Genomic DNA, 47837 nt, shown 5'->3' on the forward strand with positions numbered 1-47837 from the left:
TTGACTAGTTTCTGCAATAGATTGCGACGAGTATCATCGTCTCTCAACGCGTTACGAAGGGGAGTAATCAGCGCTCCCCTATCTTTCCCTAGCTTCTTAGTTAACTGATGTTTTAATTCAGTATCTCAGTTTTCGAAATTATTCAACTCAAATAAAATCAAGGGAGTTTTCAACTATGTCACACGAACTATTTAGCGATTTATCTACTGAACAACAAGAAAGCGTAGCTGGTGGTGCAGCAGTTATCGAGGATACCTTTTATTCTCTCTTGAAATTAAAAACTGCAACCATCTCGCCAGTATATACTCAGTCTGGTCCTGGCGGCAGCAGTGTATCAGGTGGTGGCGTACAAACATTAAACCTAGTCTTGATTAAATCAGGTACTTCGTTTAAGGCATTCGCTTAAGGCATTGGTTGACTAGTTTCTGCAATAGATTGCGACGAGTATCATCGTCTCTCAACGCGTTACGAAGGGGAGTAATCAGCGCTCCCCTATCTTTCCCTAGCTTTTTGGTTTCATAGCAGTTAGCAATCAGCTATATATTAAATCTTTGTGGACATACAATTAATTATGGTTCCATAAATTACTGAAAGCTAACTGCATTTTACATACTAAATTTTTGTGTCCGGTTAATGCTTTTACAAAAGTAAGGCAGAAAGAATAAAATATATATTTTGCCAAAAATTTTTTCAAGACGCGAAGCGTAAGAAAAAAGGTGTCATTGTTTTAAACTCCTAAAATTTATTTATGGGGTTTAACTTATGCCTTCTTGTAAATTATCTAAATTCTCCTTTTACAAACATAATAACTATGTCTAAGGATATCAAACCGGAAGTTTCTGAATTATTTCTTGATTTATCAGCACAACAACAAGAAATTATCTCTGGTGGACGTTCACTTTCTTCAGGATTATATTTTGAAAATTTGTTCTTCCAAAAAACAGATATAGAAACTTTTGCCAATAGTGCAATTAATATATCTGGTAGTAATGGCAGTATTTCTTCTATTCAACAAACTGGATATAGGTTCTCACAAATTACCTTTGGATTCAGTTTAGGTAATCAAATACGGGGGGGTAGGTCAGCGAGGAGAAACTCTGGTTTATTTAATATGTTGTTTAGCATGATGTCTCTTCTAGGTTAATCCTCAAAGATTTTATAAGACTCCGATTTGATTTTTGAAAACATACTGAGACTTAAAAACCCGTTTGATCAGAGTTTTATCTGAAATCTTGTTCAAAAATCAGAGATGAGTCCTATATCAGTTAAGCACACTCCAATTATCAAAAACTATACCAACAGATTGACAACATTATTAACTTAAAGTTGTCATTAGCTAAGGTAATTTACCTATGAAATACCAATTTGTTAAACAGCATAGTGAAGAAGACTGTGGGGCTGCTTGCCTTGCTGCTATTTCTAAATATTATGGACGGACTTTTACTCTCAGTCGTATCCGTGAAGCTGTAGGTACTGGGCAGTTCGGCACTACTTTATTAGGATTAAAGAGAGGAGCAGAAATACTTGGTTTCAATGCTCGTCCAGTTAAAACTTCACCAGAATTTTTAAATAGGATTAAAGAAGCACCACTACCTGCAATTATTCACTGGAAAGGTAATCACTGGGTTGTTTTATACGGTAATAAAGGTCAAAAATGTTTAGTTGCTGATCCGGCTGTAGGTATCCGTTATCTTTCTAAAAAAGAGATAGCCGAAGGTTGTACAGATTGGTTGATGCTTTTACTTGAGCCAGATGTAAAGTTTTTTGCTCAAGAAAATGAAAAACTAGGTGGATTTTGGCGTTTCTTCAGGCGCGTCTGGATTTATCGTGCTATTTTAGCTCAAGCTTTACCTCTTAACCTGATGCTGGGATTGCTATCTTTAGCTTCCCCTTTTTTGATGCAAATTTTGACTGACGATGTGCTGGTTAGAGGTGATACAAAGTTACTTACTACTGTAGCGATCGCTGTGATAGTAATGAATTTTATTTCCCGTAGTCTGTCCTTTGTGCAGTCTAATTTAATTGCTCACTTTGCCCAACGTCTGCAATTGGGGTTAGTGCTAGAATTTGGGCGGCAAATTCTCCGATTACCTCTCTCATACTACGAAGCCCGTCGCAGTGGTGAAATTGTTAGTCGTCTGCAAGATATCGACCAAATTAATCAGTTAGTTGCTCAAGTTGTTGTTGGTTTACCTAGCCAATTTTTTATTGCCTTGATTTCTTTTGGATTTATGGTTTTTTATAGCTGGAAACTTACTGTAGTAGCTGTATTCATCGCTATAGTAATGAGCTTATCGACAGTAGTCTTCCAGCCAACTTTGCAGCAAAAAACTCGTGAGCTTTTAGTTCAGGAAGCAGAAACACAAGGGGTTTTAGTAGAAACTTTTAAAGGCGCACTAACTCTCAAAACTACTACATCTGGGTTGCAATTTTGGGAGGAATTACAAAGTCGATTTGGTCGTCTTGCTAACATTACATATCGCACAATACACATTGGGATCATTAATAATACTTTTTCTGGCTTGGTTTCGGGAGTTGGTGGCGTTATTTTGCTTTGGTTTGGTGGCAATTTGGTAATTAACCCAGCAGAAAACCTGAGTATCGGGCAACTATTTGCCTTTAACTCAATGAATGGTAATTTTTTAGGCTTATTTGCTACTTTAATCAGCTTTGTTGAGGAATTTACTCGTGCAAAAACTGCTACACAACGACTAACAGAAGTCATAGATGCTACTTCAGAAAATGAAGGCGACGAGATAAAGCCTTACGCCAAGATTCCAGGGGATGCTGACATTATTTGTAAAAATATTAATTTTCATTATGCTGGTCGTCTAGATTTAGTAGATGACTTTTCTTTAATAATTCCTGGTGGGAAAAATATTGCATTGATCGGCAAATCTGGTTGTGGTAAAAGTACTTTAGCTAAACTTATTGCTGGGTTATATCCACTGCAATCTGGCAATATTCGGATTGGACTCTATAACCTTCAAGACCTGTCCCTTGAATGTCTCCGAAAACAGGTGGTTCTTGTTCCCCAAGAACCTCATTTTTGGAGTCGGTCGATTATAGAAAACTTTCGCTTAGGTGCTCCCGAAGTTACGTTTGAAGAGATTGTGAGAGCTTGTCAAGTGGCAGAAGCTGATGAATTTATTAGTAAGCTACCTAATACATATCAAACTGTTTTAGGGGAATTTGGTGCAAATATTTCTGGTGGCCAACGGCAAAGATTAGCAATAGCAAGAGCCATTGTCACAGATCCACCAATTCTTATTTTAGATGAATCTACTGGTGGACTTGATCCAGTAAGTGAGGCGCAAGTTTTAGATAAATTGTTTAAGCATCGCCAAGGTAAAACCACCATTTTGATTACTCACCGTCCTAAGGTAGTTAATCGTGCTGATTGGATAGTTCTATTAGATCAAGGCAAGTTAAAAACTCAAGGATCCTTAAATGAGTTGCGCTCCCAATCTGGAGAGCATTTGGAATTTTTAAATTCTTAATTATTAACATCTATTCAGATAATTATGCTCTACACAGATAGTAAAAAACTTCTGCCATCGGTGCAAAGTGAAGAGTTTCTTCCTCCTGTAAGTCGTTGGACATCTTTAGCAGGACTTTTCCTGGTTGGAAGTCTTAGTGCTGGAATTAGTCTCAGCTCATGGGTGAAGTATAATGTGACGGTGAAAGCAGCAGCAGTAGTGCGTCCTACAGGAGAAATTCGGTTAGTGCAACCGAAAATTGAAGGGACTGTTAAAGATATTTTTGTGAAAGAAAATCAACTAGTCAAACAGGGAGATGCAATCGCTCGCTTAGATGACGAACAACTGCAAATTAAACAGAGTCAATTAAAAGACAACATTCAACAAATCAGTTTACAAATACTTCAAATTGATGCCCAAATTAAGATTTTAGATACTCAAATTGTCGCTGAAGCAAGAGTAGCAGAGCGAACTGTGTCCTCTGCTCAAGCGGATTTAGCACGTAATCAACGGGAATATCAAGAGCGACAAATTACTACCAGCAGTGAATTACTAGCAGCACAAGCAAGTTTACAAAAATCGCAAGCAGAATTGCAAAAAGCCGAAGCTGATTTAAGCTTTGCTGAGGTGGATCGCGATCGCTATGAGCAGTTGGCGCAGGTTGGCGCAATTGGTAAGCGCGAATTTGAGCAGAAAAAGCTAGTTGTTGTCCAGACTAAAGCCATACTTGAATCTGAAAAAAAAGCTGTTGATATTGCTAAAGCTAAAGTGCAAGTAGCTTTAGGTGCTGTTAATCCTACCACTGCCACAGTTGCGATCGCTCAAGATCACATTGCCCAAGAAATTGCTAGAGGTGAAGTCAGCATCGCTATTTTAAAAAAGGAAAAACAAGCTTTAATTCAGCGGCGAGTGGAAATGCAAAACCAACTCGGACAATCTCATAAAGAACTTTTACAAGTAATTAGTCAATTACAAGATACTATTCTGCGAGCAAGTAGTAATGGTATCATTTTCAAGCTCAATTTACGTAACCCCGGTCAAGTGCTACGTGCTAGCGAAGCTATTGCTGAAATTGCTCCTAATAATGCTCCTCTAGTTATTAAAGCAGTTATCCCTACTCAGGAAATTAAAAATGTTGCAGTTGGTCAAAAAGTGCAATTGCGAATTGATGCTTGTCCTTATCCTGATTATGGCACTCTCAAAGGTGTGGTCACGGCTGTTTCTCCCGATACAATTACGTCTAAAAGTAACAATGCAGAAAGCCCCATATCAGGTTCTCCAACCCCTGGAAATAGCTACTTTGAAGCAACTATTCAACCTGAAGTAATGATATTTGGCAATGGCGCTCGCCAGTGTCATATCCAATCTGGGATGGAAGCTAAAGCTGACATTATTTCAAAAGAAGAGACAGCACTGCAATTTATGTTGAGAAAGGCTAGGTTAATTACTGATTTATAAGGATCTAAATATGTGATAATGGAATTTTATGTACAAATTACAGTTCTAGCTATTTATGTCCTGACATTGATAATGTATTTGAAAACTTATTATAGAATTCAGCAAGCATTACAATGGTGGTCTTATAGACAATCTCTCAAACTATTTCTAGAAGCAAGTAAAATTCACGAAGGCTTATTACAAGAATCCTTCACAATCCGTCGCAGCTTGGATTTATTGGCACAAGACAACCTAAATCTAAGAATCAACAAAATCCAAGAATACCTAAAACAAGCTGATAATTTTCATCACGCTTTAGTGCAATTGAGCGATCGCTTATTTCCGGCATATATTCAAGATAGCCTACCGTTGGCTATTGAGTGCCTATTAGAACAGTGGTTAACATCAAATTCCCACCTCTGTTTCCATTTCGATATACCACCCTACTGGCGATATGAGCAAGCTGAACGGAGTTTGATAGTTTTAAAATCTTTAGAAGAACTACTAATATTAACTTTGCCCAATATTTCAGTTTCTATATCAATTTTTATCAGTTTAAAACAACAGAAAAATATAGGTCAGCTAATCGTACAAATTATATATCCTGAGCCATCTCCAATTATTTTTTCTTCTAACTTAAGAGAACTCAAGTATCTTTGCAAAAGTTTTCGATTTTTAACTTCGGGTAAATGCTTTTATCGTAAAGATAAACTAAGCATTACTTGTCACTTTTATTGGTAAGAATTATTGCAATAAGTAAATGGATAGAAAAATTTACAAAGGTGTAAAGTCTCTGGGTCAGTAGTTACTCATCCTTGCAGGTTAAATTCATAAACAATTTGTAAAAAAGTAATAATTATGATTTATTTTTAAAGATTAACATAAAAACAGAATAATAACTAATATAATTGTAATCTAAAACTTGGTTAAAAATTACAAAATAAATGGTAAAAATATTTTAAATTGTCACTAAGATATTTTAGTTGGCTCGTAATCTATATACTCAGCCAATTATCACAGTTTGGGGATTAAAATTCCGATTTAATCAGGGTGTTGTTAATTATGAAACAAGATTTAAAAGATAAAGAGTTGCTAAAAATTTTAGTAATTGATGACCACGAATCAGTTTTAGCTGGAACTGTTAATGTATTGCAAAAGCATTACCCTGACGCTGAATTCATCATTGCAGTAAATGCTAAGAACGCTCTTTATGAAATTACTACCTCACAGCCAGATATGGTTGTGATGGATCTTTCTATTCCAGATAACTCTGGAATGACAGCCCGACCTGATATAGGGGTTCAACTTCTAAGAACTCTCACGAAAAACTATCCTAACTTAAATATTGTTGTCCAAAGTGCTAATGTGAGAACCCTGGTAAGAATTAGACTTGATATTGATAGTCATAAAGGAGGCTTTACAGTCGCGGATAAAAGCCTATCGACTCAGGAAATGTTGACCAGGATTGATTGGGCGTTACAGGGCTTAACTCATACAAAAGATATTAAAGGAATACATTCTGTATTAGAAGTTAAACCAGAGTGGCTTAGGGTGCTAACTTTAGCATTTGAGGAAGGATTGCAAGATAAAACAATTGCTGAACGTATGTGTATATCTGAACGGATGGTGCGTCATTACTGGAGTAAGCTACAAGACGCTTTAAATGTTTATCCTGAAGAGGGAAAAAATATCAGAATTCAAACTGAAATGCGAGCTAGAGAAGAAGGATTAATTGATTAATTATTAAGAATAATTAATCAATTTTTTGATAATTTATGCTGATCCGCTCAATAGTCAAAAGTCTAAAAATAGCTTGATTTTTTAACTATTGGCCAAGATAACTCACAAAGAGTACCTCTAAGAGAAAGGGGTACTCGCCGAAATTTCCCTTTTAATTGTCGAGCTAAATTTCTAAACTGTTGTGTTCCCCAACCTTCTCTAGATGAATTCACCCCTAAGCCGTCATCGATAATGCTTAGAGTGTACCAGCCTTCAGATGAAGAGCAAGTAACTTCCAGACGGGTGACTCCTGTAGCATGTTTGCCCACATTGCATAAAGCTTCTTCCAAAAATAGACAGAGCCCCTGCTTTTGTTCAATATTCAAGGCTTGTTCATTTAGAGGTTCAAAAGCTCTAATTTTAATTTTAATAGTTTTAAAACAGGGAAACTCTCGCTCTAAGGTAGAGTTATAAACTTGATAGAGAATTTCATGAAGAGGGTCTCGCAAATTTAGTACGAGATTTTTGCCTAAATAAAGACTAGTTTCTTCGTCGATAGGTTCTCTTTGCAAAAATTCATAAATCCCCCGTAACTCGTGGTTCAATTTTTCAAGCTCTTTTTCTAGTTCTAGTAGCAAGTCATTCATTGGTAAATCCTTGTCTCGAACTAGTTTCAAAACTTTAGCTAGGCTTTGCAAGGGGCCATTATGAATTTTTGCAAATATGCGTTCAATAAGAGCTTCTCTAGCTCTAATTCCAGAACGCAAAGCTTGATCGTATTGATATAAAGGTGTGATTTTCATACCATTTAAAGTTAAAACAACGAGTGTCGGGATCAGCGGAACCCACCAACCCAAAATCAGGAGTAAATAACAAAAGACCAGCAGGCTACAGCTAGCAACACCAACAACTAATAGACTAATCAGAGGTGATTTAGTCAGCCTAGCAATGGTAATTCCAACCAAACCCCAAGCCAAAATCCATATATATTCCCATCCATCTTGCCAAGTATTTAAGAGTGGTCTAGAGTTAAGCACCGCACTAATAATTTGGCTAACAGCATGTGCTTGAATTTCTACTCTATAAACTCGCTCTGGTGCAGGTTCAATAGACTCAATCGCTGAAGTAGCGATCAAGTCTTTACGACTGGGGGAAGTTATCCCAATAATGACAATGCGATCGCGTATCCAGTCTGGATTAAATTTATCGCTTTTGAGATCATACAAAGATAAAGTTCTAAATTTTTCTCGACCACTACGAAAATTGAGTAGTACCTGAACTCCACCTGCATCAGTTCGGACATATCCTCCGGAATTAGCGAAAAACCGGGGTATTTCAGTCTTTCCGAACCTGATAGCAGCATGATCGCGAATACCGTTTTCTATACTAATACGATGCTGACCTAAATATACTGCTGCCAGACTTAGAGATAAAGATGACTTGTAACCTTTACTTGTTGGTATACTTAACAGGCTACGCCTTAATTTGCCATCGCTATCTATAATTTGATCGGCAAAACCAGCCTGTTCAGTTGACAATGCTGGTGGTGGGTCAATTTCATCAGGTAATACTTTTTCAGTACCAATTAAATTTTTGAAACTTTGAAAAACTGTAACTAATTCATTATGACCAGGATTAACTGGTAAATCCCGATAAATATCAAGACCAATAACTCTTGGTTTATAAGTCTGCAATTTCAACAGCAACTGTGCCAAGTCGTGATCTGATAGGGAAAAATCTGTGCAAGTGCTGATATCATCTTCATTAATCCCCACAATTACAATTTGCTCATCTCTAGGTTCATCGGGGCGTAATCGGAGAAAATTGTCAAAAGCCAGCCACTCCAAAGATTGCATTAAACCAGTGAGACGAGCAATCATCACCAGCCCAATCACTGTAATACCTGGTAATGTACCTAGACGCCAAACAGTAATTTCCTCTTTAATTGTTTTCCAAAGTTCAGGCTTCATAAACGTCCGCCTTCATCTGGGGAATGCAGCGGTAGCAGCTAGAATAGCGTTTAGTAATTTAGATTTTAAACTAATCATTATCATTTTAGAGTCCTAAGAATAACCTTGAAGACACAAATTGAATGCTTTACTTGTAGTATCAGTAATTTATTTAAAACACTGTCAGTGAAAGCGACACTTGTGTGATATATTTATTATTTATATCAAATCACAAAGTTCCTAAGTATGTCAGATTTACTTAGTGGTCTTCATCACATCTTCAATTGTTGACTAGTCTTCATAAAATTTTAATTTCTTGTATAGCTGGTCTTCGTATACTTGTCATTCCATAGGGTTGAAATTGTAGACAATAGCTTTGAATTTAATCAAGTTAAGTTGAGTACACTGAACAAAGTTAGTGCTTTTTATTTTTGAAGATTACTCAACTATTTTTTTGATAAATATATAGAAATCCTATTTGATTTTTGCTAACAGATCGGCAAAAGCGACTACTAATCAAAGTCTGTTGGTAAATCTGGTTGGCGATAATGTTGAAAAAGTCGCGTGATTTGCGCTGGTGTCACACGTCCGAGAGAAAGTTCTGGTAACGCATCTTCACGAAAAAAACCTACTTCTTCAGTTTCAATACTTGATGATGGAGAACCACCAATAACTTCACACTTAAAAAATAGCTTATAGACATAAAACGGAAACGGTGGATGTCTCTGTTTGTCTCTGTCATAGACTGCTAGTAGTTTGATAGCGCGTGCTTGATATCCAGATTCTTCATATACTTCTTTCACAACTACCTCACTGGGAGACTCACCAACATCAGCCCATCCACCAGGTAAAGTCCAACAGCCGTCGGCTCTTTCCTTGACTAACAATATAGTATCATCACGAAAAATTGCTGCCCGCACATCAACTTTGGGAGTTGCATATCCGACTTCATGGCTAAACAAATCGAGGACATAGCTGTGTTCTACATTTGAGTAAGTCGCCATCATTTCTGTGGCGATCGCTCGTAATTGTTTGTAACGTTCGATATCAAAAGGGCCTTCAGAATAGGTTAGACCATTTTGAGCGATCGCTTGTAACTTTTGTGCCCATTCCAGCCATTTAGTTTCCACAGTTTTTTACCTATTTAATGTAGAGATGTTACATCTAACATCTCTACATAATTTTAAAGATGGCTATTAAGCATCATCTAAAGCTGCAATTCCAGGCAATACTTTGCCTTCAAGTAACTCCAAGCTAGCGCCGCCGCCGGTAGAGATGTGGCTCATTTGGTCGGCTAAACCAACCTTTTCCACAGCCGCTACTGAGTCACCGCCGCCAATGATGGTAGTTGTGCCAGTTTTGCTAATTTCGGCGAGGGTATGAGCGATCGCTTCCGTACCTACCGCAAACTTCTCAAACTCAAACACACCCATCGGCCCGTTCCAAATTACTGTTTTAGTATCTGCAAGGGCTTCTTGGAAAACTTTCACCGAGTCTGGCCCAATATCCAAACCCATACCATCATCGGGGATGTTCTCAATGCTGACAGTTGTCGCATTAGCATCGGCAGCAAACTTATCTGCTGATACTATATCTGTGGGTAACAAGAAGGTAACGCCCCGTTCCTTAGCCTTCGCTTCCAAAGATTTCGCTAGTTCTAGCTTGTCTTCTTCTACCAACGACTTACCGACATTCAAACCACGGGCTTTGTAGAATGTGAAAATCATCCCACCGCCAATGATCAACTTGTCACACTTCTCCAGCAATGTTTCAATCACACCAATTTTACTGGAAACTTTGGAACCGCCAATAATTGCCGCCAAAGGACGTTGGGGATTTTCAATCGCGTTTTGCAGATATTCTAATTCCTTCTCAACCAAATATCCAGCCACAGAAGGGCTGAGGAATTTAGTCACACCTTCAGTAGAAGCATGGGCGCGATGTGCAGTACCAAAAGCATCATTTACATAAAAATCAGCATTAGCTGCCAATTTTTTCGCAAATTCTGGGTCGTTTTTCTCCTCTTCTGGGTAAAAACGCACATTTTCCAACAACAGCACTTGGCCATTTTGTAAAGCGCCAACTTTAGCTGCAACTTCATCGCCAATGGAGTCATCAGTTTTAATCACTTCTTGCCCTAGCAATTCCGAGAGACGCTTGGCAACGGGAGTTAGGCGTAATTTGTCATCCACACCCTTGGGACGGCCAAAATGGCTTGTAAGAATGACCTTAGCACCCTTCTGCGTCAAATCTTGGATGGTTGGCAGAGCTGCGCGAATACGAGTATCGTCGGTAATATTGCCTTGATCATCCACAGGCACATTAAAGTCAACCCGCACTAAGGCACGTTTCCCAGATATATCAGCTGAAGATAAACTTGCTAAACTTTTTTTGGACACACCAAACTCTCCTGATTGCCTTTTTGTTATTGTTTTGAAAGTAGAACCATCAAGATTTTACCGGAGTCAGGGGTACCCAAGTGACAGAGATGTTTAAGACAGTACTATTTCCTATTGATCAAAGCCGGGAAACGCGGGAAGCTGCTGATATGGTGACCAACATAGTTAAAAAGTTCGACAGTCGCTTGGTGCTGCTGTCTGTGGTAGAAGAACCACCAAAAGACGCACCTAGTGCAGATGCGATGATGTCACCAGAGGTAGTTGCCAAACTACTGGAAAGTGCCCAATCTTTATTTTCTGGGCAAGGAATTAAATCCGAAATCCTGGAAAGGCAAGGGAAACCAGCTTTTACTATCTGCGATGTCGCTGATGAAATAGGGGCTGATTTAATCATCATGGGCTGTCGGGGGCTAGGTTTGACTGAAGAGGGAGCTGATGATAGTGTCACGACTCGCGTGATTAACCTTTCCCCTTGCCCAGTGCTGATTGTACCTTAGGTTTTATCGGCGCGATCGCTTCTACTATAGATACACGCTCTCGTATCCATCAAGAGGGCGATCGCTACGGCGAACTATTCGGCGTCCCTAACTCTGTTTATTTAGGCTTAAACTCCGTATACTTGCCCCCTAAACCTTCTACAATCGTGCGTGTATTCGCAATTAACATTCTTTGGTAAGTTTCCCCCTCTGTCCCCTTTTCTCCTAAACCATCAGCAAACAATTCTCGGTCTGAAACCTTAACTTTTGCCTCTTTTGCTACCGCTTGAATTAGTTTCGGGTTAATCGTCGTTTCTGCAAAAATTGTCGGCACACCCTCTTTTTTAATATCCTTTGATAATGCACCAACTCGCTTCGGTGTCGGCGCTTCGTCTGTGCTAATGCCCCCTAGCGCCTCTTCAAGAGGAATTCCATAAGCTTTGGAATAGTAACCAAAAGCATCATGAGTGGTGACTAATTTGCGTTGCTTAGGTGGAATTGTGGCAATCTCTGATTTAATCCAGGTGTCTATCTGGCTGATTTCGTTTGTTAATTTTTGGGTGTTGCTGGTATAAGTTGCAGCATTATTTGGAGCTACCTTCGCTAATTCTTGGGAAATAGTTTCAGCTATAGCCATCCCATTCTGGGCATTGTGCCATACATGGGGGTCAGTAACAGTTTTACCATCCTCCTCAAACTGCTGAGGTTTGGGGACTGCAACTTCATCTACAGCTACCTTGGCAGCAGAATTTGAACTAGCTTTAATTAACTTGATTAAACCAGGTTCAAAATTGTAACCGCCGTAAAGGATTAATTTAGCCTGCTCAATTGCTTTGCTATCCTCTGGCTTTGGTTGGTATACGTGCGGGTCTGAACCAGGATCGATTAAGCATTTGAGGTCAATTGTATCACCTGCGATTTCTTTAGTTAAGCCACAAGCAACGGTATTGGTGGCCACTACTAATGGGCCTTTCCCACTGGCTTCTGGAACAGGTGAAGTACCTGTTTGGGGAGCCACCACATTATTAGCAGGTGTGGGAGTCGATTGGCTAGTCTGTGATGTCGGACTACATCCAAGTACTCCGCATGTTAAGGCAAGAGCAGCTAGGGATTTTAATCGCAATTTGTAAGATATCATAAATCTGATTACTTTAGTTATAGTGATTATCATTATCATATAAATGGTAAATTTATGTTAGAGGTTAAACATTTAGCTGTAAATTACCGAGGAGTAATGGCGGTTGAGAATGTGAGTTTCCGCTCCTTACCGGGACAAATTGTGGGTGTAATTGGCCCAAATGGTGCTGGTAAAAGCACAATGGTGAAGGCAATTTTGGGCTTAGTACCAACTACGAGTGGAGTTGTGAAGTTTCGCGATCGCGCTTTGAAACAACAATTAAGTTCTGTTGCGTATGTACCACAGCGATCGCAAATAGACTGGGATTACCCGATCACAGTTTGGCATGTGGTGCTGATGGCGCGGACTGTGCATACTGGCTGGTTTCGCGCACCTTCACGCTCCTCTCAAGAAATAGTTAAAGATGCTTTGGCAAGGGTGGGGATGTTAGAGTTGCGATCGCGTCAAATTGGAGAATTATCAGGCGGACAGCAGCAGCGAGTATTTTTAGCAAGAGCTTTAGCACAACAAGCCGAATTATTATTTTTCGATGAGCCATTTGTCGGAGTTGATAAAAAGACAGAAGCCATAATGTTTGATGTGTTTGAAGAACTAAAATCTCAAGGCAAGATTTTATTAGTGGTCACTCATGATTTGGGAACAATTTTGACAAAATGTGACCAGCTACTGTTATTAAATAAACAAATAATTGCCAACGGTTCAATGAACGAAGTGATGACAGCAGATAATATTCAACGTGCCTATGGAGATAGTGTATTTATATTGAATAGGGAAGTAGTTTAATGTTAAATTGGCTAATTGAACCCCTAAGTTTTGAATTTATGCGTGGCGCACTTGTTACAGCAATTCTGTTGGGTGTTCTTTGCGCTGTTGTCGGTACTTACTTGATCGTTCAACGCATGGGATTACTAGGAGATGTGATTGCTCATGCAGTTTTACCAGGACTAGCTATAGCCTTTTTCTTGGGTATTGATATTTTCTTAGGTGCATTTATTTCTGGAACTCTCAGCACCTTTGTAATTGGTTGGATTCAATCCCAATCTCGGATCAAAGTTGATGCAGCGATGGCGTTAGTTTTTTCGGGATTTTTAGCCTTGGGTATCATGCTAATTACCCTATTGAAAAGTAAGTTAGACCTGCATGAATTCTTGTTTGGCGATATCTTGGGTGTAACTACAGATGATGTGAAGCGCACTGTAATTATTACAGTTATTGTCTTGCTTTTAGTAAAGCTTTTTTACAAAGAATTGCTATTTTATACATTTGATCCACTTGGCGCTCAAGCAAGTGGTTTACCAATTAATTTGATTCATTTTGGTTTAACTGGTGCTATCACACTGACGATTATTGCTAGTATGCAAACTGTAGGTGTAGTATTAGTAGTTTCCCTGCTGATCGGGCCAGGAATTACAGCTTATTTATTAGTGAAAGAGTTACACCAAATGATGCAATTAGGTGCAATTATTGGTGTAATTAGCAGTGTTACTGGAATGTATATTAGTTACTATTTGAACGTTCCATCAGGGGCAGCTATAGTTTTAGTTGTTTCCGTCATATTTTTATTAGCATTATTTTTTAGTCCTACCCAAGGAATTTTGACCAGACCAGAAATGATTGATCGAAGAGCTAGACTTCTTAGCCAGTTAAAATTTCAAAAGACAAAGTGAGCTAGTGCATTTTTGTCGCCTGGGAGCATCCCAATTTAGGAAAAATATACGGGACTGACGCAAAAACCCTTTTAAATCTTCTTCCCTTTGTGTCCTTTGTATCCTTTGTGGTTCGTTTTTTCATCCTCCTGAGTAAGTCACAATCCTGTATGTAAATTAAATTTGCACATTTGGGATGCTCCCGTAGATGTAGCATGAGTTTTAGTGTTTTCAGCATTGGGATTGAGAAGTTTGCGATCGGCGTAAATTTATTTTGGAATACAGATATACCATGAAAATTCCAGAATTTTAACGGTTTAAGTTAATTTGAGATTTATACCGTCAGAATTCACTCTTAATTGCAAGTTATAAACACCCTAATATTAGCCCCTTGTATGAATCCAAAGCGATCGCTATTTCGGACGAAGATTTAATGTAAGCAAGGCTAAAATTATGGCTAATTGTGGTGTTGACAACATGGAGCCATTTTGGAAAACTTTGATTATCTTGGGAGCGATCGCTGGAGTATAGAGTCAGTCTCACTAAGAATTGCCGTGGGAGGAACTCTAAGATATTAATTACGTTAGCGCAGCTACTTTGGTTGCCGCAAGGCAGTTTAAGCAAGTTGCGTCTGTGAAGCTAGAATCCCCTCGCCTTTAGACGAGGGGAGTGTCAATTTTACCCCCTTTTTAAGGGGATCGCCGCAGGTGGGGGGATCTTAACCGAACCGTATTGCTGCCACATGGATATTTCAGCAAAACACCCTGACATCAACAAACAAGCTATTAATCAGTATTTCAGCCGATACCACTAGCTGCTTGAAAGCGATCGCTCTAGTACCAATGCTGAATACTCTTTCTTCACGAGGGCACAAACCCTTGTTTTCCTTTAACTTCCGAAAGTTTGTGATCTACCAACAGCTTAAAAGCGATAGTTGCGATCGCGCACCCACATACTAACTGGCACTGCCTTCCCCTGTGGATCTACTTTCGCCTTCACCACAATCGGTGGTAGCTGTCCTCTACGGGCGCGTTGGGTTTGTAAGTCGTTGGTAATCTGCCGCCGTTGGTTTTCTTTTATGTAATACGTTTCTAAGCCGTAGTTAACAGAACCATCCTGATAAACACCTTTTAAGGCTACCTGATTGGCTCTTAAAGAAGTGGGGCGATCGCTACTTACTCGTAACGGTCTCCAAGCTCTAGGAATACCCCGACCAGAGGATAGTTGCTCTTGCAAAGTCACGAAGATGTTGGTTCCTTCAGGCAATCTTCTGCCACTTCCACGGCCTCTGCTGACTAATGTTTGCCAACCAGGTAGTCGGCTCAAATTTGCGGTACGGGATATGTTGTAATCTAATGCTAAGGTATTACCTTCCAGCACATTGTTAGGGTCTACAGGCACGGTTTGCAAAATTACCGTCTTACCTGTCACGTCTGTATAAACCGCTTGGGCTGGTACTGCCATAATTAGCCCTGTTTGTAGCGCCAGGGGAGCTAGTAACCGCCAAAAAGGTAAAGACTTATTCGATTTTTGTTCACTGGCAATCAAGTAATCCCGAAAAGTCACCTTCTTGGAGAATTCAGCTTCGGGAGACAAGGTTTTATTTTTAGATTCAGGAGAACTATTAGTCATGAGCGTAGTCCTAAAAAGCAGAGGAATTGAGGAGGTCAAAAGTAACGAGATTAGGACTGACGCAGAGAAACTTTAAAAATTTTGATGCACAGAGATTTTGATGATGGGCAGATTTCAGAATTTTGGATTTTAGATTTTTCCTTCAATCCAAAATTCAAAATTCGTCTTGGAAAGTTCTGTTCGGAGGAAACCTCCGCTCAGACTTTCCGCAAAATCTAAAATTGCATAATCGTTTCATTTTTTGCACTACTTCTTACTTGTAGAGCTACCACCAGGTAAGCGGCGTTCAAACCAGAGTCCAGCGCTAATTAAAGCGGAACCGCACAAGACATAGACCAGCGACTTGAAAAGTAAGTCTGTATCGTACTCTTGTACGCGACTGATAATTTGGACTGTTAATAATAGCATACCGCCCCAAAAGGAACTTCTGTTGCTTAATTTCAATCCTTCTTGAATTAGTCCCCAGGCTAATGTTGCTAGAAGTACATTGAAAATAAAAACACCAAGTTCATCAATCCGACTGATAGTTTGATGCCAAAAAGGTATTATGGCAATAAAGGCAAGAAAAGTACCAATGACAGCAGTTGTGAAAATCACTTCGCGGCGCGGAGGGTTATTTCTTTGACGCAGTAGAAACAACCATTGCAATACCGCCAACCCGCTGAGAATCCCCAGATCGATGATCGGCAGAGACTCGAACAAGTTTGTCACATTCGTTGGCTGATTATAACCATAATTTGGAGATTCCCAGACCCAACGAAAAGAGAGAATGTAAAAGACAATGCCGAAGCTTACCAACGCTAAATTACGGGCCAGGGATTGAAATAACCTGTAATTTATGCTTGGAAACAGCAAATCATCATAACTCCAGAATAATGCCGGTGGGAGTGCAAAAGCAAAAGATGCCATCCAAGGGGCTATATCAGCATAATTCAGCAGTGGCAGCGGATTGAGGTTGGCTTGTAAGGAACTAGCAAAGACAAAGGCTGCTAGACCAAAAATCCAGCGCGATCGACAGAAGTAGGCTAAGGGAACAAACACCAGCCATGCCAACAAAGGCATATGCTGCACCACTAGCCGCGACCAAGTAAACTCACCTGAAGCGTACCACAAGTCTTCTAGTCCAGTCCAATAACCGATTTCCACTAGGACAATTGACAGAATTCCTAAAGAATTTAAGCACAAACCGAAGGCCATCACCACAACACCCAACCCCCAGGCGAGAAACAATTGGGAAGTTGAACCGGCAATATTGAACATCTGGGCCATCAGCAGTAAATTTGCACCGAAAATGAAGGCGCTTAAAATTAGCAACCCCTCTCCCAGTAAGCGTTTACTTCGTTGTGGCTTCTTTCCTTCAGGTTGTCTCCAGGTGTAAAAACCAGTGATAGCGATCGCAAAAAACAAACTCATCATCAGAATAAATTTGATTTCTCGTGACCCTCCCTGCCAGTTTCCGGCTACAAAGGTAATTATGCCTAAGCATAAAAGGATGCCGCCTACAGCAATCGCGATCGCAATAAAGCGATCGCGTGCAGCAGCTTCCAGGTTTTTAAATTGATAACGTTCTGCTAATTGCTCATACAGCGAAGAACTAATTAATCCTTCATCCCTCCATAGTTGTGCTTCTTTGCGTAATTTTTGCGGAAAATTCTCTAAGATCATGACCTTCTCCGGTGCAGTGGGGTAGCTTGGCCATTGCAATCCCAATGGCGGTCATTATATTTTGAGTATGAAGCCAAAAGCATTAATTACATTGTTCTTGTGTAACAGTTTGATTTGTATTGTGATACAACCTAGTTATTTATATATCTATATGGAAAAACCTTCTAATTTATTACTTAAAGTCTCGCGGCGTTTGTTCACTAATCTAGATGAACAAGAGAAATTTATCGAGGCTTTAATGAATCCTCAGCCTTTTTCACCCAGTATTCTTTGGTGTCAAGAAAAGCCAGATATTTCACCTTTGGCAGTGCAAACACCAACCTCTTGGCAACCAAAATTTATAGACCGCTTATACCTGGGAGAAAAACCTGGTCAGCATCCCTTACATCAAAAAGGATATTTCTATTGCTTAGATTTTTCTTCGGTGTTTGCAGCTACTACTTTGTTAGCTATTCCTCAGTCAGTACGTTTAGTTTTTGATATGTGTGCCGCACCAGGAGGTAAAAGTATCTTCGCTTGGAAAGCTTTACAACCTGACTTACTGATCAGTAATGAAGTCATCGGCAAACGTCTGGGAATGCTAATTTCTAATTTTAAGCGTTGTCAGATCAGCCCTAGTGCAGTGGTTAATAGGGATTCGAGTATATTTGCCCAAATGTTTCTCTGCTCTAGCAATTTAGTAATAGTAGATGCTCCTTGTACTGGACAATCCTTACTTGCTAAAGGTGAAAAAGCACCCGGATGTTTTCACCCAACTGCTATTAATAAGAGTGCAAATCGGCAAAAGCGCATTATAGCTAACTCTGCTAAAATTGTTTCACCACAAGGCTATCTGTCTTATATGACTTGTACATATTCACCCGAAGAAAATGAGCAAATTTGTGAATGGTTTTTAGAACGCTTTCCCCAGTTTCAGGCAATAGAAATGAGTAATTTAGCCAAATATCAGTCGCATTTAACTACCATGCCTTGTTATCGGATGTTTCCTCAAGATGGGTTAGGCGCTGGTGCGTTTACTGTCCTGTTTAAAAATACTAATGACGATGAAGATGAGCCTAAAGAATTAGATTTAAATACAATATCTTCGCTGTATATCTACGAAAATTTGAAAAAGTCAAGTTAGTTACATTGGTGACATATATTCTAGCTTAATGCTAAAATATATAATGTTTTAAATAATGCTGCATTTGTCAATCAGCCATCAGGAATACACTTTTAAAGCCAGTTGACTTTTATTAAGGTAATAGATATAAGGATTTTCGTATAAATGCAACATGGGCTACGGATAAAACATTTTTATATACATCAAATTACAGCCAAAAGCTTTAAAAATCTCGTGCCTCGTTAAGAGTCTCAGACTGGGAATGCAATTGGGAGGCTACCGCCTCTCGTCCAAGTGGCAGAGCCGCAATTGAAGAGCATTTCCAGCTAGAATCTGGAAACGAGATTAGGAGACTAATAAAAACTTCCAATAATTAACTCTTATAGATAAAAACTTAACCTCTTCATAACCTAAGATTAACCAAAATTTATCCAGTACCAGCTCTCGACTTTTTGAAATAAACATTGTACAAAAAAGCTAGGCCGTACAAAATGCAAATTACATGAGTCGAAAAGTCAGCAAAGTGTTTGAACAGTCTGGGGTAATTCCTTATAGAGTGAACAATGGCAAAGTCGAAATATTGCTAATCACGACCCGTAACTTTCAACACTGGGTAATTCCCAAAGGAGATATTCCTAATGGTATGAGTCCACCCGCTTCAGCAGCCAAAGAGGCGTGGGAAGAAGCAGGGGTAATTGGGCAGGTAGACGCCAATGAACTGGGCACTTACAAGTACCGCAAACGAGGTAAAATTTACCGGGTCAAGATGTATTTGTTGCCAGTGGAGATGCTGAGTGAAGATTATCCAGAAGCAAGTAAAAGAAAACGGCAGTGGGTAGAAGTGAATAAAGCTATCAGGCGGGTTAAGTTTAATTCACTCAAACGAATCCTGAAAGGTTTTTTTCAGGTTAAATCTCACTTTTGTGCATTTCGAGATGCTAGTCAGATATAGAAATACACATTATTGCAAAGCCCTTGGAGCAATGTGAGGGCTTTTTTAGAAGTGGCTATACTTTAAACAACTGGACTCGCTAATTAAAACAAGTAAACCTTGCAGTGACTAAATTTAGTAATGCCGCTTCTCCCAAAGGGAGACGCTGCGCGAACAAAAGTGGTGTCTGATGCTGCTTTCTTTACTGTAAAACCCAACTTCAACAGGTAAACGAATAATTAAATCAATAACTGTACAAATCTTATCTGCTAGCTGCGCTGTTTTCAAGTATTCCAAGCTTTTTAGTTTCTGAAATAATTAATGCTTTTAGTGTTGACCTTAAGTCTATGCCTACTGCAAAAATGCGACGGATGAATTGATAAAAGCAAGTGCTTCTACTGTTTTTGCGGAAGCACTTGCTTTCAAGAAATCAAGTATGCAGTAGTTCTTTATACTGTAAGTAGAAATTTTCCTGTATGTCCTCTCAAGTCAAGAGTTTATAACTTCCAGGGATTCGCATCTTGATCGTTAATCCTCACCCAAAAGCGAGTACCTGGATTACTCAGATTAGGATCATCTGATTGTGCATAGAAACCAAAACCTGAATATGGCTCATTGGCATCATGAAACTCTGCCATCCTGAACCCAGATAGACCATAACGATTTTTGCCAGCTGCCTGACACTTCCCATCTGCATCTGCTGGAGAAAGCAATGAGCTACCCACAACCTCAGGAATAGCGAAGACTTCTCCACCAGACCAAGAGTTTGTATATGCAGTACCTGTAGCTATATTTGGAATCGGATTACTAGCAAGTTCTTGTGATTTCCGAATGCAAAGTAGTGACCGGACTTCACTTATAGAAGTATCACCAGAGTAGGGATTTGTTTGACTATCATATCTAGCTTGGACATAGGTTTTGCCATTAACGTTTACACTGGTATTGATAATCCAAGTCATAGCTTTCTTGGAGGGTTGAGGTGGTTGTATAGTTACTGGGGTTGTGGTTTGTCCTGGAGCTATGATGCCATCAGCACTTGGAAGGGGTATGAACCTTGGATCTGTTGGTGGCAAATCTTTCCTCTGTAATTGATCTAGTGGGATCTGGGTAGCACTTAGCAAGACTCTAGTATTCGATATCTTTATTGAACCAGGGTTCTTATTACTGTAGCTTAATGTCTGTGATTGTGGCTGTATTTGTACAATATCCTTAAGTTTTTTTTGCAACGGAATTTCGTCACCAGAAGCGCCAGAGCCGACTGGGAATTCAGTCCAAACTCCAATAACTACACCATTCTCTAGAGGATCTGTCTGCTCGTGGTAGATAATCAAATATTGAGTTACTCCTCCTTGTGAATTTGTCACAATGGGAGTCGCCATCGGTCTTATATCCTTAGCAAGGGTGTTGCCATCTCGTAGCTGAATAAGTGTTTGGAAGAAAGAGGGAATTAGTGGCCCAGTTGAAGTAATTTCCTCGGAATATCCATAATGAAATAATACACAACCATTACCATCTTTACAAGTAGTATTATTATACGGAAAGGCAGGAGGATTAGAGCCAACATAATCAAAGTCTAAGGTTAGTCTATTGTTAGGTGGTTCAGTAGTAGCTGGTTTCTCATTGAATGTAACTTCTAGAAAGGGATTAGATGAATTAAGAGAATCAGTAAACTCGGGTTTAGATCCACCCACATTTCTATCATTAAAAAAATTGATACTAAATGGATCAACCAGGAGATTTCTACCGAATATTATTCTACTTATGTAAGGGGAAGAACTAAGATTAAGCCTACCACCAATTGTGACAACATCCGCTTTTTGAGTACTAGTGCAAGAGAGTAGACATTTTAAGTAATTGACACCGTAAATAACATCAACATTGACTAAAACTTGGCTTTCTACTGCTTGGGCGCTAACTGAGGATAGGGAAAATATTGAGGAACCCATTAAGATCGCTAAACCTAGCTGTTTTCCTAACTGTTTGAGCAATTGCATACTTGAATTTCCTTTAAATACAAAGATGAACTGTAGAGTTTCGCTATTGTGGATATAGATTTTTCCGAACTTCCTGATGGCTGCGGTTAATCATAAATCCTCAATTAGTCGCCTTGATTTCGGTGACAAAAATGTGTCACTCAGATGAGCATAATTTTGCCTTTCAATAGTTAATCCAGTACCAAAGGCATCTAAAAATTTAGTGCTGCTGTTGTGGTAAACAAGGTTAAATAGGCAAAATTAATTGTTCATTTTCATCTATCTTCAATTCTTTTTCAACGTAATTACGTATCAAAGAGGTTGTTTGAAAAGTCGTAAAGTATACTCAAAACTCCGCTTCCATTCCTCTCTCCCTATGGGCGAAAGGCTTTGAAACCCCTATTCCCTTGTAGGGAAAGCTTGTTCCGGGGTTAAGTCTTTGAAGTTTTTATGTTAATAACAATACTTTTCAAACATCCTCTAAAATTTCAGGTTGCGTAGATGCATACAAGATAAAATTGGTGGGTAGTCATTTACCAATCAGACTTAGATCCAAGAATTATGCATAACGTTACAAAAGTTTATAGGTATTGCTACTGACTGACTACAACATAGGTTGCTATTTCGGCAACAACAGATAATTAATAGGCGCTTTGCTTGGAATTCCCACGCCTTCAATTCTTGATTCTTTCTTACTCGTGCCCAAGACACAAGTAAAGTCTTCATCAACTTTCTGAGGAACTTAATTTATCTCTACGTCAGAATCAAGCGATCGCCCTCACCCAGCTTGACCAATATCATCAAATATCGTCAGAGCCTATGATAGGATTTAGCAATATTTGGCGCTAATCCGATGAACAAGCAGTCAGCAGCAGACTTTCTTGGCATGAGTGTTCGGGCATTAGAGCGTTATGTACAGCAGGGTAAAATCAGCGTTACCTATGATAAGGGAAAAACTAGACCGACTGCTAACATGGTATGGGTCTATTTATTGAGTGTACAATTCGTTCTAAATCCACAATAAAGCTACCCAAGTTTTTATACCAACAATTCCATCAACTTGCAATCCCTTAGATGTTTGGAAACTGACAATTGCATTTTTAACTGACTCCGTAAAATGCCCATCAATGGCATCAGTATATAATCCAATATTTTTTAATTGCTGTTGTAATTGTTTGACTATTAGCCCAGAATCTCCTAGCTGCAATCCATTAAATCTATTCAAATCGGCTCGACCACTAACACCTGGTACACCAGATATATCACCTTCATATTGATGGATTAGGTATTGCCCCTGCCAAGCACCAGGAATAGTTGGGTTCTTGGTTCCGTAGTTGGCAATCCATAACGGATAATTAGCAAAATCAGATGGATTGCCAAGTTGTTCCCAGAAACTGGGGTAGGTATAAATAATTGGTTTAATTGGTTTTTTTGTTTGTTGTAGAAGGGTTTTTTCCACCTCTGCTAACCACTGTTTGGCTGCATTAATTACAGTTCGGCTATCTACTTTGTCAGTTACCTCTACATCCAGAACTGGTGGTAGGTCTCCTGGTTCTAATTTCCCTAACGTTTTTAAGAATTCCTTCGCTTGCTCAACCGGGTCAGATGTATGGGGGTGAAAGAAATGATAAGCACCCCGAATAATACCAACAGCTTTCATGGTCTGCCAGTGATGAGCAAAAGCAGAATCTTTGATGCTAACTCCTTCTGTAGCTTTGACAAACGCAAAAGTTTTACCAGAGTTTTTTACTGCCGTCCAATCTACTCTGCCGTCTTGATCGGCAACATCAATTCCTTCCATAGAATTTTTTAACCTTTTTAAACAGTACAATACTGAACTTATCAGAGGCTGTGATCAAATTTATGCTATTTCTGGATTTTTAAGTAAATTACAGAAATTTACTAGGGTTGAATGTTAACGGCTCGCACTGGAGTCACTCTGACTTTGCCTGTACAAGGCTTGATTTGTTCTGTGAGGGTAAAGTGCTGGTAAGCATTAGGAGGCGTGATTTCAATTTTACTAGACACTGGGCAGTGTTTCTCTGGAGAACTAATGTGGTTGTATGCTATCTGAAATGAGGCTTGTGTTCCAGGAGCTAGAGTTACTTGTTGTCGAGGTTCCTTACTCGAAAAGTAAGTGTCCTGGGAGCGGATAACTTTAACCCCCTCCAAAGACTGACCTTTTGCATCCAGTAGTGCCAATCCCGGATAACCGTAGAGGTTGCAAGGGGATGAGGCGTTATTACTGAAGGCGTAGGTGAGGGCAACATTCCCAACGCCAGCATCTTCCGAGACTCGGCGCACTGACAATTGACTAGTTTCACAGCGCGTCGGATTTGTGGCAATAGTGGCTTCAGGGGTAGAATTCTCTGTAGTTTTTCCAGCCGATGTAGGTGTTGAGGTCAACACAGTTGCTTTCGTCGGCTGTTCAGTGCTTACTGGTAAGGCTTGTGGCTGTTTTGTAACAGAGGAAGAATTGACACAGCCAGTTGTCACCGCAGTCAGGAGCAACAACACACTGCGTTCCATAATTAGAATTCGCATAGCTCTTTTTTTATAGTGAACTACTTACACTGATGCTTCACATCCAGTATAAGTTTCCAAATTCACAAGGGTTAGCGTTGCTGCGTCATTACATAATGAATTCAACAGCTTATCTATCTTTTCGGGCAACGTGAACAGCAGAAAGAAACGAGAGTTGTACACTGTCTCCAAAGTTCCTCAGCTTTTCCCGCAATCCTGCAAATAGCAACTCCTTCGTCTTTGGCTCCAGTCTGCTCATGGTACTTAATAGCTTAAGGAAATCATCGATGCTGTACGTAACCTCAGACGCGATTTGCTCAGTCATCAACTCCTTAAAATAACCAGAGTCTAGAATGTCTTGTTCAAACCCTCTCAAAATTTCCGCTTGAGTTTTGGCACCTTCATACCGAACAAATGAGGGAGCATAGGCTTGATACACTTCCTCGATCGCTTGGTAAACTTCGTATTTCGGTTCAGCTCTCAGATTCCATAGCAGGATGAGAAACCCGTTGTCGCGTAATGCCGTCGCTGCCTTGGCATACCGAATCTCTGACGGTATCCAGTGAAAGGCATTAGCAGATAGAACGGCATTGAACTGTTTTGCTTCCAGTTCCCACTCCTCAAATGAGGTGTTGTGGATTGCAACGTTTGGATAGGTTGCACAGTTGCGTTGTGCCAAACGACAAAAATCCTGGTTTGGCTCAATACACATCATTGAAAAACCAAATTGAGCAAAAGCTACCGTCGCATTTCCTGGACCACAACCGACCTCAAGAATCGATGCATCTGAGTCAAGTTGGGCTAAAACGACGGACCGCTCGATCAGTTCCTTTGGATATTTTGGTCTGGCGTTGTAATAAACATCAGCAACGGGAGAATACCAATTCCTTCGCTGTTCTAAATCTATAGAAGCTCTGGCATTTATTTCTTGTTTAGAGTCTTGCATAAGCTAGTTTTATCAGCTTTTGAGTCCAACTTCATTTTATTTAGTTTTGTGGCTCAAAGACCAATTCAATATCGATTGCTGTCTTGATACTGTTTGCAAGACCCTCAAAAGATTGGGATTCTCTTGGAAGAAAGCTTGTAAGCTACTAAATAAGGCAAACCCGAAACGTTTTGCGATCGCAACTGGTTTGACATCATGAATGGTATGAAGGTCACAAACCTGTAAACTACCTTCTAAGTAAGGCTTGAGCGCTGGGTAAAGTTCTCACATTTTCGATATTTTATCAGTAATATTATCATTGCGATCGCCAGTCAACTAGAGGCGATCGCTCATAAAATAATCATTGTGTTAACTCTTATAAGAAGCGACCAAATTTGCGACGATCACAACTAGTTCTCCTGGGTCAACTGGTTTAGCCACATGAGTCTGAAAGCCCGCTTCCAAGGCACGGCTACGATACTCGCTATCGCCATAGGCAGTTAAGGCGATAGCGGGGAGTTTTCCCCAAATATCAGGCTTCAGCGCCCGGATCTTGCGGATAAGGGTGTAGCCATCTTCACCAGGCATAGCAATATCACAAATCAAGACATCAGGTTGCAACTCAGGTAGTACTTTCAATGCGATCGCTGCCGATGCAACTGCCATGACAGTGGCTCCATCTGCTTCTAACACGGTAGTAATGTAAAAGCGGCTATCATCATCATCATCAACCACGAGGATGTTTAAGCCAGCAAGGGGAACAGGTTCCATAACATCTCCATTAATGTTGATCAAATGAAAGTTATTTTTAGTCAGCTGCTTGTTTTTTCTCAGTGACCACACCATTGGTAATTTTACTGCGACCGCGCCTATTTTTCTAAACAATAATTCAATTTGTTCAGCCACATCCAATTGATGGTTAATTATTAGCTGGCATTTATAATTATTGACTGGATAAAATTATGTTGGTATTTCAATTCCTTTACATTTAAAAAATTCATTTTAACAAATAGTTGGGGTTTCAAAATAATTTTTATAATTACTTACTGAATTTACAATGTTGAAATTTTGGATAATCGAATTGTTGGCGGAGCCTCTCGTAGAGAAGATTTTTGCGTTCCATTATTTAATGCATTGATACTTGCGAATTTAAACGCGAGAATAATTCTATTTTTCCATTATCCAAACATTTTTTTGACAAGCAAGTGACTTGATTGCTGGGGTCAATCTAAATTCTATTTTTCCATTATCCAAAATTGGTTGACTACTTTCTTACTAATAGGTTTGGATTTTGATGGAGGCTTTTAAAATCAATCCGCTTGGGTTAAGACTCGATCCTCTTTAACCCACGCCACTCGCTCACAGGGGTCTCTCCAAGTAGAACAATTGGCGTGGTAAACCCCCAGACACTCTCTACCAGACCAAGGCGTAGCATTGAGCAAGCCTTAAAAACGGGAGCCACTGCGGTCTTTCCAACGCCAAGGAAGCGTCTCGTTCGCTTGCTCCTAGTGCGGATGCTGCGCGAACAGACTTTTTAAATTTTGAATTTTGAATCTTTCAATTCCAAAATCCAAAATTTAAACATCGTAAATTCGGTGATCAGCTTTTAGTTAAATAAACTCAAAACTCAAAACTTGATTACTCCCATTCAATGGTTCCAGGTGGCTTAGAGGTGATGTCATAAACCACCCGATTCACCCCTTTCACTTCATTCACAATCCGAGTGGAAATCACTTCCAGGACATCGTAAGGGACTCTGGCCCAATCAGCAGTCATGCCATCTTCACTGGTCACAATTCGCAAGACGATGGGGTAAGCGTAGGTACGCCGATCCCCCATAACGCCAACACTACGAATTGGCAGCAAGACAGCAAATGCTTGCCAGACATCATGATACATGCCGCGCTGGTTAATTTCTTGCCGGACAATCAAATCAGCATCGCGCAAAATATTTAACCGTTCAGATGTGACTTCCCCCAGGATGCGAATTGCCAAACCAGGACCAGGAAAAGGTTGCCGTTGGACAATTTCTTCTGGTAAACCAATGGAACGCCCAACTTTGCGGACTTCATCTTTAAATAGTTTCCGCAGTGGTTCCACCAATTTAAATCTTAAGTCTTTGGGCAAACCGCCAACATTGTGATGACTCTTAATTTTCACCGCTACCCGCTCACCAGTTTGGGGATCAACGTTGGTGTCAGCAGATTCGATCACATCTGGATAAAGAGTCCCTTGAGCCAGATAGTCAAAGTGGCCGAGGCGCTTGGATGTTTCCTCAAATACGCTGATAAATTCGTGTCCGATGCGGCGGCGTTTTTCTTCAGGATCTGTAATATTAGCAATTGTAGCTAAAAAGCGATCGCGGGCATTCACATACTCTACTGGAATGTGAAACTGTTCTTGGAACAGCTTTACCAATCGCTCTGGCTCATACTTTCGCATAAAGCCTTGATCGATAAATACGCAAGTTAATTTCTCACCAATTGCTTTATACAGCAAGAAGGCCAGAGTAGAAGAATCCACTCCCCCAGATAGCGCTAACAGCACCCGCTTATCGCCAACTCTGGTGCGAATTTCCCCAATTGCCTCTTCGACAAAAGCCGCTGTTGTCCAAGTGGGTTCGCAATCGCAGATATGGTAGACAAAATTACGAATTAATGCTATACCGCCAATAGAATGCACCACCTCTGGATGGAATTGAACGCCGTAAAGTTTCTTTTCGTGGTCGGCAATGGCAGCACAGGGAGTATTTTCTGTATGTGCCAGCAATTCAAACCCTGACGGCATTTGGATAACTGAGTCTCCATGACTCATCCACATAGTGATGCCATCTTCGACATTAGTGAGCAAATCTGTGGGATCATCAATATATAATGATGCTTTGCCGTACTCACCTCGGTCAGCCTTTACCACTTTCCCACCGAGTTGGTTTACCATTAGCTGCATCCCATAGCAAACACCCAAGACGGGTATTCCCAAATTCCAGATTTCTGGGTCACAATGGGGAGCTTTATCACCATAAACCGAACTCGGCCCACCGGAGAGGATGATTCCCTTTGGATTAAGTTGGCGCAAATATGCAGAAGAAGTGCGATAGGACAAAACTTCAGAGTATACTTGAGTCTCGCGGATGCGCCGGGCAATCAACTCAGAATATTGAGAGCCGAAGTCGAGAATTACAATCAATTGACGATCAAGCCGCCCAAAATCTTCCAATGTTTGGGGGGCTTGTTCTGTTGGTAGAGTCACCGCTGTATTCATGACGGAAATGTTATATCTGTTAAGGATAAATAGATGCTTTGTGGTCTATGGTGATGCTATTATTCAGCCTGCATAGGCTGATAATGGTATAGTAGCCCTAGACAAACGCCAGGTTATGTGCGTTTGTCTAGTCCCGGAGGCGGAGATGGTATGAAAACGATAAATCTACCCTAGAGTGGTTACTTAAAAGATTATTTATTTGGATTGTTTACGATTATTCATAATAAATTAACATAATTTTCCCATCAACAGACCAGCAGTTTTACTCTTCACGATAATTTTGCGATCGCGATCAAAGAGGATAGAGCCACAGACTGTTACTCCTGTGGTGCTTTCACTATGGCTTTGGATGTATTCTTGGGAACGAATATCGATAGTTTCGGCGATCGCAGTGTAAACTTGATTTACCCAATCACTGCCAGTTGCAGCATCTAGCGATTTTAGATATGTTAATGCAGCTTCGGCGGTCGCACTGTTAAACACAGCTTGGATATCTGGTGATTTTAAACCAGCGATCGCACAGTGGGCTGTTAAAATTTCCCGGCGTCCATCAGCCAAGTAGTGATGGGTATGAAAAATTCCTCCTGCCAGTTTCATCAGCTTACCGTGATAGCCAAATAATAAGATTTCTTTTACGCCCAGCACATCAGCTTCTACTAACATTGGGCCGAGCCAGTTAGCAGTTTTGACCAATTGTTCAGGATTAATCCCTAGTTTACGCGCTAAATCTAGGCCATTCTCCCCAATACAGAATACTAAACTTTCAAAACGACTAGCTTTATTTTGTAATTCCGCCCGAAAAACTGCAAGTTGATCTGGTGTACTCAAAGGTTGAGAAATGCCGGTTGTGCCTAAAAGGGAAAGTCCTTCAACCACACCAAAGGCAGAATTTGAAGTCCGAACAGCAAGCGATCGCCCTTCGGGTAGAATAATTGTCACCGTGATTTTTTCCCCAGGTGCTAGCATTCGTTGCAAATTCTCTTGCAACAGCTTTTGAGCGTAAGCATAAATAGCAGGCTTGTGATCAGCATTAACCTGTCTGCCAATTCCTTCCCCACCTTTAATAATTACAGCATCATCACCCTGTTCTCGCCATTCCACCAATGCCCAAATCGGTGTATCTTTAGTCAAATCGAGATTATCACCAGGATCGCTGCGGGTGATTGCTAAAGCTGTATTTTCAGACAGTCCTGCTACCTGTTCAATGGGGATTTCGGCGATTTGAGCCGGTTCAATCAAATCTATAGATGCTAAAGTTATGGGTTGGCGATCGCGTAACCAATGTAAAGCTGCAACAGCAGCAGCGCACGCAAATACCGGGAGTGTGTATCCAGAACGGGACATTTTGTAAAGTCAAAAGAATTCTTCAAAATTTTTCGTGTAGCGCGTCTCGTAAAGAAAACAGCTTCAGATGGCAATTTAGACACCGACTGTAGCTTGCTTCCTTCATAGTAATGGCAAAACGCAGCTTGGCAGTTAACCTCAGCAACGCCACCAGCAGCTTTTGTCCGTTCTCTACCGTGAAGTGCTAGGTGGTTAGCTCAATTATTTTTCATCTTCGTCTTCCCCGAATAACTCTGTCAACCCAATTTAACAAATCACTTTTGTCAACTTTAGCAAGTATGTAAGTATCTCTTTGCACTCTCTGAAGAGCACCTTTCGTAAGATATGTTGAAGTCACTAAAATACCTTTGCTTGCTTTGTGTTCGCTACGTGTATCTGCTAACTCTCGTATTACCTCTATCCCCACTTTGTTACCAGGCTTCTTATGTTTAGCTTGCCAAACAGCCTTAAACAATCCACTCTCACCTAAATCCTTAGTTGCAATCAAATCTTTACCACCATCATTGCGTCCTGCGCCTAATTCAACCGAGTATCCATCCTTTTCCAATAGCTCTGCCACTAGCTCTTCAAACTCACGCCAGTGAAAAGATGCAATATCTATTTTACCCTCAATCAATTTCTCAAGAATGCCAAAACTAGGTGATAGCTGAATAATTTCGCTTTTGCTTTCCGGCAGTACTAGCTCTGATTTACTGTATTGTTTTTTACGTTTCGGAATGAGATATTCAACGAATATTCCATCATTCAGCACGTTTTTAATATTTTGTTTTAAGCGCGTCTTTTCGGCAGGTTCGAGCCACTTATCTATCTGCTCAAGTAATTCCTCCCTACCCAAATCATTTTGAAAAGTGGACAATTCAACCGATGGAAACAGGTGATTATCTGGATCGTACTTATCGAAAAAAAAGCCTATTGCATGATCGTAACCAAAAAGTATTGGCTCCCCGTTTTTGGATTCTGTAACTACTTGGGACACAAATCTTGCTCAATCAATTTCAAACTACTTTAACTTTGAACACGAAAAGACAGATTCTTAACTATGCCATTACCAAAAGATAAAGCAGCACAACGCCACAGTTGAGCCGCCGTAGATAACCTTTGACTCTCAAAGATCACTGTCGGTCGGCTCCAAGGCAGTATTAGCCTGCTGACTACTACTTCTTGCTGCTTCTAGCTTTTGGCGAATCGCTGCTTGAACCTTCTCATCAAAATCGGGATCGTCGGGGCTTGCAACAATCCTACGCGGACGCTGATTAATCCTGTCCAAATATGCTTGAAAAGCAGCTTGATCACCGCGATGCTTGAGAAAATACTGTTTCAATTCAATATCAGACATTGAATCGTAATTAATTTGGCTCATCAGACAACTCTCCGTTGGGTAAAATTTAGAATTCAATCTCTTCGTCATACCCAGCAAGGATGTATACATTACGAGTCCGATTATCAATGCAAATCAGGTATATGGGCTGAAGCATGATATACCTCAGTTGATAGCTAATATTATACAAACTTGCTACTTGAGCAGCAGTAGGCATTTTAGTTAATTACACCACCTGCTCACCATTTTACCAGTTCCGCATAACTGCCCAATTAAATAGTTAGACTCCCACTTCTGATAATAAAGCTTCCATAGCTTCCCAAGAAATTCCTTGTTGGATATAACGGGGTGCTTCAGGATTGTAAGGACTGGCTACTCGGTCAATATTAAGGATGTTCGCCCCATCTGGTATAACTGGTACATCTGGATCAAATGCCGTTGGACGCATCAAAGAACTAGAAAAGCCTTTGAAAATAGCAATTGTATCTTGCTCATCGGCAATTTCCACTGTTACAAGTAGCACTTCTTGAGGACGTTTAGCGGTGTATTGTTCCAGTCGCTTGCCAATGGAATTCATTTTTTTAAGAGTAGGGGTACGCTGGTGCAGCGACGGTTACTGTGGTGTGGCTGAACGTCCCTGCTTGCCCAGCTTAATCAGAACAAAATAGCTTAAGTAAAGCACATAAATTACTAAACTAATTATGCCAAGAAAACCTAAAAATTCAGCTTTGCTATTAGCATGGAAATATTCTTTGAATAGCAACGGAGCCTCGAACCAGACGCGACAATATGGAGTTTTAAGCATATTGCCAGAAAAAGCACAACCCAAAAAAGGGATAAAGGCTAGTGTACCCAAAATACAATAAACAGTTGTAGCCCAGCGCCAAGAGGTAAAAATCAATTTCAAAGAGCCACTGGTTTGATATTCAATTTCATCGTTGAGATCCACCCAGAACCACAGCGAAATCGGGATCAAAATCCGAGCTATCAATCCAGAAATAAAGCTAACTGGATACTGGGCAATCATTAAGTAAATCGTAATTGCCACCAGGCTTGATACCCGCCAGTATATACTTAATAAGCGTTGTATGCTTTCTGCTTTTTGCACAAATGCCCAAATCAGAAGAATTAGCGGAATAATTACCAGGAATAATACTGCCAGTCGGTAATCAATCCAGACGAAAGGGCGAAACCAAATACTATAATCCATTGTTTTTCTCAAACGCTAAATAAAACATTTTTAACCAAGAGCAACTATCCATAACTGACAAACCTGTAAGCTATTAGCTAACTAGTAGTCTATCTATATTAGATAACAGTTTAATCAAAGCACAAAGCTCAGTGTCTTGCCTCAAAACTGCGCTCTAACTTATTTGTACAAGCAAGTAGCTCCCCAACTCATAAGTAGATGGATCTAAATAAATATAATAGGACTTAGGCACACTCTACGATTCTTCTCTTCTCTACGAGATGCTGCGCGTTGGCGTTGGCGGAAGCCTTTCGCAGAGATGGCGGTAGCCTGCGGCAAGCCACTACGTGTCTACGATAAATTAAGCTTTTTGGCAATTTTTGCCTAAGTCCTATTAAGAATAGTTCGTCATTGCGTACTCCTTTGGAGAACCCGAACGCGAGTGCGTCTCTGCCAGGAGAAGGGTACGAAGTATTCGCGGTAGTGTCTTGTAGAGTTGCAATTGCAAAGACTGAGATTGCTAACTCTACAAGACACTATGCGAACACTCCACTGCGTTACGTACTCTACAGGAAGGCTTACGCCAACGCAATGATATTTTATATTTAATTTCGCCCAACTCATACCATTTCACAAAATTTATACTATAAATACGTTTGTAGGGGCATACATGTGTACGCCCCTACAGCCAATTCATTTGTTACAAAGATTTTTGGAAAAGGTATTACATGGTAAAATGTTCAATTCACTTTCCTTAATCTCTGTATTTAGCAAAAAACAAGCAACTCAAAGATCCTCAACTTAGATTTTGCACCTACCTGTAGTAGCATCAGGGAGTCTGTTCAAAACCCACCCACCAACTACAAACTCGGCACTCCCAGACAAAACCCCAACTTTTTTGGGTATAAAGGTTTCCTTATAAGATAAAAAATTCTCAAAGTTTAACCTTTATACATCCGTAACTTCAGATATTTCACCAATTTTCCACCTGTTGGAGAAAATGATCAAAGAGGGAGAGTGCGATTTTAGGCGGGAGTGAGGTGAAAGTGCGACATTTGAGTTAAGTAAATCCTGGTCGCTTGCTGACCAAATGAACAGAAAATTCACTTGCCTAAATTTCTAGTCGTCGTAAACCCGGCATTCAATTGCATCTGGGTTGTCATCACAATACTGTTCTAGAGAGTTTTTTGGCTTGCTTTGGCGTTTGTGGGAAGCTTCGGCTTGCAATTCTTCTACTGCATCCCAAGCAGCAGCACACTCTGGTGAGTTGCTACCGTTAGTATCACAGACAGTACGTGCTTGTTCGACTTCTTCTTGAATTTTCTCTTGGATACCGCTCTTTGTTGTTTCTTGGATGTTAGTCATTGCTTTAGTCTCGTTGTGTGTTGTTAATACCAGTATAGAAAAATTAAGAAATGGGAGATTTTGGCTTGATTACTAACCATTCTAACCACTTAGCTCATAAGTTAGTATTTTAGCCTATTGATTTATAACCAATATAGGAAACTGCTGCATCTATAATGCATTCATCTTTAATTTTTTAAGATTTTGTGGAATCAGTACTAGAGATAAACAATCATACAATATATTTAGATGCATCTATTAAGGAATGACAACCCCAGCTTCTTGGGATGGAGGAGACAAAGGGCTGGGGCTAATTCTTGTAAGATGCAATTCTTCCCAAAAGAAAAAATCAAAACCTACTAGCCTAAAAAGAGAAAGAAGCTCAAAACTCATGGCAGACCAAATGCAGTGGGCAAACGCCCTATCAACCCGTCATTCTTTGGAAGCAGCTGTTACAGATGTGGTGGAACGAGCTGTCTCATCATTAACAGCACCTGCGGATCTAGGACTGGTATTCATTTCGTCTGCTTTTGCGAGTGAGTATTCCCGACTGTTACCGTTGTTAGCCGAAAAACTTTCTGTGCCAGTGCTAATTGGCTGTAGTGGTGGAGGTGTGATTGGGACGACAGTTAGCGGAGAAACCCAAGAACTGGAAACTGAACCAGCTATCAGCTTGACTTTAGCACACCTTCCAGGAGTGAAGGTTCAAGTCTTTCATATTGTTGCTGAAGAATTACCTGACTTAGACAGTTCACCAGATGCTTGGGTTGATTTGATCGGTGTACCAGCATCACCGACACCGCAGTTCATCTTGCTGTCTAGTTCTTTTGCCTCTGGAATCAACAATTTGTTGCAGGGACTGGATTTTGCTTATCCAGGATCGGTGATAGTGGGGGGACAGGCTAGTGGTGGGGGTATGGGTGGTCGTGTTGCCCTATTTTGTAACGATGCTGACGAACACCAAAACCTGTATCGCGAGGGCACTGTTGGTATAGCTTTGACTGGCAATATTGTTTTGGAAACGATTGTAGCCCAAGGATGCCGACCGATTGGCAAACCATTGCAAGTCACAAAAGCCGATCGCAATATTATTCTGGAGTTAGATGATAAAGTCCCTTTGATGGTGTTACGGGATTTGATTGCCAGTCTCAGCGAAGAAGAACGGACTTTAGCACAGCACTCTTTGTTTGTTGGTGTGGCAATGGATGAATTTAAGCTGGCTTTGCAGCAAGGAGACTTTTTAATTCGTGGTATTCTTGGGGTCGATCCAACAGCTGGGGCGATCGCAATTGGCGATCGCGTCCGTCCTGGTCAAAGACTGCAATTTCACTTACGTGATTCCCAAGCCTCTGCTGAAGACCTAAAGTTACTTCTCCAAAGCTATCAAACCGAACGAGAATCTGAACCCTCTGCCGTAGCTGCCTTGATGTTTGCCTGTCTGGGGCGAGGTGAAGGACTGTATGGTAAACCCAATTTCGATTCTGAACTATTTCGGCGCTACATTAACGATATTCCTGTAGTCGGCTTTTTCTGTGGTGGTGAAATCGGCCCTGTTGGTGGCAGAACCTTCTTACACGCCTACACTTCAGTATTTGGAATTTGTCGCCAAAATCAGTTATGAATTATGAATTAAACTCCTGACTCTATAGCAATCCTATCTAAATTTCGTTCAAATTCGCGGTGTCCAGATCCCCGACTTCTTTAAGAAGTCGGGGATCTAACTTTTCACGAATGATTTACGGCTGCTACAACTGTTTGTTTAGCATTTAGCTGTCATTCTATAGCAGTCCTAAATCATTTGTAAAAAAGAAATTAACCACGGAGGCGCAGAGAGCGCAGAGAAAGGAATGAGAGATTTTTACGACTCATTTAGGATTGCTATATATTTGCAGATATATATCGAGATAAACGCTTTGAAGACTTGAATATATAGAGAAATATATTCATTGTATACAACTAGTTTAAATATTAATTTATACCTTGTCTTATTTAACTAAAAGCTCCATGATTGATTGAGAAAACACATAGTCTTAGGTGAGTTAATAATGAATGCAAATAGACTTGATTGGTTTTGCTAATTCATAGAAAGAAAACATCTAATATTAATCTGAAATTTATTCATGTTGGAGTTCGACTAATCCAATGCTAGAAGGATGGATTCAAATTGTATTAACGCTACTAATTGTAGTAGCGCTTACTCCCTTTTTTGGGCGCTACATGGCGCGTGTCTACTTAGAGCAAAGTACTTTTCTCGACCCAATTTTGAATCCGGTTGAGCGAGTGCTTTATGCTTTGGTTGGCGTTAAAACTAAAGAAAACATGACCGGCTGGCAGTATGGGCGGGCAATCCTGTATAGCAACGGAGTAATGGGGTTGCTGATTTTCTCTATCATCATGAATCAGGGATGGTTACCACTCAACCCCACGGGGATAAATGCCCCAACTTGGGACACAACGCTACATACTACGATTTCCTTTATTACTAATACCAACCAGCAGCACTATTCTGGTGAAACCTACATGAGCTATGCCAGCCAAATGTGGGGACTTGGTTATCACATGTTCACTTCCTCTGCGACTGGTTTGGCGGTAGGAATTGCTTTTATTCGGGGATTGACGGGTAGACCGTTAGGCAATTTTTATGTAGATATAATTCGCTCAATTACCCGAATTTTGCTGCCTATTTGTATTGTGGGTAGCATTGCCTTGATGGCAGCTGGGGTTCCAGAAACCTTGGCGGGTGCAGTTGTATTCCCGACCTTGGAAGACCCGAATATTAGTCAGGCGATCGCTCGTGGCCCCGTTGCCCATTTTGAAATTATCAAGCAATTAGGGGAAAACGGCGGTGGCTTTTTCGCCATCAACTCGGCACACCCCTTTGAAAATCCCAACGGATTTTCTAACTTAATTGAGATTGTGGCAATGCTTTCGATTCCTACTTCCCTGATTTACACCTACGGCTTGTTTGCAAATAACACCAAACAAGCCTGGTTACTCTACAGCATGATCGGTGTAATTTTTCTCGAATTTCTGATTGTTACCGCTATTGGGGAATACAACGGCAATCCGGCTGTAAATACGCTTTTGGGCAGTCAGCAACCGAACTTAGAGGGTAAAGAAGTGCGGTTTGGTTGGGCAGAATCGGCATTATTTGCGGTAAGTACAACCGCAACCATGTGCGGAGCCGTCAACAGTTTTCACGACTCCTTCATGCCGCTCGGCGGTTTTATTTTTCTCTCTAATATGTTCTTGCAAATCATCTGGGGTGGACAGGGTACAGGAACAGCTTACTTGTTTGCCTATAGTATCCTGGCAGTATTCGTCACAGGTTTGATGGTGGGACGCACGCCAGAATTTTTGGGACGCAAGATTGAAAAACGCGAGGTAGTGCTTGCTAGCTTCCTGATTTTGCTGGTTCACCCGATCGCAATTTTAATTCCAGGGGGAATCGCCTTAGCTTTTCCTGACCAACTGGCGGGGATTAGCAATCCTGGCTTTCATGGCTTTTCTCAGGTGATCTACGAATATGCCTCAGCTGCTGCTAATAACGGCTCTGGGTTTGAAGGTTTAGGCGATTCCCAACCTTCGCCATTAGCGATCGCCACGGGGGCAAAAACCACTGCAACAGCCCTGTGGTGGAACTTGAGTACCTGCTTCAGTTTACTAGCTGGCCGCTATATTCCAATTTTGGGTTTGCTGTTTTTAGCAGATAGCATGTCCCGCAAGCAAGCTGTTCCCTACACCACTGGTACATTGCGAACCGATACTGGACTATTTACAGGCGTTACCGCAGGCGTGATTTTAATCTTGGGCGCACTTACATTTTTCCCAGTACTTGCGTTAGGCCCCATCGGTGAAGCCTTCTTTATCACCAAAGGCATTGGCTAGAGATTGGGGAATGGGGGATGAGTGGACAAGGAGAATTAGATAGGACTTACGCAAAAACCCTCTCAAACTCTCATTTCTCCGTGACCTCTGCGTCCTCTGTGGTTCGTTTTCCGTTACCTGTGCGTAAGTCCTATTAGAGACTCATTGCTCCACCTCGGAACTCCGTTCATCCACCTCGGAACTCCGTTCATCCACCTCGGAACTCCGTTCATCCACCTCAGAACTCCGTTCATCCACCTCAGAACTCCGTTCATCCACCTCAGAACTCCGTTCATCGACCTCGGAACTCCGTTCATCCACCTCAGAACTCCGTTCATCCACCTCAGAACTCCGTTCATCCACCTCAGAACTCCGTTCATCCACCTCGGAACTCCGTTCATCCACCTCGGAACTCCGTTCATCCACCTCAGATACTCGTTCATCCGCCTTTGATACTCATGCCCAAAATTTAATATATGCCAATTACTACTGATTCTCCTTCGCCCCGTATTCCATCTGGAACTCGTGACTCGCGCAAGCACACCCCCAAGACAGATATGCAGGGGCTTTACCAGAAAGCAATTCGTGAGTCATTTGTCAAGCTCGATCCTCGAATTACTGTCAGAAACCCAGTTATGTTTGTTGTTTGGGTGGGGACAATTGTCACCTTCCTGGTTACCCTTAACCCAAATCTGTTTGGCACAATCCAGGCAGATATCAATCAACAACGCCTGTTAAACGGGTTGATTAGCTTTATTCTCTTTTTTACACTTGTTTTTGCCAACTTTGCCGAAGCCGTAGCTGAAGGACGCGGTAAAGCACAGGCTGATTCACTGCGATCGACGCGATCGGATACGATCGCTAACAAAATCCTCCCCGATGGTTCTATACAACAAGTCAATTCTACGGAACTGCGACGCGGCGATTTAGTAAAAGTTGTTGCAAATAATATGATTCCCGCCGACGGGGATGTAATTAAAGGCATTGGCTCAGTGGATGAGTCTGCGATTACTGGAGAATCTGCCCCTGTACTCAAGCAACCAGGTACAGATATTGCCAGTTCCGTGACAGGAGGTACACGCCTCCTCTCAGACGAGTTGACAATTCGCATTAGTGCTGACCCTGGTCAAGGCTTTATTGATCGCATGATTTCCCTGGTAGAAGGAGCAGAACGCAGCAAGACTCCCAACGAAATTGCTTTAACGGTATTGTTGGCAGTATTAACACAGGTTTTCTTGATTGTGGTGGCGACTATGCCCCCATTTGTTGGCTACATTGCCAGCTTTATCAGCACTGCCTTTGGCGTTGAGGCGGGAAACAGCTTGCGTGCAGGTGCTAGCGTTGCGATTCTAATCTCGCTACTGGTAGCTTTGATTCCTACAACTATCGGTGGTTTGCTCAGTGCGATCGGCATCGCTGGGATGGATAGGGTTGCCCAATTTAACGTCATCGCTACCTCTGGTCGAGCAGTAGAAGCCTGCGGCGACATCAATACCTTGGTGCTGGATAAAACAGGCACTATTACCTTGGGTAATCGGATGGCTGACGAGTTTATTCCTCTGAATAATCACTCACTTGAAGATGTGGCGCGAGTCTCCCTAGCTGCTAGCTTGTTTGACGATACACCAGAAGGCAAGTCAATCGTGATATTGGCAGAAAAGTCCCAGGTTGCGGTAGACTTTAATATCGACAAAGCCGAAGGTGTGGAATTTTCGGCGAAAACCCGGATGAGTGGCACGAATCTACCTGATGGCAAACAAATTCGCAAAGGAGCGGTGGAGGCGATTAAGGGATTTGTCCGTTCCCGTGGCGGCTATGTTCCTGATGATATAGACGCAGCTGATGAGCGAGTTTCCCGGTTAGGCGGTACACCCTTAGCTGTTTGCCAAGATGACAAGATTTATGGTGTGATCTACCTCAAAGATATTGTCAAACCTGGTCTACGGGAACGGTTTGACCAACTCCGCCGCATGGGTGTTCGCACTGTTATGCTCACAGGTGACAATCGAATTACCGCTTCGGTAATTGCCGAAGAATCTGGGGTTGATGATTTCATTGCCGAAGCAACTCCAGAAGACAAAATTGAGGTGATTCGCTCCGAACAATCTCAGGGTAAACTGGTGGCAATGACTGGGGATGGTACTAACGATGCACCTGCTTTGGCTCAGGCAAACGTGGGTGTGGCGATGAACTCTGGGACGCAAGCTGCCAAAGAAGCTGCTAACATGGTGGACTTAGACTCAGACCCCACAAAGTTGATTGACTTAGTAACCATAGGTAAACAGTTGCTAATTACCCGTGGCGCATTGACAACATTCTCGATCGCAAATGATATTGCCAAGTATTTTGCGATCATTCCCACTATCTTTGCAGCTGCTGGAATCGGCGCACTTAATATTATGGGATTAAAGAGTGCCCAATCTGCGATCGTCTCAGCGCTGATTTACAATGCCTTGATTATTCCGGCACTAATTCCACTAGCACTCAAAGGGGTAAAGTTTTTACCTTTAACAGCAGATCAACTGCTACGCCGCAACATCTTCATCTATGGACTTGGCGGCATTATTGCTCCCTTCATTGCCATCAAACTGATAGATATTATTCTGCCGTTGTCTTAAATTAACCATGAAACCTTCTCATATCCGACGCACTATCCCTGTATCCCAAGTATTAGAAGAAATAACTGAAATCTGGTGTCAATGGCGTAAACAAAAGCTGCCACTGTATTTGTTCTTGGCGATGTGTTTCAACCTAGTGGTTGCACCTTTGGTTTATGCAGCTACTGGCGAACAACTTTCCCGCAGTCAATCTTGGGGATTGGGACTGTTAGGACTAGTGACACTAGGGCTTTCCATCTATCTATTTTTTGTAATGTTTGTACCGGAGAAATTCTAATGAGTTTTGCACGCGAAGCTAGCAGAGCTGTTCGTTCTACCCTGGTACTGTGGGTTATTGGAGCGATTATTTATCCTTTTGCGATGATTGCCATTGGGCAGATTGTGTTTCCCTTTCAAGCAAACGGTAGTCTACTGAAAAATAGTACAGGTGAAGTTGTAGGTTCTGCCTTAATTGGTCAACCTTTTACTAGCGATCGCTATTTTAACAGCCGTCCCAGTACCACTAGCTACAGCACAGCCGACCCCAAAAAGGACGATGCGGGAGTTTTGAAAACTGGGGTTTCCGGCGCTAGTAATTTGGCTCCCAGTAATTCCGCATTGCTGGAACGCATTAAAGGTAAAGATGACCCAGACCCCAGCAAAAAGGTAGAGGGTGATTTCAATCGTCTGAAAAAAGCAGGTGTACAGCCGACTGGCGATTTAGTCTACACCTCTGGTTCTAGCCTTGACCCTCACATTACCCCCGAAGCTGCGATCGCGCAAATTGCCCGCGTAGCCAAGGTGCGAGGAGTTCAGCCGAACCAAATAGAAACTTTGATTTCTCAAAACAGTGATGGTCGCTTTCTCGGCATCTTTGGCGAACCTGGAGTTAATGTTTTGAAGTTGAATTTAGCTCTGGATAAAATCAAGGGATAAAGGCATGGAAAGTAGTTAAAACTATTTATTATCGGAATTAATTTCAAACCTTATATCTCCGACTTATTTAATAAGTCGGAGATATTGTTGTTCACTAATGATTAATAAGGGTTGTATACAGCAGTTTGCAAGTAAATGAGGTACAAAATGCAAAACTCAACATCAGATAAAAATAGTTTCTACCTACTGCCTCTTGCTTCAAAAACCTTAACTTTGTACTTCATGCAAAAGAAAACTGCTGTATCTCTGAGTATATATCGTTTTAACTATTCAATAAACATATTTTTTATTTATTCCGGTATATATAAAATAGCTCAAAAATATATCAAAGATGAATTAAATTTTTTCTCCAGTATTGGACAATGTTATTAGAGTTAAATAAAAATATTTTGTGTTCAAAAACAAAATAGCTTTAGAGCCAAGCTTATTTGGTGTTTTAATCCAAGCAAATAGCATTTAAAGCTTTAAATATGCATACTTCGGAGCTTTTGAGACTTTATTTATTTGCCCAAAAAAGTGTTAAGCAGTCCAGCTTGATTGAATCTAACCCGGCTGGGGTAACACATCATGACACAAAACCACATAACGCAGATATTCCATTTTTAGCAGTGCTTTTGGCTCACGTTTGCTTCATAATTGTTTGGGGAATTGTCGTTTATATTGTTTCATACGTCTGCAAAGCAGTAGAAGATCCCCCAGAAAATGCAGCACAAGATAAAGACGAAATAGTAAGCATTAAATATTTTTGGGAACATCCCTGTAAGAACTGCCGATTTTTTAACAACAACCATTTTCTAAACTGTGCAGTACACCCTTCCACTGCTCTAAGTAAACAAGCACTCAATTGCTCTGATTACAAACCTAAGTAGGTGAGTTGATCGCTACGCTTATGGCGATATGCGACTAGATGCATTAATTGAAACTAGCCCAGAATCTTTAACAGGTGATGAGATATGTCGAGGTAAGCTGATCAAGTCAGAAACAGCGCGAAATCTAACGAAATCCCAGCTTAACAATTCACACATTCACGCATTAAAGACATTTTCAGACAGGGATTTAAACCCCGACGAAAACCGAGCGGAATTGGAGCCACCGAACAGGACGAGCTACGTTTAGACGTAGGGGTCTTAAAACCCTTTAATTTACAATAAACCCTCTATTGTAAGACTTTAGAATTTTTTGTCAATTATAGCTTAGTTCACAGCAATCTGATAAGATTTCCAGCAAGTAGAATAACTGCTTGTTATCTTTTTCTTGAAGCCAGTGATTTCGGGTCTTTTTTGGGAAAGGAAAATAAAAATGTCTCATCTATTGTGGAAAACTCTGGTACTAAGTCCAGTAGTTTTGGGAGTGACGGTGTTGGTTTGTGCTAGGGCTATGGCTACTGAAGTAGCAAGCTATTCTAAAGATATAAAGGCAAAAGTTACTCAGACAGAAGCACCAATAGCTTCTACTGCTCCAATATTCATTCAAACAGAGCAACCAAAAGTTAATCAGCAGTTGGTTGCCCAGAAGACTGATGATAATAAAGTTTTAGAAGAGGTTAACCGCTACAGCAGCGAAGGCAAGAATCAGAATTCACTGTCTCAAGTCACATCAGTTTCTCAGTTTTCTGATGTACAGCCGACTGACTGGGCATTCCAAGCTTTGCAATCCCTGGTTGAACGCTATGGTTGTATTGCTGGATACCCCAATAGCACTTACCGTGGCAACCGGGCATTAACCCGTTATGAGTTTGCCGCAGGTTTGAATGCTTGTTTAGATCGGGTTAATGAACTGATTGCGACAGCAACTGGTGACTTGGTGTCAAAACAAGATTTGGCGACCCTCCAGCGTTTGCAAGAAGAATTCTCGGCAGAACTGGCAACTTTACGTGGTCGAGTAGATGCTCTAGAAGCACGGACTGCTGAATTGGAAGCAAATCAGTTTTCCACTACCACAAAATTGGTGGGTGAAGCTATTTTTGCCGTTACTGATATTTTTGGCGGTAACACTGGCGATGCTAACAATACTGTCTTCCAGGATAGGGTACGTTTAGACTTGCAAACTAGTTTCACTGGTAAAGACATTTTACACACCCGTCTTGCAGCCGGGAATGCAACAGCCTTTTCAATAAGAGATAACGCTAATGGGGTTATCGATACTGCTGAAGGCACACAAACTCTTCAAATCGGCAGCACTGGTAACAACGGTGTCATTATAGACTGGCTAGCGTACTACGTACCCATAGGTCCAGTCCAAGCTTACTTTGCGGGCACCGGAGGTATTCATAGCGATTATGTTGCCACTAATAACCCTTACTTTGAGGACTATGATGGCGGTAATGGTGCTTTGTCTACCTTTGCTTCTGAAAGTGCCATCTATCGCATTGGTGGTGGTGCCGGTGCAGCACTGACTTTACCCTTTGGTAGCGGTAGCAATTTTTTCAAAGCAAGTTCACTGACTATAGGCTACTTGGCGTCAAATGCTAATAATCCTGGGCCAAATCTAGGTTTGTTGGAGGGGAACTATGCAGCTCTTGGACAGTTGAACTTTAGTGTTGGCGATCGCTTTGCTATAGCTGCTACCTACGTTCACGGTTATCACGGTGCAGGTGGTAATTTATTTGATCTAGGTGGTGGTTTGGCTAGCACTAGCCGCGTTGTAGGCACTGCTCAAGCTAATACTCTAAGTGCCCTAAACGCATCTTCCAGTAATTCTTATGGTGTGTCGGCAGCCTTCAGACCCAGCGACAAACTGTCAATTAGTGGCTTCATTTCTTACCACGATGTCACAGGCTTCGGTGCAAATGATGATTTTCAAGCTTGGAGCTACGGTCTTGGGGTAGCCTTGCCTGACTTTGGTAAAAAGGGTAACGTTTTAGGCATTTTTGCTGGTGCAGAACCCTATGCCTTTAACCGACCAGGTTTTGCTGGTAATGATATACCTTATCACTTTGAAGGTTTTTACAAGTATCGCGTGTCAGATAATGTCTCAATCACCCCTGGTGTGATTTGGTTGACCTCTCCTGGTCAAAACAGCGATAACGACGATGCGTTTATCGGTACGCTGAGAACAACTTTCACCTTCTAAAGGTTTACAGCAATTTGCTGTAGGGGCGTACATCTATGTGCCCCTACGGTAATTTGACCCTCTAATTTTAATTAGACATCTGGTGAAATTAAATAAATATGCGTTATCCAGAACCTTTGTAGAGTAATTCAATTAATTGAAAATAGCTATAATTACCATAGCTTCCACCAGGGACTTATTTGTTGAAATTGCGCTCCTGCAATGAATTCTTTTCCACTCTCATTTACACAAAAGTAAACCCAATAACTCTTGCCGCCACCATAATTATTTGGGTCTATTACTATTTGTCCCAGTTTTATCCAACCGTCTTCATCAACACCATACCACTCTCGAAAATTTTGTTCGCTGAAATAACCACCAGCAATAGTACTAAGAATATACATTCCGTGGTATTGCGTATAAGCAGCAAATTTGAAAACTCTAATTTTTTCTGGGGATATATTTATTAATTTAGTTGAATAATAATTATTTCTTTTTTCATCTATTGCTTTTTGATGTACTACTTTTAAAAGTAGGTTTCCTCTCTTGAGATTTTCTGGAATAAGAATTTCTGATTTTATCTTATTTTCATTTTGAATATAATATATTCCTTGAGGAAGTGGGTAAAATACTAGTTCCCCGTCTAATATTTCACCACTGGGATAGGCAATAATAAATGAACGTACATCATTTATATCAAATCTCTGTTTTCCCCAAATTAATTCTGTGTTATTAAAATTTAAAATTTGTATCCATTCGGTAGGATTTGCTAAAGGATAACCAATAAAAACTTGAGAATTCCGATTCTGTTTCAGATATATCCGCAAACGGAACGGGGCTGAATTAGAATAGTATGCCATTGAATTACTGTCCTCTAGTATCAAGATTTAAATCTTGTACTTAAGATTCCCATACCTTTGGCAAAAACAGAGGTAGTCTAACTTTTGCCGAAACAGCCCAAAAAAAGTGCGGAAAAGAGTATTAGGGAAAACTTAGAACCCTTACCCAGGCGTTGACGTGAAGAGACTGAAGTTGTTTCATAAAGACAAGCGATCGCAATGATAACATTACTGATAAAATATCCAAAATGCGAGAACTTTACCCAGCGATCAAGCCTTACTTAGAAGGTAATTTACAGGTTTCTGACCTTCATACTATTCATTTTGAAGAGTCAGGTAACCCGCAAGGTCAACCCATCGTTTTGCTGCATGGAGGGCCTGGTGGTGGATGTCCACCTTTTTATCGACAATATTTCCACCCAGAAAAATGGCGGTTGGTGATGTTTGACCAGCGTGGTTGTGGTCAAAGTACGCCCCATGCTGAATTACGGGAAAACACTACTTGGGATTTAGTCAGTGATATCGAAAAACTGCGCCAACATTTAGGTATAGAAAAGTGGGCGGTCTTCGGTGGTAGTTGGGGTAGCACTTTATCATTAGCCTACAGTCAAACCCATCCCTCTCGCTGCACGGCGTTAATTCTCCGTGGTATCTTCATGTTGAGACAAAAAGAGTTGCAATGGTTCTACCAAGAGGGTGCTAGCTATATTTTTCCTGATGCTTGGGAAGAATATGTCAAACCAATTGCGATCGCAGAACGTGATCATATGATCGCAGCATATTACAAGCAGTTGACCAGTCCAGATTTAGAAATTCAATTAGCAGCAGCGCGTGCTTGGTCAATTTGGGAAGCTAGTACCAGTAGACTTTTCTTAGACCCAGAACTTATGCAAAAGTTTAGCGAGAATGAATTTGCTTCTGCTTTCGCTCGCATTGAATGTCATTACTTTATGAATAAAGGATTTTTTGAAACAGAAGATCAATTACTTTTAAATGTAGACCGCATCCGCCATATTCCGGCTGTAATTGTTCAGGGGCGCTATGATGTAGTCTGCCCAATGATATCAGCTTGGGAATTACATCGCGCTTGGCCAGAAGCCGAATTTATAGTCGTTCCTGATGCTGGGCATTCGATGAGTGAACCAGGAATTTGTAGTGCCTTGATTGAAGCAACAGATAATATCGAGTTCTGTTGAATACTTAGCTTGGGGCATGGGGGAGTCCGCCAAAGGAGGAATCTAAAATTTGTCGGGTGGGGCGGGCCAAAAAGTCCGCTTTTTGTTACGGGCGGGCTTTTTGGCCCACCCTACAAGATTGGATAATTTATTTCTTGAAAATCCCTAAAGTTCAGTTAACTGACAATTCCTAGATTGTTGTAGATTTCAATGAGATTGCCATCAGGATCACGAAAATGAGCTGTGCGGATTCCCCAGCTTGGGCGATCTTGTGGTTGAGTTACAACTATCGCATTCTGATCTTTTACTTGCTTATAGACTTCATCTACATTATCAACTGCGAAAATCAAGACAATTTTATCTCGATTCGCAACATATGAAAGCTGTTCGATTCTTGGGACTACTTCAGCCATTAATTCTTTTTTGAACAAACCCAACTTGAGATATCCAGTATTAAACTCAGCATATCCGCTGTCTTCATCGCCCCAATCGACATCAAATTTCAACAGATCCCGGTAGAACAGAAAAGAATCTTTGTAGTTGGAGACAAGCAGTCTCAGGTGTGTTAGCTGAAGCTTCATATCTGTTGGGTTAGTCTACTAACTGTGAATTCTAGGTTCTGGGTGCAAAGTCGCCAGCAACTCACTTTCGACAATTGCTAATTCATCAAGCCGTTGCATGACAATTTATTTATCGAAGTAAGTAGCAGCTAAAACCCAATATATACCGTAGTGATGCGCTTCGGATACCATTAACCCCAGATAAAATTTTGCTAATTCTGGCTTTGGACAATGCAGTAGCTAATAGTCCCAGGCGTTCGTGAGAGCGAGCTTCAATTAAACCAATGATTAGCAAGGAATCCAGAAATCACTCAGGTTCTTTAGGGCAGACAGTAGCTTTTAAAAGAGCGCCGTAGGGAGGTGGTGCTAAAGGAGCCAAGGGAATATTCCGGCGTTCTAACCATTGGTTAATTAGCTCAAAGTGTTCTAGTTATTGGCGGGCGATCGCAGTTAGTTCCCGAACCATTTTAGTATTGGAAGGGTATCGAAACATCAAGTTCAAGGCTACGCTTGCTGCTTTGGGTTGACAGTGGGAGTGGTCGAGTAAGATGATGTCTAAGTTAGCGATCGCTTGTTCAACCCAAGCAGAACTAGTGGGCTGGTTTAGGGCGTTGATAGTCGGTAACTGAGTAAGCAGATCACAAAATTCCAGAATTTTAATTTAGCTAAAGAGCCGCAGCAAATTGATTTTACAGCTATTTTCGGGTAAATAGACTTATGCTTTTGGGGTAGAGCAATGTTCCCGATGACAGACGTGGTTCAAATAAATGAAAACTGCTGTAATCGTGGATGGGATGATTTGTTATACCAATTCAATTAATGATTGCAACACATCCTTGGGTGAAGACGCGATGAATCGCGTCTCTACAAATGGTCTATTTGTCGCATTCTTTTTTTAAATTGGTATTACTTTTATTCTTGCTGCTGCCGTTTCTCGATTTCTTGAGTAGAAATCATACTATTGACTCTCTCTACATCTGCCATCATCAAAACTGCTCCTTGCGTTGAACTACCAAGCAGCGGAGTGATTGCCAAGTAACATTTTATTTGCCTACCCCGACGATTGGTAGCATTGAGGATTATTTTTTGAAACTGCTTTTTTCCAGATAGAGAGTCACGGATGGGCGATCGCAACTCAATTGGTCTATAGGAAAGTTTTAGATCCTGGAAGGGACGAGCTAAATATCGGGATCTCTTTCTGCAAAAATCATAAAACAGGAGCAAGGGGGCAGGGGAGTGGGTTCTGAATTGCATCCTTTAAGTATCTAAGACTCGTTAACGGAGTTCTGAGGTGGATTAACGAGTATCAAAGACTCGTTAACGGAGTTCTGAAGTGGATTAACGAGTATCAAAGACTCGTTA

General features: G+C 41.0%; 44 protein-coding genes and 1 pseudogene. 21 read left to right on the forward strand and 24 right to left on the reverse strand.

Features of this window, described 5'->3' with window-relative positions; all coding sequences use genetic code 11:
* Positions 1–175: 175 nt before the first annotated feature.
* The 6 genes from V7K40_RS18645 to V7K40_RS18670 all read left to right on the forward strand — a co-directional run bounded on the left by V7K40_RS18645 (position 176) and on the right by V7K40_RS18670 (position 6656).
* Positions 176–406 carry a CTB family bacteriocin gene (locus tag V7K40_RS18645; RefSeq protein WP_334962207.1) on the forward strand — a complete coding sequence of 77 codons (231 nt, stop codon included), beginning with the start codon at positions 176–178 and terminating at the stop codon, positions 404–406.
* Positions 407–811: 405 nt separating this feature from the next.
* Positions 812–1144, forward strand: coding sequence for a CTB family bacteriocin (locus V7K40_RS18650; protein WP_334962209.1), 333 nt, complete (start codon positions 812–814; stop codon positions 1142–1144).
* Positions 1145–1352: 208 nt separating this feature from the next.
* Complete coding sequence (locus V7K40_RS18655; RefSeq protein WP_334962211.1) at positions 1353–3500, forward strand: peptidase domain-containing ABC transporter; 2148 nt, start codon at positions 1353–1355, stop codon at positions 3498–3500.
* A 24-nt stretch (positions 3501–3524) separates the two neighbouring features.
* Complete coding sequence (locus V7K40_RS18660; RefSeq protein WP_334962213.1) at positions 3525–4937, forward strand: HlyD family efflux transporter periplasmic adaptor subunit; 1413 nt, start codon at positions 3525–3527, stop codon at positions 4935–4937.
* 18 nt (positions 4938–4955) lie between these two features.
* Complete coding sequence (locus tag V7K40_RS18665; RefSeq protein ID WP_334962215.1) at positions 4956–5657, forward strand: hypothetical protein; 702 nt, start codon at positions 4956–4958, stop codon at positions 5655–5657.
* 321 nt (positions 5658–5978) lie between these two features.
* On the forward strand, positions 5979–6656 hold the full coding sequence (locus V7K40_RS18670) for a response regulator transcription factor (RefSeq protein ID WP_298911598.1): 678 nt from the start codon (positions 5979–5981) through the stop codon (positions 6654–6656).
* Between the two features lie 62 nt (positions 6657–6718).
* On the opposite strand, the gene V7K40_RS18675 is transcribed toward V7K40_RS18670, so the two are convergent.
* From V7K40_RS18675 to V7K40_RS18685, 3 genes are all read right to left on the reverse strand, one after another.
* On the reverse strand, positions 6719–8605 hold the full coding sequence (locus V7K40_RS18675) for a CHASE2 domain-containing protein (RefSeq protein WP_334962218.1): 1887 nt from the start codon (positions 8603–8605) through the stop codon (positions 6719–6721).
* Positions 8606–9096: 491 nt separating this feature from the next.
* Entirely contained in the window at positions 9097–9714 is a 618-nt protein-coding gene (locus tag V7K40_RS18680; protein ID WP_334962220.1) for an NUDIX hydrolase, read from the reverse strand.
* Positions 9715–9780: 66 nt separating this feature from the next.
* A complete protein-coding gene (locus V7K40_RS18685; RefSeq protein WP_334962222.1) occupies positions 9781–10983 on the reverse strand; it encodes a phosphoglycerate kinase in 1203 nt (400 codons plus the stop codon).
* An 89-nt stretch (positions 10984–11072) separates the two neighbouring features.
* Between V7K40_RS18685 and V7K40_RS18690 the strand changes: the two genes are divergently transcribed.
* Entirely contained in the window at positions 11073–11480 is a 408-nt protein-coding gene (locus tag V7K40_RS18690) for a universal stress protein (RefSeq protein ID WP_334962224.1), read from the forward strand.
* A gap of 97 nt (positions 11481–11577) precedes the next feature.
* On the opposite strand, the gene V7K40_RS18695 is transcribed toward V7K40_RS18690, so the two are convergent.
* Positions 11578–12597, reverse strand: coding sequence for a zinc ABC transporter substrate-binding protein (locus V7K40_RS18695; RefSeq protein ID WP_334962226.1), 1020 nt, complete (start codon positions 12595–12597; stop codon positions 11578–11580).
* Positions 12598–12651: 54 nt separating this feature from the next.
* On the opposite strand from V7K40_RS18695, the gene V7K40_RS18700 reads away from it, so the two are divergent.
* Entirely contained in the window at positions 12652–13380 is a 729-nt protein-coding gene (locus V7K40_RS18700; RefSeq protein WP_334962228.1) for a metal ABC transporter ATP-binding protein, read from the forward strand.
* Positions 13380–14264, forward strand: coding sequence for a metal ABC transporter permease (locus V7K40_RS18705; protein ID WP_334962230.1), 885 nt, complete (start codon positions 13380–13382; stop codon positions 14262–14264). Before V7K40_RS18700 ends, V7K40_RS18705 begins: the two co-directional genes overlap by 1 nt.
* Before the next feature lie 345 nt (positions 14265–14609).
* Here the strand turns inward: V7K40_RS18705 and V7K40_RS18710 are convergent, their stop codons facing one another.
* The 3 genes from V7K40_RS18710 to V7K40_RS18720 form a co-directional block, all read right to left on the reverse strand.
* The gene (locus V7K40_RS18710) at positions 14610–14786 is read right to left on the reverse strand and encodes a hypothetical protein (protein WP_334962232.1); all 177 of its coding nucleotides are present in this window, start codon (positions 14784–14786) and stop codon (positions 14610–14612) included.
* 378 nt (positions 14787–15164) lie between these two features.
* On the reverse strand, positions 15165–15875 hold the full coding sequence (locus V7K40_RS18715) for a GDYXXLXY domain-containing protein (protein WP_334962234.1): 711 nt from the start codon (positions 15873–15875) through the stop codon (positions 15165–15167).
* A 246-nt stretch (positions 15876–16121) separates the two neighbouring features.
* Positions 16122–17540 carry a DUF2157 domain-containing protein gene (locus V7K40_RS18720; protein WP_334962236.1) on the reverse strand — a complete coding sequence of 473 codons (1419 nt, stop codon included), beginning with the start codon at positions 17538–17540 and terminating at the stop codon, positions 16122–16124.
* Between the two features lie 151 nt (positions 17541–17691).
* On the opposite strand from V7K40_RS18720, the gene V7K40_RS18725 reads away from it, so the two are divergent.
* Positions 17692–18663 carry an RsmB/NOP family class I SAM-dependent RNA methyltransferase gene (locus V7K40_RS18725; RefSeq protein WP_334962238.1) on the forward strand — a complete coding sequence of 324 codons (972 nt, stop codon included), beginning with the start codon at positions 17692–17694 and terminating at the stop codon, positions 18661–18663.
* A gap of 481 nt (positions 18664–19144) precedes the next feature.
* Positions 19145–19594: an NUDIX hydrolase gene (locus V7K40_RS18730; protein ID WP_334962240.1), complete on the forward strand. Its 450-nt coding sequence runs from the start codon at positions 19145–19147 to the stop codon at positions 19592–19594.
* A 476-nt stretch (positions 19595–20070) separates the two neighbouring features.
* On the opposite strand, the gene V7K40_RS18735 is transcribed toward V7K40_RS18730, so the two are convergent.
* Positions 20071–21567: a hypothetical protein gene (locus tag V7K40_RS18735; RefSeq protein ID WP_334962242.1), complete on the reverse strand. Its 1497-nt coding sequence runs from the start codon at positions 21565–21567 to the stop codon at positions 20071–20073.
* A gap of 832 nt (positions 21568–22399) precedes the next feature.
* Here V7K40_RS18735 and V7K40_RS18740 point away from each other — a divergent pair.
* The gene (locus tag V7K40_RS18740; RefSeq protein WP_334962245.1) at positions 22400–22570 is read left to right on the forward strand and encodes a hypothetical protein; all 171 of its coding nucleotides are present in this window, start codon (positions 22400–22402) and stop codon (positions 22568–22570) included.
* On the opposite strand, the gene V7K40_RS18745 is transcribed toward V7K40_RS18740, so the two are convergent.
* From V7K40_RS18745 to V7K40_RS18795, 11 genes are all read right to left on the reverse strand, one after another.
* Positions 22556–23347, reverse strand: a complete 792-nt coding sequence (locus V7K40_RS18745) for a GH25 family lysozyme (protein WP_334962247.1) — start codon at positions 23345–23347, stop codon at positions 22556–22558. The genes V7K40_RS18740 and V7K40_RS18745 overlap by 15 nt on opposite strands.
* 101 nt (positions 23348–23448) lie before the next feature.
* Positions 23449–24090, reverse strand: a complete 642-nt coding sequence (locus V7K40_RS18750) for a DUF4232 domain-containing protein (RefSeq protein WP_334962249.1) — start codon at positions 24088–24090, stop codon at positions 23449–23451.
* A 109-nt stretch (positions 24091–24199) separates the two neighbouring features.
* Positions 24200–25015: a class I SAM-dependent methyltransferase gene (locus V7K40_RS18755; RefSeq protein ID WP_334962251.1), complete on the reverse strand. Its 816-nt coding sequence runs from the start codon at positions 25013–25015 to the stop codon at positions 24200–24202.
* Between the two features lie 348 nt (positions 25016–25363).
* On the reverse strand, positions 25364–25765 hold the full coding sequence (locus V7K40_RS18760) for a response regulator (RefSeq protein WP_334962253.1): 402 nt from the start codon (positions 25763–25765) through the stop codon (positions 25364–25366).
* A gap of 867 nt (positions 25766–26632) precedes the next feature.
* Positions 26633–28255, reverse strand: coding sequence for a glutamine-hydrolyzing GMP synthase (gene guaA, locus V7K40_RS18765; protein ID WP_334962254.1), 1623 nt, complete (start codon positions 28253–28255; stop codon positions 26633–26635).
* A gap of 228 nt (positions 28256–28483) precedes the next feature.
* Entirely contained in the window at positions 28484–29599 is a 1116-nt protein-coding gene (cbiD, locus tag V7K40_RS18770; protein ID WP_334962257.1) for a cobalt-precorrin-5B (C(1))-methyltransferase CbiD, read from the reverse strand.
* Between the two features lie 208 nt (positions 29600–29807).
* Positions 29808–30575, reverse strand: coding sequence for a restriction endonuclease (locus V7K40_RS18775; protein ID WP_334962261.1), 768 nt, complete (start codon positions 30573–30575; stop codon positions 29808–29810).
* Positions 30576–30704: 129 nt separating this feature from the next.
* Positions 30705–30959, reverse strand: coding sequence for a hypothetical protein (locus V7K40_RS18780; RefSeq protein ID WP_334962263.1), 255 nt, complete (start codon positions 30957–30959; stop codon positions 30705–30707).
* Positions 30960–31197: 238 nt separating this feature from the next.
* Positions 31198–31494, reverse strand: coding sequence for a hypothetical protein (locus V7K40_RS18785; RefSeq protein ID WP_334962265.1), 297 nt, complete (start codon positions 31492–31494; stop codon positions 31198–31200).
* Positions 31495–31530: 36 nt separating this feature from the next.
* Entirely contained in the window at positions 31531–32127 is a 597-nt protein-coding gene (locus V7K40_RS18790) for a DUF3177 family protein (RefSeq protein ID WP_334962267.1), read from the reverse strand.
* A gap of 1098 nt (positions 32128–33225) precedes the next feature.
* Positions 33226–33471 (reverse strand): Calvin cycle protein CP12, encoded by a 246-nt coding sequence (locus V7K40_RS18795; RefSeq protein ID WP_334962269.1) that lies wholly within the window; start codon positions 33469–33471, stop codon positions 33226–33228.
* Positions 33472–33841: 370 nt separating this feature from the next.
* On the opposite strand from V7K40_RS18795, the gene V7K40_RS18800 reads away from it, so the two are divergent.
* Together V7K40_RS18800 and kdpA are read left to right on the forward strand one after the other, a co-directional pair.
* On the forward strand, positions 33842–35071 hold the full coding sequence (locus V7K40_RS18800; protein ID WP_334962271.1) for an FIST N-terminal domain-containing protein: 1230 nt from the start codon (positions 33842–33844) through the stop codon (positions 35069–35071).
* A gap of 521 nt (positions 35072–35592) precedes the next feature.
* Positions 35593–37338, forward strand: a complete 1746-nt coding sequence (kdpA, locus tag V7K40_RS18805; RefSeq protein ID WP_334962273.1) for a potassium-transporting ATPase subunit KdpA — start codon at positions 35593–35595, stop codon at positions 37336–37338.
* 141 nt (positions 37339–37479) lie between these two features.
* Here the strand turns inward: kdpA and V7K40_RS18810 are convergent, their stop codons facing one another.
* Positions 37480–37743 carry a hypothetical protein gene (locus V7K40_RS18810; RefSeq protein ID WP_334962275.1) on the reverse strand — a complete coding sequence of 88 codons (264 nt, stop codon included), beginning with the start codon at positions 37741–37743 and terminating at the stop codon, positions 37480–37482.
* A gap of 50 nt (positions 37744–37793) precedes the next feature.
* Between V7K40_RS18810 and kdpB the strand changes: the two genes are divergently transcribed.
* The 5 genes from kdpB to V7K40_RS18835 all read left to right on the forward strand — a co-directional run bounded on the left by kdpB (position 37794) and on the right by V7K40_RS18835 (position 43922).
* On the forward strand, positions 37794–39935 hold the full coding sequence (kdpB, locus tag V7K40_RS18815; protein ID WP_334962277.1) for a potassium-transporting ATPase subunit KdpB: 2142 nt from the start codon (positions 37794–37796) through the stop codon (positions 39933–39935).
* Positions 39936–39942: 7 nt separating this feature from the next.
* A complete protein-coding gene (locus V7K40_RS18820; RefSeq protein WP_334726084.1) occupies positions 39943–40212 on the forward strand; it encodes a potassium-transporting ATPase subunit F in 270 nt (89 codons plus the stop codon).
* On the forward strand, positions 40212–40850 hold the full coding sequence (gene kdpC / locus V7K40_RS18825) for a K(+)-transporting ATPase subunit C (protein ID WP_334962279.1): 639 nt from the start codon (positions 40212–40214) through the stop codon (positions 40848–40850). The genes V7K40_RS18820 and kdpC overlap by 1 nt, the downstream gene beginning before the upstream one ends.
* Before the next feature lie 533 nt (positions 40851–41383).
* Positions 41384–41719 carry a hypothetical protein gene (locus V7K40_RS18830; RefSeq protein ID WP_334962281.1) on the forward strand — a complete coding sequence of 112 codons (336 nt, stop codon included), beginning with the start codon at positions 41384–41386 and terminating at the stop codon, positions 41717–41719.
* A gap of 430 nt (positions 41720–42149) precedes the next feature.
* Positions 42150–43922, forward strand: a complete 1773-nt coding sequence (locus V7K40_RS18835; protein WP_334962283.1) for an iron uptake porin — start codon at positions 42150–42152, stop codon at positions 43920–43922.
* 152 nt (positions 43923–44074) lie between these two features.
* Here V7K40_RS18835 and V7K40_RS18840 read toward each other — a convergent pair whose 3' ends face one another.
* Entirely contained in the window at positions 44075–44761 is a 687-nt protein-coding gene (locus tag V7K40_RS18840; RefSeq protein ID WP_334962285.1) for a hypothetical protein, read from the reverse strand.
* 227 nt (positions 44762–44988) lie between these two features.
* On the opposite strand from V7K40_RS18840, the gene pip reads away from it, so the two are divergent.
* The gene (pip, locus tag V7K40_RS18845; RefSeq protein WP_334962287.1) at positions 44989–45936 is read left to right on the forward strand and encodes a prolyl aminopeptidase; all 948 of its coding nucleotides are present in this window, start codon (positions 44989–44991) and stop codon (positions 45934–45936) included.
* Between the two features lie 155 nt (positions 45937–46091).
* Here the strand turns inward: pip and V7K40_RS18850 are convergent, their stop codons facing one another.
* Together V7K40_RS18850 and miaE are read right to left on the reverse strand one after the other, a co-directional pair.
* Positions 46092–46496 (reverse strand): VOC family protein, encoded by a 405-nt coding sequence (locus V7K40_RS18850; RefSeq protein WP_334962289.1) that lies wholly within the window; start codon positions 46494–46496, stop codon positions 46092–46094.
* 18 nt (positions 46497–46514) lie between these two features.
* A pseudogene (gene miaE / locus V7K40_RS18855) lies at positions 46515–47112 on the reverse strand (tRNA isopentenyl-2-thiomethyl-A-37 hydroxylase MiaE).
* Between the two features lie 130 nt (positions 47113–47242).
* On the opposite strand from miaE, the gene V7K40_RS18860 reads away from it, so the two are divergent.
* Positions 47243–47374, forward strand: a complete 132-nt coding sequence (locus V7K40_RS18860) for a hypothetical protein (protein ID WP_334962291.1) — start codon at positions 47243–47245, stop codon at positions 47372–47374.
* Between the two features lie 13 nt (positions 47375–47387).
* Here the strand turns inward: V7K40_RS18860 and V7K40_RS18865 are convergent, their stop codons facing one another.
* Positions 47388–47729: a hypothetical protein gene (locus V7K40_RS18865; RefSeq protein ID WP_334962293.1), complete on the reverse strand. Its 342-nt coding sequence runs from the start codon at positions 47727–47729 to the stop codon at positions 47388–47390.
* Positions 47730–47837: the final 108 nt, after the last annotated feature.

It is taken from the genome of Nostoc sp. (genome assembly GCF_036917195.1).
Taxonomy (GTDB): Bacteria; Cyanobacteriota; Cyanobacteriia; order Cyanobacteriales; family Nostocaceae; genus Nostoc.

Excerpts from the sequence above, each read along its gene's own strand:
- V7K40_RS18645 (WP_334962207.1), top strand. The coding sequence starts at position 176 with ATGTCACACGAACTATTTAGCGATTTATCTACTGAACAACAAGAAAGC.
- V7K40_RS18650 (WP_334962209.1), top strand. The coding sequence starts at position 812 with ATGTCTAAGGATATCAAACCGGAAGTTTCTGAATTATTTCTTGATTTA.
- V7K40_RS18655 (WP_334962211.1), top strand. The coding sequence starts at position 1,353 with ATGAAATACCAATTTGTTAAACAGCATAGTGAAGAAGACTGTGGGGCT.
- V7K40_RS18660 (WP_334962213.1), top strand. The coding sequence starts at position 3,525 with ATGCTCTACACAGATAGTAAAAAACTTCTGCCATCGGTGCAAAGTGAA.
- V7K40_RS18665 (WP_334962215.1), top strand. The coding sequence starts at position 4,956 with ATGGAATTTTATGTACAAATTACAGTTCTAGCTATTTATGTCCTGACA.
- V7K40_RS18670 (WP_298911598.1), top strand. The coding sequence starts at position 5,979 with ATGAAACAAGATTTAAAAGATAAAGAGTTGCTAAAAATTTTAGTAATT.
- V7K40_RS18675 (WP_334962218.1), bottom strand. The coding sequence starts at position 8,605 with ATGAAGCCTGAACTTTGGAAAACAATTAAAGAGGAAATTACTGTTTGG.
- V7K40_RS18690 (WP_334962224.1), top strand. The coding sequence starts at position 11,073 with ATGTTTAAGACAGTACTATTTCCTATTGATCAAAGCCGGGAAACGCGG.
- V7K40_RS18695 (WP_334962226.1), bottom strand. The coding sequence starts at position 12,597 with ATGATATCTTACAAATTGCGATTAAAATCCCTAGCTGCTCTTGCCTTA.
- V7K40_RS18700 (WP_334962228.1), top strand. The coding sequence starts at position 12,652 with ATGTTAGAGGTTAAACATTTAGCTGTAAATTACCGAGGAGTAATGGCG.
- V7K40_RS18705 (WP_334962230.1), top strand. The coding sequence starts at position 13,380 with ATGTTAAATTGGCTAATTGAACCCCTAAGTTTTGAATTTATGCGTGGC.
- V7K40_RS18715 (WP_334962234.1), bottom strand. The coding sequence starts at position 15,875 with ATGACTAATAGTTCTCCTGAATCTAAAAATAAAACCTTGTCTCCCGAA.
- V7K40_RS18720 (WP_334962236.1), bottom strand. The coding sequence starts at position 17,540 with ATGATCTTAGAGAATTTTCCGCAAAAATTACGCAAAGAAGCACAACTA.
- V7K40_RS18725 (WP_334962238.1), top strand. The coding sequence starts at position 17,692 with ATGGAAAAACCTTCTAATTTATTACTTAAAGTCTCGCGGCGTTTGTTC.
- V7K40_RS18730 (WP_334962240.1), top strand. The coding sequence starts at position 19,145 with ATGAGTCGAAAAGTCAGCAAAGTGTTTGAACAGTCTGGGGTAATTCCT.
- V7K40_RS18735 (WP_334962242.1), bottom strand. The coding sequence starts at position 21,567 with ATGCAATTGCTCAAACAGTTAGGAAAACAGCTAGGTTTAGCGATCTTA.
- V7K40_RS18740 (WP_334962245.1), top strand. The coding sequence starts at position 22,400 with ATGAACAAGCAGTCAGCAGCAGACTTTCTTGGCATGAGTGTTCGGGCA.
- V7K40_RS18745 (WP_334962247.1), bottom strand. The coding sequence starts at position 23,347 with ATGGAAGGAATTGATGTTGCCGATCAAGACGGCAGAGTAGATTGGACG.
- V7K40_RS18750 (WP_334962249.1), bottom strand. The coding sequence starts at position 24,090 with ATGCGAATTCTAATTATGGAACGCAGTGTGTTGTTGCTCCTGACTGCG.
- V7K40_RS18755 (WP_334962251.1), bottom strand. The coding sequence starts at position 25,015 with ATGCAAGACTCTAAACAAGAAATAAATGCCAGAGCTTCTATAGATTTA.
- V7K40_RS18760 (WP_334962253.1), bottom strand. The coding sequence starts at position 25,765 with ATGGAACCTGTTCCCCTTGCTGGCTTAAACATCCTCGTGGTTGATGAT.
- guaA (WP_334962254.1), bottom strand. The coding sequence starts at position 28,255 with ATGAATACAGCGGTGACTCTACCAACAGAACAAGCCCCCCAAACATTG.
- cbiD (WP_334962257.1), bottom strand. The coding sequence starts at position 29,599 with ATGTCCCGTTCTGGATACACACTCCCGGTATTTGCGTGCGCTGCTGCT.
- V7K40_RS18780 (WP_334962263.1), bottom strand. The coding sequence starts at position 30,959 with ATGAGCCAAATTAATTACGATTCAATGTCTGATATTGAATTGAAACAG.
- V7K40_RS18785 (WP_334962265.1), bottom strand. The coding sequence starts at position 31,494 with ATGAATTCCATTGGCAAGCGACTGGAACAATACACCGCTAAACGTCCT.
- V7K40_RS18790 (WP_334962267.1), bottom strand. The coding sequence starts at position 32,127 with ATGGATTATAGTATTTGGTTTCGCCCTTTCGTCTGGATTGATTACCGA.
- V7K40_RS18795 (WP_334962269.1), bottom strand. The coding sequence starts at position 33,471 with ATGACTAACATCCAAGAAACAACAAAGAGCGGTATCCAAGAGAAAATT.
- V7K40_RS18800 (WP_334962271.1), top strand. The coding sequence starts at position 33,842 with ATGGCAGACCAAATGCAGTGGGCAAACGCCCTATCAACCCGTCATTCT.
- kdpA (WP_334962273.1), top strand. The coding sequence starts at position 35,593 with ATGCTAGAAGGATGGATTCAAATTGTATTAACGCTACTAATTGTAGTA.
- kdpB (WP_334962277.1), top strand. The coding sequence starts at position 37,794 with ATGCCAATTACTACTGATTCTCCTTCGCCCCGTATTCCATCTGGAACT.
- V7K40_RS18820 (WP_334726084.1), top strand. The coding sequence starts at position 39,943 with ATGAAACCTTCTCATATCCGACGCACTATCCCTGTATCCCAAGTATTA.
- kdpC (WP_334962279.1), top strand. The coding sequence starts at position 40,212 with ATGAGTTTTGCACGCGAAGCTAGCAGAGCTGTTCGTTCTACCCTGGTA.
- V7K40_RS18835 (WP_334962283.1), top strand. The coding sequence starts at position 42,150 with ATGTCTCATCTATTGTGGAAAACTCTGGTACTAAGTCCAGTAGTTTTG.
- V7K40_RS18840 (WP_334962285.1), bottom strand. The coding sequence starts at position 44,761 with ATGGCATACTATTCTAATTCAGCCCCGTTCCGTTTGCGGATATATCTG.
- pip (WP_334962287.1), top strand. The coding sequence starts at position 44,989 with ATGCGAGAACTTTACCCAGCGATCAAGCCTTACTTAGAAGGTAATTTA.
- V7K40_RS18850 (WP_334962289.1), bottom strand. The coding sequence starts at position 46,496 with ATGAAGCTTCAGCTAACACACCTGAGACTGCTTGTCTCCAACTACAAA.
- V7K40_RS18860 (WP_334962291.1), top strand. The coding sequence starts at position 47,243 with ATGAAAACTGCTGTAATCGTGGATGGGATGATTTGTTATACCAATTCA.
- V7K40_RS18865 (WP_334962293.1), bottom strand. The coding sequence starts at position 47,729 with ATGCAATTCAGAACCCACTCCCCTGCCCCCTTGCTCCTGTTTTATGAT.